At 68.1% G+C, this 57671-nt stretch carries 47 protein-coding genes and 1 pseudogene (2 of these 48 running past the window's edge); 25 read left to right on the plus strand and 23 right to left on the minus strand.

Going from position 1 to position 57671, the window contains the following annotated elements; all coding sequences use genetic code 11:
• Positions 1 to 389, plus strand: the end of a protein-coding gene (locus tag ACN6LD_RS02390; protein WP_445042376.1) for a hypothetical protein. It extends 415 nt beyond the left edge of the window; the window shows 389 of its 804 coding nt (coding positions 416-804); its start codon lies beyond the left edge, outside the window; it ends in the stop codon at positions 387 to 389.
• Between the two features lie 724 nt (positions 390 to 1113).
• Here ACN6LD_RS02390 and ACN6LD_RS02395 read toward each other — a convergent pair.
• The 9 genes from ACN6LD_RS02395 to ACN6LD_RS02435 all read right to left on the minus strand — a co-directional run bounded on the left by ACN6LD_RS02395 (position 1114) and on the right by ACN6LD_RS02435 (position 13682).
• Positions 1114 to 1539, minus strand: a complete 426-nt coding sequence (locus ACN6LD_RS02395) for a PIN domain-containing protein (RefSeq protein ID WP_319191307.1) — start codon at positions 1537 to 1539, stop codon at positions 1114 to 1116.
• Complete coding sequence (locus tag ACN6LD_RS02400) at positions 1536 to 1814, minus strand: CopG family transcriptional regulator (RefSeq protein ID WP_319191305.1); 279 nt, start codon at positions 1812 to 1814, stop codon at positions 1536 to 1538. The genes ACN6LD_RS02395 and ACN6LD_RS02400 overlap by 4 nt, the downstream gene beginning before the upstream one ends.
• Positions 1815 to 1877: 63 nt before the next feature.
• Positions 1878 to 2777 (minus strand): phosphorothioated DNA-binding restriction endonuclease, encoded by a 900-nt coding sequence (locus tag ACN6LD_RS02405; protein WP_319191303.1) that lies wholly within the window; start codon positions 2775 to 2777, stop codon positions 1878 to 1880.
• 402 nt (positions 2778 to 3179) lie between these two features.
• Entirely contained in the window at positions 3180 to 3998 is an 819-nt protein-coding gene (locus ACN6LD_RS02410) for a hypothetical protein (protein ID WP_319191302.1), read from the minus strand.
• A gap of 86 nt (positions 3999 to 4084) precedes the next feature.
• Complete coding sequence (locus tag ACN6LD_RS02415) at positions 4085 to 4774, minus strand: DUF488 family protein, N3 subclade (protein WP_319191300.1); 690 nt, start codon at positions 4772 to 4774, stop codon at positions 4085 to 4087.
• A 436-nt stretch (positions 4775 to 5210) separates the two neighbouring features.
• Positions 5211 to 6491 (minus strand): TIGR02679 family protein, encoded by a 1281-nt coding sequence (locus ACN6LD_RS02420; RefSeq protein ID WP_445042377.1) that lies wholly within the window; start codon positions 6489 to 6491, stop codon positions 5211 to 5213.
• Positions 6488 to 10726 carry a TIGR02680 family protein gene (locus tag ACN6LD_RS02425; protein ID WP_445042378.1) on the minus strand — a complete coding sequence of 1413 codons (4239 nt, stop codon included), beginning with the start codon at positions 10724 to 10726 and terminating at the stop codon, positions 6488 to 6490. The genes ACN6LD_RS02420 and ACN6LD_RS02425 overlap by 4 nt, the downstream gene beginning before the upstream one ends.
• The gene (locus tag ACN6LD_RS02430) at positions 10723 to 12048 is read right to left on the minus strand and encodes a TIGR02678 family protein (RefSeq protein ID WP_256904182.1); all 1326 of its coding nucleotides are present in this window, start codon (positions 12046 to 12048) and stop codon (positions 10723 to 10725) included. The genes ACN6LD_RS02425 and ACN6LD_RS02430 overlap by 4 nt, the downstream gene beginning before the upstream one ends.
• Positions 12045 to 13682, minus strand: a complete 1638-nt coding sequence (locus ACN6LD_RS02435; protein ID WP_445042379.1) for a TIGR02677 family protein — start codon at positions 13680 to 13682, stop codon at positions 12045 to 12047. Before ACN6LD_RS02435 ends, ACN6LD_RS02430 begins: the two co-directional genes overlap by 4 nt.
• Before the next feature lie 232 nt (positions 13683 to 13914).
• Between ACN6LD_RS02435 and ACN6LD_RS02440 the strand changes: the two genes are divergently transcribed.
• Complete coding sequence (locus ACN6LD_RS02440; RefSeq protein ID WP_128802521.1) at positions 13915 to 14559, plus strand: DUF433 domain-containing protein; 645 nt, start codon at positions 13915 to 13917, stop codon at positions 14557 to 14559.
• Complete coding sequence (locus ACN6LD_RS02445; RefSeq protein ID WP_256904180.1) at positions 14556 to 15026, plus strand: DUF5615 family PIN-like protein; 471 nt, start codon at positions 14556 to 14558, stop codon at positions 15024 to 15026. Before ACN6LD_RS02440 ends, ACN6LD_RS02445 begins: the two co-directional genes overlap by 4 nt.
• Before the next feature lie 89 nt (positions 15027 to 15115).
• On the opposite strand, the gene ACN6LD_RS02450 is transcribed toward ACN6LD_RS02445, so the two are convergent.
• Complete coding sequence (locus ACN6LD_RS02450; protein ID WP_256904179.1) at positions 15116 to 15868, minus strand: hypothetical protein; 753 nt, start codon at positions 15866 to 15868, stop codon at positions 15116 to 15118.
• 468 nt (positions 15869 to 16336) lie between these two features.
• On the opposite strand from ACN6LD_RS02450, the gene ACN6LD_RS02455 reads away from it, so the two are divergent.
• From ACN6LD_RS02455 to ACN6LD_RS02480, 6 genes and pseudogenes are all read left to right on the plus strand, one after another.
• Complete coding sequence (locus ACN6LD_RS02455; protein ID WP_256904178.1) at positions 16337 to 17125, plus strand: hypothetical protein; 789 nt, start codon at positions 16337 to 16339, stop codon at positions 17123 to 17125.
• On the plus strand, positions 17122 to 18444 hold the full coding sequence (locus tag ACN6LD_RS02460; RefSeq protein ID WP_256904177.1) for a 7-cyano-7-deazaguanine synthase: 1323 nt from the start codon (positions 17122 to 17124) through the stop codon (positions 18442 to 18444). Before ACN6LD_RS02455 ends, ACN6LD_RS02460 begins: the two co-directional genes overlap by 4 nt.
• A 362-nt stretch (positions 18445 to 18806) precedes the next feature.
• A complete protein-coding gene (locus tag ACN6LD_RS02465; RefSeq protein WP_256904176.1) occupies positions 18807 to 18998 on the plus strand; it encodes a hypothetical protein in 192 nt (63 codons plus the stop codon).
• Positions 18999 to 19003: 5 nt separating this feature from the next.
• Positions 19004 to 20506, plus strand: coding sequence for an N-6 DNA methylase (locus ACN6LD_RS02470; RefSeq protein WP_256904175.1), 1503 nt, complete (start codon positions 19004 to 19006; stop codon positions 20504 to 20506).
• The gene (locus ACN6LD_RS02475) at positions 20506 to 21786 is read left to right on the plus strand and encodes a restriction endonuclease subunit S (RefSeq protein WP_256904174.1); all 1281 of its coding nucleotides are present in this window, start codon (positions 20506 to 20508) and stop codon (positions 21784 to 21786) included. Before ACN6LD_RS02470 ends, ACN6LD_RS02475 begins: the two co-directional genes overlap by 1 nt.
• Before the next feature lie 115 nt (positions 21787 to 21901).
• Positions 21902 to 22204 (plus strand): annotated as a pseudogene (locus ACN6LD_RS02480) (aminotransferase class I/II-fold pyridoxal phosphate-dependent enzyme); the annotation flags it as partial.
• Positions 22205 to 22224: 20 nt separating this feature from the next.
• On the opposite strand, the gene ACN6LD_RS02485 reads toward ACN6LD_RS02480, so the two are convergent.
• The 5 genes from ACN6LD_RS02485 to ACN6LD_RS02505 form a co-directional block, all read right to left on the minus strand.
• Positions 22225 to 23481, minus strand: coding sequence for a hypothetical protein (locus tag ACN6LD_RS02485; protein ID WP_445042380.1), 1257 nt, complete (start codon positions 23479 to 23481; stop codon positions 22225 to 22227).
• 155 nt (positions 23482 to 23636) lie between these two features.
• Entirely contained in the window at positions 23637 to 26915 is a 3279-nt protein-coding gene (locus ACN6LD_RS02490) for a type I restriction endonuclease subunit R (RefSeq protein WP_445042381.1), read from the minus strand.
• Positions 26912 to 28033 (minus strand): restriction endonuclease subunit S, encoded by a 1122-nt coding sequence (locus ACN6LD_RS02495; protein ID WP_445042382.1) that lies wholly within the window; start codon positions 28031 to 28033, stop codon positions 26912 to 26914. Before ACN6LD_RS02495 ends, ACN6LD_RS02490 begins: the two co-directional genes overlap by 4 nt.
• The gene (locus ACN6LD_RS02500) at positions 28026 to 29648 is read right to left on the minus strand and encodes a class I SAM-dependent DNA methyltransferase (protein WP_445042383.1); all 1623 of its coding nucleotides are present in this window, start codon (positions 29646 to 29648) and stop codon (positions 28026 to 28028) included. Before ACN6LD_RS02500 ends, ACN6LD_RS02495 begins: the two co-directional genes overlap by 8 nt.
• Before the next feature lie 17 nt (positions 29649 to 29665).
• Positions 29666 to 31807: a hypothetical protein gene (locus ACN6LD_RS02505; protein ID WP_445042384.1), complete on the minus strand. Its 2142-nt coding sequence runs from the start codon at positions 31805 to 31807 to the stop codon at positions 29666 to 29668.
• 233 nt (positions 31808 to 32040) lie between these two features.
• Between ACN6LD_RS02505 and ACN6LD_RS02510 the strand changes: the two genes are divergently transcribed.
• The 6 genes from ACN6LD_RS02510 to ACN6LD_RS02535 all read left to right on the plus strand — a co-directional run bounded on the left by ACN6LD_RS02510 (position 32041) and on the right by ACN6LD_RS02535 (position 40961).
• On the plus strand, positions 32041 to 32673 hold the full coding sequence (locus ACN6LD_RS02510; RefSeq protein WP_445042385.1) for a hypothetical protein: 633 nt from the start codon (positions 32041 to 32043) through the stop codon (positions 32671 to 32673).
• 314 nt (positions 32674 to 32987) lie between these two features.
• Positions 32988 to 35447, plus strand: a complete 2460-nt coding sequence (locus ACN6LD_RS02515) for an AAA family ATPase (protein ID WP_445042386.1) — start codon at positions 32988 to 32990, stop codon at positions 35445 to 35447.
• Positions 35444 to 35818, plus strand: coding sequence for a hypothetical protein (locus ACN6LD_RS02520; RefSeq protein ID WP_445042387.1), 375 nt, complete (start codon positions 35444 to 35446; stop codon positions 35816 to 35818). Before ACN6LD_RS02515 ends, ACN6LD_RS02520 begins: the two co-directional genes overlap by 4 nt.
• Before the next feature lie 107 nt (positions 35819 to 35925).
• Complete coding sequence (locus ACN6LD_RS02525) at positions 35926 to 39297, plus strand: HelD family protein (protein WP_445042388.1); 3372 nt, start codon at positions 35926 to 35928, stop codon at positions 39295 to 39297.
• Positions 39298 to 39432: 135 nt separating this feature from the next.
• Complete coding sequence (locus tag ACN6LD_RS02530; RefSeq protein ID WP_445042389.1) at positions 39433 to 40107, plus strand: HAD family hydrolase; 675 nt, start codon at positions 39433 to 39435, stop codon at positions 40105 to 40107.
• Positions 40104 to 40961 carry a DUF1932 domain-containing protein gene (locus tag ACN6LD_RS02535; protein ID WP_445042390.1) on the plus strand — a complete coding sequence of 286 codons (858 nt, stop codon included), beginning with the start codon at positions 40104 to 40106 and terminating at the stop codon, positions 40959 to 40961. The genes ACN6LD_RS02530 and ACN6LD_RS02535 overlap by 4 nt, the downstream gene beginning before the upstream one ends.
• Before the next feature lie 37 nt (positions 40962 to 40998).
• On the opposite strand, the gene ACN6LD_RS02540 is transcribed toward ACN6LD_RS02535, so the two are convergent.
• The 5 genes from ACN6LD_RS02540 to ACN6LD_RS02560 form a co-directional block, all read right to left on the minus strand.
• Positions 40999 to 41559, minus strand: a complete 561-nt coding sequence (locus tag ACN6LD_RS02540; protein ID WP_445042391.1) for a phosphotransferase-like protein — start codon at positions 41557 to 41559, stop codon at positions 40999 to 41001.
• On the minus strand, positions 41556 to 42596 hold the full coding sequence (locus ACN6LD_RS02545) for an AAA family ATPase (protein WP_445042392.1): 1041 nt from the start codon (positions 42594 to 42596) through the stop codon (positions 41556 to 41558). Before ACN6LD_RS02545 ends, ACN6LD_RS02540 begins: the two co-directional genes overlap by 4 nt.
• 87 nt (positions 42597 to 42683) lie before the next feature.
• Positions 42684 to 42962: a hypothetical protein gene (locus ACN6LD_RS02550; protein ID WP_445042393.1), complete on the minus strand. Its 279-nt coding sequence runs from the start codon at positions 42960 to 42962 to the stop codon at positions 42684 to 42686.
• A gap of 151 nt (positions 42963 to 43113) precedes the next feature.
• Complete coding sequence (locus tag ACN6LD_RS02555) at positions 43114 to 43596, minus strand: NUDIX domain-containing protein (protein ID WP_256904159.1); 483 nt, start codon at positions 43594 to 43596, stop codon at positions 43114 to 43116.
• 10 nt (positions 43597 to 43606) lie between these two features.
• Positions 43607 to 44827, minus strand: a complete 1221-nt coding sequence (locus ACN6LD_RS02560) for a helix-turn-helix domain-containing protein (RefSeq protein WP_256904158.1) — start codon at positions 44825 to 44827, stop codon at positions 43607 to 43609.
• A gap of 215 nt (positions 44828 to 45042) precedes the next feature.
• Here ACN6LD_RS02560 and ACN6LD_RS02565 point away from each other — a divergent pair, with 215 nt between their 5' ends.
• The 10 genes from ACN6LD_RS02565 to ACN6LD_RS02610 all read left to right on the plus strand — a co-directional run bounded on the left by ACN6LD_RS02565 (position 45043) and on the right by ACN6LD_RS02610 (position 55079).
• Entirely contained in the window at positions 45043 to 45936 is an 894-nt protein-coding gene (locus ACN6LD_RS02565) for an aminoglycoside phosphotransferase family protein (RefSeq protein ID WP_256904157.1), read from the plus strand.
• An 80-nt stretch (positions 45937 to 46016) separates the two neighbouring features.
• Positions 46017 to 47267 carry a methionine adenosyltransferase gene (locus ACN6LD_RS02570; RefSeq protein ID WP_256904156.1) on the plus strand — a complete coding sequence of 417 codons (1251 nt, stop codon included), beginning with the start codon at positions 46017 to 46019 and terminating at the stop codon, positions 47265 to 47267.
• Positions 47267 to 48193: an aminoglycoside phosphotransferase family protein gene (locus tag ACN6LD_RS02575; RefSeq protein ID WP_256904155.1), complete on the plus strand. Its 927-nt coding sequence runs from the start codon at positions 47267 to 47269 to the stop codon at positions 48191 to 48193. The genes ACN6LD_RS02570 and ACN6LD_RS02575 overlap by 1 nt, the downstream gene beginning before the upstream one ends.
• Positions 48190 to 48900, plus strand: coding sequence for a histidine phosphatase family protein (locus ACN6LD_RS02580; RefSeq protein WP_445042394.1), 711 nt, complete (start codon positions 48190 to 48192; stop codon positions 48898 to 48900). The genes ACN6LD_RS02575 and ACN6LD_RS02580 overlap by 4 nt, the downstream gene beginning before the upstream one ends.
• On the plus strand, positions 48893 to 50185 hold the full coding sequence (serS, locus tag ACN6LD_RS02585) for a serine--tRNA ligase (protein ID WP_256904153.1): 1293 nt from the start codon (positions 48893 to 48895) through the stop codon (positions 50183 to 50185). Before ACN6LD_RS02580 ends, serS begins: the two co-directional genes overlap by 8 nt.
• 1 nt (position 50186) lies before the next feature.
• On the plus strand, positions 50187 to 51209 hold the full coding sequence (locus ACN6LD_RS02590; protein ID WP_256904152.1) for a glycosyltransferase family protein: 1023 nt from the start codon (positions 50187 to 50189) through the stop codon (positions 51207 to 51209).
• A 53-nt stretch (positions 51210 to 51262) separates the two neighbouring features.
• The gene (locus ACN6LD_RS02595; RefSeq protein WP_256904151.1) at positions 51263 to 52210 is read left to right on the plus strand and encodes a hypothetical protein; all 948 of its coding nucleotides are present in this window, start codon (positions 51263 to 51265) and stop codon (positions 52208 to 52210) included.
• 842 nt (positions 52211 to 53052) lie between these two features.
• A complete protein-coding gene (locus tag ACN6LD_RS02600) occupies positions 53053 to 53739 on the plus strand; it encodes an SPDY domain-containing protein (protein WP_256904190.1) in 687 nt (228 codons plus the stop codon).
• Positions 53740 to 53834: 95 nt separating this feature from the next.
• Positions 53835 to 54287 carry a hypothetical protein gene (locus ACN6LD_RS02605; protein ID WP_445042395.1) on the plus strand — a complete coding sequence of 151 codons (453 nt, stop codon included), beginning with the start codon at positions 53835 to 53837 and terminating at the stop codon, positions 54285 to 54287.
• 93 nt (positions 54288 to 54380) lie between these two features.
• The gene (locus tag ACN6LD_RS02610; protein ID WP_256904149.1) at positions 54381 to 55079 is read left to right on the plus strand and encodes a hypothetical protein; all 699 of its coding nucleotides are present in this window, start codon (positions 54381 to 54383) and stop codon (positions 55077 to 55079) included.
• Positions 55080 to 55172: 93 nt separating this feature from the next.
• Here ACN6LD_RS02610 and ACN6LD_RS02615 read toward each other — a convergent pair whose 3' ends face one another.
• The 3 genes from ACN6LD_RS02615 to ACN6LD_RS02625 form a co-directional block, all read right to left on the minus strand.
• On the minus strand, positions 55173 to 55391 hold the full coding sequence (locus ACN6LD_RS02615) for a hypothetical protein (RefSeq protein WP_256904148.1): 219 nt from the start codon (positions 55389 to 55391) through the stop codon (positions 55173 to 55175).
• A 325-nt stretch (positions 55392 to 55716) separates the two neighbouring features.
• Entirely contained in the window at positions 55717 to 57426 is a 1710-nt protein-coding gene (locus ACN6LD_RS02620; RefSeq protein WP_256904147.1) for a relaxase/mobilization nuclease domain-containing protein, read from the minus strand.
• A 1-nt stretch (position 57427) separates the two neighbouring features.
• Positions 57428 to 57671, minus strand: partial view of a plasmid mobilization protein gene (locus ACN6LD_RS02625; protein ID WP_256904146.1) — the final stretch only. The gene runs 395 nt beyond the window's last position; only the last 244 of its 639 coding nucleotides appear in the window; its start codon lies off the right edge, out of view — the gene reads right to left on this strand; its stop codon occupies positions 57428 to 57430.

Genomic DNA, 57671 nt, shown 5'->3' on the forward strand with positions numbered 1-57671 from the left:
CGGCCCCACCCGCCCGCCTCGCCGAGGACCTGGCCGTATCCGCCTACGACGAGCGTGGCGCGTACGAGTGGCTGCTCGCCGCCCGCTCCCGGCTGGGCCTGGACTCCCTCGCCGCAGACGCTGGCACCCCGGAGGTGCGGAGCCTGCTCTCCCAGCTCACCGACCTCTGCGTCCGCCTTGAGCAGGGCGAGTTCCTCACGCTCGCCGACCCGCACGCCCGGCCCGCGACCTTCTCGCCGCGCTCCTCGACGACACGGAGGACCGCGACCGTGTCACCGTCCTCGCCGCCGACCCCGACGACCGGCTCACCCGCATCATCTCGGGTCCCCGGTCACGGGAACGGCCGGCGCGCTCGGCTGCTGCGCGCTCGCGCCACGACGATGGCCTGATGGTCGGGAGTGTCGGCGTCGTTTGAACCCAAGTTGCGGCGCCCCGACAGGGAGACGGGATCCGGTTACCTCGAATGGAGCCCGTCTAGTGCTCTGACCGCATTGGTCCGCCGGGTTAGTCAGGCTGCGGTCTTGCGAGGATGTCCGCCCCAGCTGCGATCCGCCCTCGGTCGCAGCCTTCGCGTCAGGCGCCCCTTGGTGCCGGACGCCCCTTCGACACACCACCAGATCACCAGCGGTGGCCAGCCCCGCGAAACCCGTCCCTGGCGCCGCGTACCTGTGGTGCGCCAGCTTCAGCGCCAGCCCGCACCCCCACCCGAGCCGAGTACCGCCACGCTCAGGACCTGCGCCGGGCAGCTCGCGACCGCGGAACTCTGCCAGGCCAGCCGCCTCACGACCGGCCAAGCCATGGCACCGCCGAGGGCGCTGGCCCGGCCTCCAACGGCATCGGCACCGCATGCGCACTGGCGCGTAGCGCGATCCCTGGAAAACGGACCGGCCGGAATACGGGCCGCCCGAACTATCGACTGTGCGCAGGACGCACGGGAGCGCGCCGAGTCCGAGGTTACGAAGGCTGTGGCGGCCCTGCGTGATGAGAGCCCAGTCAGGTAGGGCTATTGGCGCGTCTGTCCTGGCCAGGGTCCGGGGCTTGCAGCCGTGCGGGATGTCCCCGCTCCCGGGTTGGTGCCATCCCAGCTGCGGGCCCTTGAAGGGCGCGGGTCGGTCACACCTTCTTGACGACGATCGTGTCCGGGACCAGTTTCTCCAGGTCGTCGACGTCCGAGGTGAAGACGGTGACCTGTCCCTTCTGCTGTCGCGCGATCACGGCGAGCACGGCGTCGATCGCGTACTTGTGGCCGTGCAACTTGGTGTCGGCCAGGAGCCGGCGTGCCTGGCGGGCCTCGTCCTTCCCGATGTCGGCGACCTGGAGCCGGGACAGCACCCAGTCCCAGCGCTGTTCGGTCGTTCTGCCGTCGTACGCCTCGACCAGGGTCATCGGCGACGTCACCACTTCGGCCTCCCCTCGCGCCGCGAGGTCGAGCCAGGCGATCATCCTCCGATCACCGCGCACGGCCAGGGAGAGAGCTTCACAGTCCAGTACGAAGACACGGAGCGGCCTCTGCCCGTGCTCACCGGCTCGCTTGTTCACGCAGCCTCTCCGGCGTTGCGCTGTCCCGAGGCGCGGCGCCGCTCGTGTTCGGCGTCGAGATCCTCCAGCTCGCCGAGGGCCGCCACACGCTCGTCCTCAGTCACGGGACCGTGCTCTTCCTGCAGCCAGTCGACCAGTTCCAGGAGCCGGTCCCGGTCGCGCTTGAAGCGCAGCGCCTCGGTGACGTACGCCGACAGGCCCCGCTCGGCCGCGTCCGCGCGGATCTCGTCCAGGAGATCCTCGGGGATCGTCACGGTTACCTTCTTCGTCGCCATATAAGAGACCATACTCTTGGTATCGCGATCCTTACCAGTGGGGCACGGTCGACCAGTCGACGGTCAGGCGGCCGTGGCAGGGCGTGGGCTGCCGTGGAAGACCTGACTGGTGTGCCAGGAACGGTGGATCGCGGCGACGGGGTGGGCGCCCGGTTGAGGTCCGATGAGTGGGCGGTCGGCGAGCGCGATGACGTGTTCGCGGGCGGCGGGGCTGTGGCCGACGAAGCGCTGGGAGACCAGGATGCGGTGGCCCTCGCCCACACCGAGGACGCCCTTGTCGAAGAGCTTGTGGTGCAGCGAGCACAGGCACAGCCCGTTGTCGACGTCGTCCGGACCGTCGAACGCCCACCAGCGCACATGCGCGGCCTCCAGCCCGACCGGCACCGCGCCGATCCTGCCGTCGTAGCCGCAGAATGCGCACCGGTATTCGTAGGCCGTCAGGACCCGCTCCCGCATCCGAGGGTCCCGCCGCCTCCGCACGGCGGCCGAGAATTGTCCGGTCTCCCCCGGCGGGTCCAGCTCCAGGCCGACGGATTCGCACAGGTCGCCGTGGAGCGAAGGCGGGAAGTGCAGGTCGAGCAGGACCCGTGCCATCCGGCCGAGCAGCTCCGGCTCACTCCGCAGCGCCGCCCGCAGTTCCGGCGCCAGCCGCCCCGCGGCCCCCGTGGCCCGCAACTCCCGCACCTCGCTGCCGGGGCTGCCCGGTCCGCGATCGGTGCGCACCTCCCACACGCCGTCGCTCACCAGGTGGTGGAACGGGTAGGCCGGAGTCGTCCTGTTCGGCGGACCGTACGCGGTCAGCAGCCGCTGCAGATCCTCCTCCACCGCGCTGTACCGCAGTTCGTCGGCGGCATCCTGCTGGAACCGGCCGAGCGCGTAGAGCAAGAGCAACGGCTTGTGCGGAGCGCGGGTCCCGCTTCTGGTCCACTGCCTCAGTTTCGCGGTGCGCTCCAGCCAGTCCATGACAGGCGATCGTAGTCGCGCCTCGTCGATCAGCGATCTGCGCAGGTGCGGAAAGCCTAACGAGCTGTGGCGAGTTGATCGCGACGTGTCGTCACCAGGTGGCGCCATCGTTCGCGAGTCTGTTGTTCGCCGTCGATCCACCGTGCTCGCGCGATGTGCTCGGGGAGCGGAAGGCCGGCCATGAAGTGGGCGATGTCGACGTGGTGGGCATAGTCGCCGTTCTGCTTGCTGAGCGCATCTGCTGGGGCAGGACGGCAGCGGCGCTGAAGCGGCTCAGCAGCCCGCCTTGGCGCAGGTGGTCCTCGATCGGTTCGCCCGGGTGGTACGTGCCGTATGTGCTCGGCGAGACCGGCCGTCACGGCCTGCCACTGTGCCTGCCGGTTCGTGAACGCCTACTCGCCCTCACAGGTCGAACAGGCTCTCCTGGAAGTTCTCGACGACATCCCGTCGCGGGTAGAACAGGCCCAGCAGCAGGAACGTCTTGGGGCGGGCCGCGACGTTCCCGACGAAGCAGTGCATGGCCTTCTCCGAAGTGACCATCCGGTCGAACCAGCGCTCACGAAGCTTCTCCTCCACGCCGTCCTTCCCGTACTGGCGAAAGAACTTGCGGTACGACTCGCCCGCCTCCCAGTCCCTCAGTCCCATGTCGTGACCACCGCACTCCTGGTCCGCGCATCGGAAGCTGTACCGGAACTCAAGTGGCACCCACTCCAGTTGGCGGAGGTCCTGCGCGAGCAGATCCAACTGATCTGCCAGGGCCGCCTTCGAAGCAGGCCAGGGCTCGGCAGGAGCGAAGCGGAAGCCGGTGAACTCCGCTGGGCGGAAGACACCGATCGACGTGCCTCGAAGTTCCTGGTCCCGCTTTATGGAGCACAGGGACGGCGCCACCAGGGGCTGAACATGCGAGAAGCGTTCGCGCCAGCCGTCCGCTGTCCCGAGGCGCTCGATGACCTTGAGGGTCTGCAGATTGGGGCGCAGACTTTCGGGACGGCGGTCCCCATGGTGTCGCCGCACGTCGACCTCGACGATCGTGTACTTGGCGAACTGGCTCTCCTCGTTCAGCAACCGGAACGGAACCGGGAAGAGCCGCACATGCTGGGGTGTTTCCTGGTCGAGCCGTATGCCGGCCACGCAGCTCGTCTCGTGGTACTTCGCGGACAGTTCCGGATAGGTCTTGACCGTGATCATGATCCGTGCGCGTTGCCAGATCCCCGATCCCATGGTTGCCCCCTCCACAGATCTCCCGATCCGATGGGAGGAGAGGTATGCGATACGGGCAAGAGCGCGTGCGGGAGCGAGGGGTGAAGTCAGGCCAGCGGATTTACCGGCACGGCGGCCCGCTTGCGAACCGTCTCCAGGACGACCTGCCGGTGGCAGCGGCTCTCGTCCTTCTCGAAGCACAACACCGCCACCCGCGACAGCCGGGCATGCTCCGCGAGGCGGTCAAGATCGGCCTGCGCCTCCTCGGACCGCAGCAGGCCACGGAAGCGCGCGCGTCCCACCTCGACCCGGCCGTCCCAGAAGGGCTCCCTGTTGTCCTTCGGGTTGCCCAGGCCACGCAGGTGCGTGTACTCGATACCGGCCTCCGCCAGAGCATCTCCGAGGCGCGTCTTGCTGAAGCCCTTTTTGCGGCTGATCGGCGTGAGCCGTACATCCGCTACGACACCGATGTGGCTGTCGACGAGCGCGGCGACGAACGAGTCGATGTCCCGCCCTTCGTATCCGGCGGACCAAAGACCGGGCGCGACGGGCGCGACCTGGGTCGCCCGGAACAGATCATCGAGAGAGACTGCAAGAGCCTCGGCCACTGCGCCAACGGTCAGGAAACCTGGCTGGATCGCTCCCTCGCTCTCCAGGCGGTTCAGCGTCCCGACGGCGACGCCTGCTTCCTTGGCCAGCCGTTCCCGCGTCCACCCACGGTCTTCCCTTAACGCACGTACCCGCTGGGCGAGCGCACGGGCCCGGTCGTGAGGAGGAGCTGAGCTATGACCTGCCATATGCGGTGTTCCTAACGCCCGTTGAGGCGGCCCGCCGCGGTGTTCCTGGTCAGCTACGAGCCCTGGATTCGCGAACGCGCAGGTCCGAGGGCGCACAAGCACCGCTCTTCCTGCGGCACTGGAGACTGCTCCTGGGAGAAGCCGACCAAGATCTTCTCCCAGATTTCTCCCAAACGATCTCCAGGAACCCGTCAGGGGCCTGATCCACTCGGTGGATCAGGCCCCTGACCTGGTACTTCACTGTCGGGGTGGCGGGATTTGAACCCACGACCTCTTCGTCCCGAATGAGGTTCGGGCGTGATCGACACCGGGTGGTTTGCTGTTTTCCCTGGTCAGGTCGTTGGGGTGGGGCGGTCCCGGTTGGTGTCGAAGGGACTCGGGGAGCGGGTCGGCTCCCAGATGGCTCCCAGAACCCGACACGGAGGCGTCGGCGTCCCTACGCCCGGCGTGACAGGTCGTCCACCAGGAGGTCGAGGGTCGCCTCCTCATGGAGCGCGACGCCGAGGGCGGTCATGGCGGGGGCGAGATCCGGGTCCCAGTCCGCGTCGACCGGCTGGCCGTCGAGGGCCAGTTGAGGGATGCCCTCGGCCTGACTGCGAGCGGCCAGGTGCTCGTAATCCGCGGTGCCCATGCGCCACGGCCGGGCTTCGTAGCGGCGGATGACCCGGTTGGCCAGAGCGATCCCCGGCCAGTCGAAGTCGCCGTGGTACGCGAAGCGGCAACCCGTGGCGGTGAGGGCGTCGAGAAGAGTGAAGACCACGGTGGCCGCGCTGCCGGAGGTGCACACCAGGGGCTGGACGCAGGCCGCGTCCGCCGCGGCTTCCACCACGCGCGGATTCTCACAGATGTGGATGAGCGTTCCGGTGGGGAGCCGCAGCCGGAGGCCATGCAGGTCGCGTGGTGTGACGTGCACTTCGGCGTGATGGTCGGCTCGCTCCCGCAGAGCACGCTCCCGCCAGCCCTCGCCGTCGGGGCGCAGTCCGTACGTCAGCACCGTGCTGGAGACCTCGTCCGGCGTGACGGACACCAGCCGCCACAGAGCGCGTCGACCGGCCGCGTCGTCGGGGAACTCGGTGCCGTGGGCGAGGGCGACCCCGCGTTGGACGAGGCGTGCGAGCCAGGTGCCGTCGTCCAGGCCGTGCGCGGAGCCGGTCGTCATGGCGGCGAGTTCTCCTCGACCGCGTGTGCCGTTGCGTTCGGGTCCGTCGGGTCCGAGGAGAGCGGTGAGGACTTGGACCGCCTGCTGGAGTGTCCATATCGCCGCTTCGGGCGTCACTCCTCTCGGAACACCGGAACGGCGCAGCAGGTCGTACCACTGCCGGGGCCATTCCTGGTCGGCGAGTGGGGAGGCGTCCAGTGACGAAGCAAGAGACGACCACACCTGTTCACGCCGTGCCGCCACGTCCGCGCGGGCGGCACGGCGGTCGGTGAGTGGCGGGCCGAGTTCCTCCAGGGTCTGTCTGAGGCCGAGTCCGGCGGCCGAGGCGCGTAGCCGTGCGTCGAGCACGTCGAGCCGTATGGTCACGGCGGCACCTGTGAGGGGTTTGCCCAGCAGGAGAGACAGGTCGTTGCGTTCCTGGGCGTTCATCGCGGTCAGTCGGAGCGAACCCGTGGCCTGTACGCCGTTGCTCTCCAGGCGTTTGCGTGCCCCCTGCCAGAGCCGGGTGAGTCCAGGTCCCGTCAGCCAGTCGCGCGTCGCGGCGGGCAGCCCGCTCATACGGACACCAGACGCCGGTGCCGGCCGTTCCAGGTGTAGTGAAGGGTGGCCACCCCGCGTACGTGGGGATCACGGAGGCACTCGTATATGTGCAGGGACGGAACCTCGGGCCAGTTGCCCATGAGCCGCTCGCTGGTGAGGACGAAGTCGAGATCGAGGTCGACGAGGATACGGCCCAGCCGGCCGTGGGTGGGTTCGTCGACCTTGGCGAAGGCGTCGTCCAGGAGGATCAGCCGTGGCGCGTGCGGTGCTGACTCGGCGAGGCTGGTGAAGTGGGCGGCTGCCGCGGCGAAGAGCACGAGGTAGGAGAGGACCCGTTGTTCGCCCTGGCTGAGACCGGTTCGGCCGGTCAGTTTCCTACGGCGGCCCGGAGCCGCGTCCTCGACGACGAAGGTGTGGAAGCGGAACCAGTCGCGGTAGTCCAGCGCGGTCCGCAGATGGGCGGCGTAACCGGCTGACGGGTCGGCACGGCGGGCGTCCTCGATTCGGCGTTGCAGCACCTCGCGCAGCTGCTCGGTCTGGTCGCGCGTCCTGAGGCTCGACGGACTGCGCAGCAGCTCGACGGCCGCGCGCACATCCGCGTCCACGTCCTCGTCCAGCTTCCACAACAGCTCGACACCGAGGCCGTGGGAGGTGCGCACGGTCCGCAGGGTGTCGTTGAGAGCCGTGACCAGGTTCGCTGCGGTGATGACCTGTGCCGAGAGGTGGTCGCCGAGCTCGCCGGTCAGGAACCGCTGGAACACTTCGCGTTCGCGTTCGGTGAGCCGTCCCCGGGCCTCCGCCGCCTGGACTGCGATCCGCTCGCCCACGGCCGCGACGTCATGGGACCCGTGGTCGTCGACCAGACGGCACACCTTGATCCCGTCTCGCTCCTCCAGCTGCGCGTCGAATCCGCCGGCCAGTTGGTCACGCAGATCGGTGTGGCGGTTGAGCAGGGTGCTGTCCGACACCTCGCCCTTCGGGCGGCCGAGGGCATGTTCCACGGCATCGGCGAGGGCCCGCAGTGCTCGTAGACGGCTGCGCACGTCCGCGCCGAGATCGTCCGACATGTACTCGGGGAGTGAAGCCCGGTCAAGCCCGGCGCCGCGCACCACCTCGGGTCGACTGAGAGCGCCGCGAAGAGCGCTGCCGACGTCGATGACCGCGGTCTCCTGATCCACCAGGCTCCCGCGCAGGCGCTTTTCGTCCTCTTCCGCGCGTACGCGCAGGTCGTGGAAATCGTCGCGAGCTCGTTGTGCCGTGGGGAGCGCTTGGACGGTGTTCGCGATGCGCTGCTTGGTCTCCTGCTCGCGGGAGAGGATCTCCTCCTCGGACGACCCGATGGCCTCCTCACGGGTGCGCAGGTCCTGCTCGGCGGTGCGCAGGCCGGTGAGGTGGACCCGGTAGCTCTCTTCCGCGGCCAGGCGATCCTCGCGGGCGCGTCCGTACCGGTCGGCATCGGCCTGGTTCGTACCGAGCCGCTCGCCCGTGCCGCTGACGGCCCTGCGTAGATGCCCGATACCGCTGAGCAGGCCGGCCAGTGCGGTGCGCACACGGTCCAGGGAGGCGGGGTCGCCGGGCAGGTCGTGGGCGGTCGCGGTGGCCTCCGCCTCGGTCCGCGCCGATACCGCAAGAGCGCGTGTCTCTTCCGCCAGCCGCGCCGCCCTGGTTGCCTTGGCGGTCAGGTCGCGCAGCGTCCGCTCGGCTGATTCGGTCCTGCTCCAGGCGTCCGCGAGATTCCGTGCCCTGGGGAAATCCCGTTCCGCGAGCGTGAGAGCCCGACGCATGGCATCGGCTACGACGAGCTCCTCGCGGACCTCGGCCAGCCGCTGCTGAGTCCGCGCGATCTGCTCCTCCAACTCGGAGAGGATGCGCCGCCGAGTCTCTGCGCGTACGGCGGCTCCCACGTACTCGGTGTCGGCCTTGTCGTGACGACCGCTGAGTACGCCCAGACGCCAACTGCCGTCGTAGAAAACCGCATTGTGCGCGGAGGTCTCCTGCGCCGATGCGAGTGCAATGGTGGCCAGCAGACCCTCCACCTGCTCGGAGGTGACGCCGCAATCCGGTTCAGGGGCTGGGCGCAGGGCCGAGGCGAGAGTTGGTCCTTCGGACAGCGCGGGACCCGGCTGGAGAAGGGTGTCCCGGGTGCGTGGATCGAGAAGGACGCCGTCCGCACTCACCCACGAGTCCAAGATCCCGCTTGCCTCCAGCGCCCCTTCCAGACCGGCTCGTTCGGCAGGAGCCAGGTCGTCCGCAAAGTCGACGAGACGGTAGAAGGGGGCTCCACTGCCCGGCGTCCTCGCGGCGGCTCGATGGTGCGGCGCCGGCGGCTCGGGGTCGGTACGTTGTTGCCAGTCCCGCTTCTGCTCCGCCAGGTGGTCGAGTTCCTCGCCAAGCCGGTTGACGCCGAGTGCCAGGGCATCCCGGCGTCCGGTGAGTTCCTCGCCGTACGGCTCCAACGCGGCCTGCGCGGTCCGCCACGCCTGGCTGTCGATGTCGGGCGGCAGCGTGCGGTCGACGAACGGCGCGTCGGTAGAGGTCTCGTGGCCGACGGTGGAGTGGACGGCGTCCAGTGACGGGCAGCCGGGACCCAGCGCATTCCGCGTGCGCGCCGCCCACTCGGCGACTTGACCGGAGTAGGCGCCGCTCTCCTCGGCGACCTTCTGGCGGCTGCCCTCGACATGGCCGGCGGCCTCTTCCGCCTCGCCCTCCAGCCGTTCCCGCTCGGCATCGGCCTGAGCTGCCCCGGCCCGGGCCTCGTCCGCCCGTGAGATGAGGCGGGTTACCTCCTGAACCATCCGGGCCCGGTTTCTCGCGACCGCCCCGGCGTCCTCCAACTGGGTCTGCCAGGACCGCAGCCCTTCCTGCGCCGTGACCGTGTCCACACGGGCCACCGACCGGTGCCGTACGGTACGCGTCTCCCCGTCCGGAGTCGTCAGTTCGGTCTCGGTGGCCTGGGCGAGAACCGTGCGCGGCAGAGCCACCGCCTCGCCGAGATGGCCGGTAGGAAGCCCGGCCTTTTCCGCCTGCGTCAGCAACTCCCGATGTTCGGTTCCCAGCTCGGCCAGTCGGCTTCCGAGGTGTTCGACACCTTCGGCCAGCCGCTCCGCCGAGCCCTCCTCCGCGTCATGGGCGTTGCGCAAGGTGGTGAACGCGGCCACGGCGGCGGTGTGCAGCGCCTCCACCGTGCCGCGGCGCTCCGACAGTTCGCGCAGGCTGCGGTAGGCGTGACTGGCGTGCAGGGCGGCCAGGTCGGTCCGGGCGTCCTGTTCCTCTTCGCGCAGGGTCTCCAGTCGGCCCTCCAACTCCTCCTCCTGCGTCCTCAGGTCGCTCGTCCGCTGTGCGGCGTCTCCGGCCGCCCGGCGCCGCTGAGCGAGGACGCCCAGCTCGTGGCTCACTCCCTTGGCGGAGGTGCGCAGGACCCCGGCCAGGTAGCCGCGGTAACTGGTGAGGAACGTACGCAAGGCCGCGTCGGTGCGTTCCAGGCGGCCGAGTTCGTCCCGTACGGCGTCGAGGTCGTGGAGGTTGCGCGCCACCTTCTCGACCACGTCCTCGTCGAGCCCCGGCAGGGTCTCGCTCAGCAGGGAGACCAGGCCCCCGTGTTCGATCCGGTCGCCGACCGTCGGGCGCCGCAGCCGGTGGAGGAGCTGGGTGAGATTGCGGTAGCGCGTCGCGTCGGTTATGCCGAACAGTTCCCGGGCCACACGTGAGCGGTGCTGGACCGCACGGTCGGTCGTGTTGTCGGAGCCGACGATCTCCTTGAGCCGTTCGACCGGCAGCGGCTTACCGGCCTCGACCAGGTGCAGGTCCTCACCGATCCGCAGCGGGGTGACGAAGAACGTCGGCAGCGCCTTCTGCGTCGACTTCGAGGCGCGGATGGCGGCACCGAGCGTCAGGTGGCGGTGACCGCCGTCGTCGGCCGTGCCACGGAACTCCACCCACAGATACCCGAGACGGTTGGTCTGCTCGAACCCGTCCAGCATCAGCCAGGCAAGTGTGGTGCGGCCGGTGCCTGTCGCGTCCAGTGCCCGGGAGTCGCCGTCCAGAAGATACGGAAGCAGCATCTCCAGGGCCTTGGACTTGCCCGCGCCGTTCTTGCCACGCAGCAGCAGCCGCCCGTCGCCGAAGGAGAACTCCTGCTCGTCGTACTGCCAGACGTTCTGGATGCCCGCCCGGTGCAGCCGGAAGCGCGCGCCGGTGGTCGTCGCGGGGCCGGAACGCGGCAGCGGAACGAGGCCACGCGCGTCGGTGGTCATAGCGGCAACTCCTCTTGAGCGTCAGTGCCTTTGCCGACTGCGGTGGCCGGGCGCACCGTGACTTGGGTGGCGTAGCGAGCCGCTGCGGCCAGCAGCACCCAGCCGTCGCCGCCGGGCCGTGCGCCATGGACATCGGTCACCGTGCGTCCTTCCGACGCCTCTTCGACGTACCCCTCCGGCAGTCCTTCGCCCTCGGCGCGCAGCCGGCCCGCGCGGTCCATCAGCCGCATGCGGACCAGCAGGTCCAGTACGGCCTCTCGCAGGGAGGGAAGGTCTTCCAGGTAGCCGCGTTGCCAGTTGCTGCGCTGCCCATACTCGGTGATGAGCTCGGCGAGCACCTCGTCCACCAGGCCGTCCGGGACGGCCACCCCGATGATGAGTGTCCCGCCGGTCGCCGGATGCCCCGGTTCCTGCGGCCGAAGGCGTTCCACGAGCCGTTCCGCCAGCAGCAGCGCGGCCTGTGCGACGGTCCCCGTGCCCGGCAGGTGCAGATCCGTGAGTTCTTCCTCGGGGTCCACCAGCGCCACGCCCTCGGCACGGATCTCCATCTCCAGACCAAGGAGTTCGGAGAAAGCCTGGGCCTCCCGGCGCTGCCGGGTGCGCAGCCAGTCACGCTCGGCGTCCGTCAGCTCGTCGAGGTGGACGACGGGTGTCTCGACGAGCATCCGGCGCACGTAGGTGCGTGGTCCGCCGAAGCCCGGGTCCGCTGCCCGCCGGACCAGGTCGGCGCCGTTCCGTGCCTGGGAGAGCGGGCCGGCGACGATCACGCGTGCCAGCTCCCGGTCTATCGTGATCAGGGCTTCTCCGCCCGCCTCCTGCGCAAGTGCGGCCACATGGCCCTCGGTCTCGATGAGCACGTCCCAGTCGACGAGCTGGCGCAGAGCCGCGACCAGTGTTCGCTTCCCGGCCGCTCGGCCCGTTTCCTCCAGCTCGATTCCGGCGTCGGCTGCGGCAGCCCTGATATCGGCGACCAGGTGTGACAGGAGCATCTGCTCGGGCGCGGTCACCAGCACGGACAGGGCGAGCGCGAGGCAGGCGTACGTGTGTGGGGTGAACGGGGTGCCGGTGGAGCGCTCCAGCCGATGACCCGAACCCGTCCCCAGCCCCGCCTTGAACAGGCGGGCGTAGGAGCTGTCGACCAGCAGGCGGTAGCCGAGCACCTGCTGGAACCGTTTGCCCAGCCAGTCGGCGTGCCTGCGGATCAGCGGGAAGAGGTCGGCGTGGGGGCCGTCCGATGCGATCAGCGGGTGGGCGAGCAGCAGCCGGGCGGCGGTGCGGCGCTCGGCTGCCAGGGCTACGTCGTGAGTCGAGGGGAGGGTCATGACACGCTCGCCTCCGCTTCGCCGCCGACCGCGGCGGAGGTGCGACCGATGTCCAGCTCCAGGTCGTCCAGCAGCAGGTCGCCGTCGGCCGAGTACAGCACCGTTCGCGTGCCCGCCGTCCGGCGCACTGTGAGGCGGATACGCAGTTCGGCGTCTTCACTACTGGCCGAGTCGAGGTCGAACACCGCCGTCCTCTCCCCTTCCGTGCTGACGGGCCTGCTGAGCTGTGCGTTTCCGAGCGCTGTGGCCAGTAGCTCCAAGAGCAGGCCGAGCGCCGCTGACGTGAGGCGTACCTCGGCGAACCGGCCGGACGCGCTGCGCAGTTCGTCCGCCGCCGCTGCCCTGGCCGCTGCCCGCTGCCGTGCGGCCTCCCGCAGCAGCTGCTTCTGCGCGGAGTGGTCCTCCACCGCGGAGGCCCGGCCCCGCTGGGCGCGGCTGCCTCTTTCACGCAGGGCCACCGGTACCTCGACCACCGGACCGGTCCACCAGCTTGTGTAGGCGGGCACCACCTCGTCGGTGGCCGGAGGTATGCCCAGATGGCGGGCGCCGTACAGCCCGAAGGCGGCGACAGCGATGTCGTGTGCGTCCTGCGGCGCCGCTTCGTCGAACCAGCGGGCCAGCCGCAGCAGATCCTTGCGCCGGGACATCTCCCCGGTAGCCGACCGCAGCATTCGCTTGGCGTTGGCGAGCAGCGACTGCAACGCGCGCAGAGTGGCATCGCGTAGCTGGTCGACCTGGCTGCCCTGGCCGTCAGTGTTGCTGAACCAGCCGCGCAGGCCCTCCCAGTCCGCGAATTCGCGGCCCCGGCTGCGCTGGATCCGGACGTCCGGGCGGCTTTCGCCCTGCGCCTGCGTCGAGAGCCCGGTGAGCCCCTGGGCGTGGGAGTCCAGCCGGTCCAGCAGAGCCGGGATGTGCGGCCACAGGGTGTCCAACGCCGCCGAAATCCGGGGCGCGCGGAACGCCACGTCCTCCGTGATCGCCTCAACGTAGTCCAGGAGCAGCTCCTTGAAGCCCTGGTACTCGGCGCTGTCCAGGTCGTAGCGGGACAGCACCTGGCCGAGGTAGGCGTAGAAGTCGCGTATGGAGTCCGCGAACTCGGTGAACTGCACGAACAGCGTGCTGATCCGCTCAAGTCCGTCCTGCGGCTCGACGCCGCCCGGCGCGGTCACGAGGTCGGCCAGCTCCCGTAGTCCGCGCTCGACCAGGGCCAGCAGTTCGTTGCTCACCTCGCGGGCGGCGTCGGCCTCGGTTAGGACCCCGTCGGCGTCCCGCTGGATACGTTCGCCCAGTTTCGACAGCTGGTAGCGCGAGCGGGAACGCTGGTACTCGCTGATGCTGGACGCGTTCACCGTGTGGCTGCTGCGGAGCAGGTTTCCCCACTGGACCAGCTGTTCCAGTCGGACTGTGAGGGTGTCGGCGTCGAGTCCTGCGGCGGAAGCACCGGTCTGGCGCAGTTTCGCCATGATGTCCGGGACGGCGAGATCCGCCAGCAGCGTTCCGCAGAAGACCCGCATGATCGCGACGTGCTCCAGCCGCTCGGGCGCGCTGAGGTACGTGTACGCGTTCAGCCGCCGCCGCCGCCGCCGCGCCTCCTCGTCGGCGTCCTGACCTGCACCGGATACTGATGCCCCCATGCCCGTGAGGTTACGCGGCGCATACGGGCGCCGCCGGTGGGTGGCCGAAAATGCCACGGACGTGTGCCGGCCTGTGGCGAATCCCGCGGGAGCGGCATGTGCGGCATGTAGGCGTCCGGCGTCCCGGCTCACCCTGAATGGGCCCTTCGGTTTCTGTGCTGAGTGGCCTCCAGGAGAATGGGGTACGTTCAGGCCGATATCGATGGGGGCGGAAGACGGAAGGAGGCACGCGGTGTCGTACGAACCCAAACTCGCCGCGGCTCTTTCCGGCGCGACGCTGCGCCAGCTGTCCCACTGGCGCCGAGCCTCCGGGCCCAAGGGCTCCGTGCTCGTGCCCGAGATCTCCAGTGAGAGGCCGATCCTCTACTCGTTCCGCGACGTTGTCGCACTCCGTATCTGTGTGCAACTGCGCGAAGAGGCTTCGTTGCAGAAGATCCGCCGTGCGCTGAACACGCTCCGGGAAGATCTCGGCGAGTCGAAGCACCTCTCCTCGTACAAACTTGTCGCGGGTCCGGACACGATCTATCTGGCTGAACCCGACCATGCCGTAGACCTGATCAAGGGGGGCAACGTGGTCATCCACCAGATGGTGGATGTTCTCGCGCCCTTCTATAAGGACGGCCGTAGCATTCCCGCTCTGCTCACTCCCCGTGAGCACGTCGCGGTCGACGCGTCGGTCCGCGGCGGAGAACCGGTCATCCAAGGCACCAGGATCCCGGCGTCAGATGTCGCTGCCCTCGTAAGAGACGGCATCCCGCCGGACCAGATCGGTGAGTTCTACCCAGGGGTGACGGCAGAGGCCGCCCGGGACGCCGCCGACTTCAGCGAGTACGTCGACAGCTATGGCAGCAGCGAGCCCCGGCAGGTCGTCGCTTGAAACTGCTGCTCGACGAGAACGTGCCGCGCCCCATGGCCGAGATCGTGCGCATCCTGCTGAAGGCCCATGAAGTCGTTCACGTCCACGACCTCAAGGGCTGGACGGGCACGAAGGACATCGAGCTGTACGCCAAGGCCAAGGCCGACGGCTTCGAGGTCGTCATCACCAACGACACCAAGCAGCTCAGCCGGCCACTCGAAGTGGCGGCCATCGCACAGTCGGGCCTGCATCGCATCGAGTACCGCCAGAACAACAAGCACGGTGGCCTGGTGGGCCTGGGCACGGCGATCGCCACTGTCTGCGCGGCCCTTCCTCACGCCCTGTCCGAACTCGAAGCAGCTGACGGCCAGCGTCTCGTCTCTCTGACGTCGATCGACCCGACCCGGCAGAAGCGCCTCCAGATCACGGACCCGGCCGTCGCCCCGCCGAAGCACTGGCCGGGGCGTGATTCGACTGCTGAGTCCTGACGCCTCGATACCCGAGGGCTCCCGGCGCCGGTAACCCATTGGAATCGATGCGGGGAATGACCTCGCATCGCTGCCTGCGCTTCGTCTCATCAAGGTTCACTGCCGAGCTCTTCCTGGAGTTCGGCGATGCGTTGTTGGGTTGCCGCCGCGTTCTTCTGCTGACGGGTCAGCTTCGCCTCGGCGGCTGCCAGTTCCCGGGCGAGCCGCTCTCGATCAGCTGCCGCCCGCTCACGGATGGTCCCGTCATCGCGGTACGCGGGCCCTACTCGCTCACTGCTCACTACGCCGCGACGCTCTCCGCACTCTGGGCAGTCGACGACGCGGGCGGAGACGCGGGTGTTCTCGCGATGCTGAATGTAAGGCACCACGTGGTCGCAACGGAGAGTGAGATCCCAACTATCGAGGTCCTTCGTGCGTTCCTCCCGTGAGGGCCAGGAAGCGAACAGCCTGGCGAGCTTCTCCATCTGCTTCGGCCCCATCGGCGGTGGTGGGCAGCAGAAACAGCAGTGCGTTACCCGAGAACCGCTGACGGTCCACCGGGCGTCCCGGCAGTCGACGTGCCGCTCCCGGAACTTCTGGTTGGCTTCCTCGTATTCGAGCTTCTCCGCCTCGGACAACTTCAGGAGGGGTGGCCAGCTCCCCAGCCCATCCGTCATGGGCAGTCCGCAACCGCGGCAGGGCTCACCAGCCACGTACTCCGCCCAGCTGAGGCGTGTACCTTCTCGCTCCCACTGCTCATCCCGCTCACGGCGCCGCCGGTCATCCGCTTCGGCTTCGAGGGCCGAGCGCAGAGCACGCTTGGCGGCTCGTTGCCGCTTCTGCTCCTCAGTGAGCTTGGCCATGGGCTTCATCCTCCGCTGCGCCGGGTTCCTGTGCACGACCTCGGAATCCATGCTGGCGTGGCCGCCCCGTTTGCCGGCTGCCCGTGTGCCGGATGACAACTTGCGACCGGGCTCGGATCGCAAGCGGCTTCAGGCGACTGATGGCGTCCGGTGCGGGCAGCCGGAGGTGGATGATTTGATACGCCGTCAGCGAGCCCTCTACAGAGGGCATGAACAACAGGGCATATGACGCAAGGGGCAATCTTGCCAGCCCGGCACCTGCCCTGAACGGGGATCTGCGTGATGTCTGTGACTCAGCGCTACGGCTGGTCACGCTTCTAGGTGTAGGTGTCACGGGAAGTGATGCCCCCGGCTGTTTCAGCACCTGGCTGGTCCCTGAGGGCCTGGCCGAGTCCCGCCCTACCTGGGGATCGTCCGGTCTGATGCCATGGACGAAGTGCAGGTTGGAGCACCATCGTTGGGGGCGATGTGGGGACATCCACGCGATGGAAGGGGCCGAACGGCGATCCGTGGAGCGCCGCCGGGAGGCGGCTGGCGCGCTGGCGGGATGACTCGCGCAACGCGGATCAGCGGCTGGAGGAGATCGCGGCGGACCACCTGAGCGCCCTGCACGAGACACTCCGTGCCGATCGATCGGCCTTCGGGTTGTACGACACGGCCTGTGCGGCCGGCGAACGGCTGGCCGGGGCTCTCGGATCGCTAGCCACGGAGGGCGCTGAGTCGGAGGACGTGCTCGTCGCGCGTCTCGTGTCGGAGGTCGGAGGGGACGGCGGCACACTCGCCGACGCCGCGGTGCGCAGGGGGATGGCCGCGGCGGTCCGCGATGTCCGGAGCAGACATCCCGAGCTGGACGACGCCATGAGCGGAGGCGCAGCCGGCGGTGGCTTCACTTGGGACATCCTGTGCGACCTCTACCAGGTGTTCTTCGCAGACATGCTGGGGGAGTTCCTCAGGTCCGTTGTCGCCGAGCACGTCAAGTTGGCGGTCCCTGTGCTCATCGCGACCGATCCGGAAAGCAGGATCGCTGACTGGGTCGCGGAGAAAGTGGTGGACCTGGTGCCGAATCCCTGTGAGGAGTCCGCCGAAGCGACGGACCTTGCGCAGGCTGTGGACACCGCGCAGTCGGTGGTGGGCGCTGTACAGGATCCGGCGGCTGCACTGCCCAAGATCGCCGAGTTATTGGTACCGCGGGCGGTCGGAAAGGTGCTGGGCCTGATCACTGAGGAGACCACCGGAGCGGAGGGAGCTGCGGCGTGACCGATTCCGACGACTTCCTGTGGTGGCGTGGCCCGCAGGGCGACCGACCTCGTGGCGACCGCTGGACGGAGATCGGCGAAGAAGCCTTCCAGGAAAAGGAGCGCCGCATCACTGGTCGGCACCATCTGCCCGGTCCCGTCCCCGACTGGGCCGAGGATCTGTTCCGCGTCGCCAGGGCTGCGTTCATCGCCGACAAATACGTACGCCGGACCGGAGTACGGGATCGGTGGACCCGTCGTATCAGCCTCGCCGTACCCGTAACAGAACACGAGCGATGGGGAAGCGCAGCAGTCCGTACCCACCTCACTGCGCTCCTCCAAGTCCTCACCGGGGACCTATGGAATGTGGACTTCCGGCCTCTCACCGGTCACTACGTCGAAGAGGCACTGGTCTCTCCGGACGACCCGCGCGCCTCGGAAGTCGCCTTGTTCTCCGGTGGACTGGATTCGCTCAGCTGGGCCGCCACCCGTTCGCGCGCTGACGACTCCCGACCGCTGCTGCTCGTGATGTTCCGCGAGATCGGCCTGCTGCGGCTCCAGCAGCGGGTGTACAAGGCCGTCGAACGACTGGGCGGAACACGACCGGTGCTGCTGTTGCCGATGAGCCAGACCCCGGCGGGCGACGGCTCGGGGTCGCGGCTGGAGACCTCCTCCCGTACACGTGGTCTGCTGTACGCGGCGGGCGCGATCCGCGCGGCCACCGCGCACGGGGTGGGTACCGTCCACATCCCCGAGAACGGCCAACTCGCCCTCAATCCGCCGCTGACACCAGCACGTTCGGCCGCTTGCTCCACGCGCTCCGTACACCCGCGGACGCTGGCCAGTCTCAACGCCTTGGTGACTGCCGTGAGTGACACGGAGAGTGCGGTGCAGGTGATCAACCCCTTGGCGCAGCTTACGAAAGGCGAGGTGTGCAAGGCCGGACGTGATGCGGGGCTCAGGCCGTCCGACCTGGAGTCCACCCTGAGCTGCGGCAAGCCGCCAACCCGCCGAAGCGGCGGCCCTCCCATCGCCAACTGCGGCGTCTGCTTCCCGTGCCTCGTGCGCCGCTCCGGGCTACTCCACGCCAACGGCATCGACGGTACCCAGTACGAGGCATTGCCGTGGGCGGACGGCCTACCGCTTGACCGGGGTGCCGACTGGCGGGCGCTGCAGCGGTGGCTGCTCGGCAGGTACACCTTTACGGATCTCCTCACCGATACTCCGCTGCCGTCGGACATGGATCCGGTGGTGGCCTTCGAATTGATCAGGCGCGGGCGGGAAGAGTTGGCCCGGCTGCTTCAGATTGCGGATGCGACGGAGGCAGCTGACGCGGCGTAGGCGGCGCAGGCGAGATCCGGCTCGCACCAGGCCGCTTTGGTGGTCATGGGACGGCATCGTCGAGGCGTCCTGGACGCAGTACCTGCGCAGAGCGTCCACTGATCTGGGTCAAGGCTTTTTCGCCTACCCATTCGGATCGTGAGTCGAAGGCCCGGATACGCCTTCTCGCCGACTCGTTGTCTTGACTCCCAAACGACGTGCACTTGCCTGAAGTGCTTGTATCTTGGGCACGCGCTTAGAGAAATCCCAAATGGCGTGCACCCAGCAGCGCGCGGCCTACGTCTTCTACTGTCCTTCCTGAAGCCAGGGATCACCGGCTCACTCGTCCACTGGGAGATCCCCCGACCTCAGGAAGGAACCACGTGCAACTGAAACTGATGTACGTGATCATCGCGGTCCTCACGGCGCTTGTCGCCGCTCTGGCCGGCAGTGTCATGACCATCTTCGAGGGAGGGCGTCCGGCGGCGGCCTTCAAGACCGGAGCATTGACCTTCGCCGGCTCCCTGACGCTCCTCATCGTGGTCATGGGCGCCCTGGGTGTGGTGGGCTCGTGAGTGACATGAGTGCCCTTGGAGGGCACGTGCAGGCCGAGGGGGCCTCCTCGCTCGACGAGGTGCTCGCGAAGGTGCGCCGACACCGCACGCACCTCTCGCGGCTGATGAACGCCCACGACGCGACTCGCCTCGTCCTCGGGCTCCTGTACCTGAGCCGGACCGCGCACGCCGCTCCCGGCGCCGGCGTACCGACATGGTCGTGGTTGCTGGGTCAGCCGGCAGGGCGCGATTCGGGAATCCGCGCTGCGGTGAGCAAGTGTCTGAGCCACTGGCTTCCCGCAGCCGATGAACAGGGCGCCGACGCGGGCACGGGGAGCCTGATGCCCGTTCCGCCCTCTGGTTCCGAAGGATCACTGCACGCTCTCGTCCAGGCCATCGGCTCCACCCAGCGGGTCGGGTCCCTGCTTGAACAGTGCCTCAGTGACCTCTCGGCGAACCAGACCCAGGCTGACGGCAGTCACTACTTCACGCCGGGTGACATGGCGCGTCTCATGGTCGGTGCGGCTGTCCCCCGCGACGGGCACAGAGTGCTGGACCCGGTCTGCGGTTCAGGGGGACTGCTCGTCGAGAGTTACTGCTATGTCCGCGAACGCGTCGAGCTGCACCCGACTATGTCCCTGCAGGGGAGGGAACAGCACGCCCACACCTCACAGGTGGCCCGCATGAACTTCGCGGTGCGGGGGATCACGGCTCACATCTTCCCGCCCGGGGACAGCCTCGCGGAGCCCGAACCCGAGCCCCACGACATCGTCCTGGCCAACCTTCCCTTCAACCAGCGCGACTGGGCACCGGAGGACAAGACGGAGCAGAGTACCCGCCGGTCGGCTCCCACGCTGCCGGTCGATCCCCGGTGGACGGAGGAACCGCCGTCCCGAGGGTCCGCCAACTCCGCCTGGATCCAGCACATCGCGCACGCGCTGGCTCCGACCGGACGTGCCGTCTTCCTGATGGCCGACAGCGTGGCCAACAGCAGGCAACCCGTCACCCGAAGGCTCCGCGAACGCCTCCTGCGTGACGATCTAGTCGAGTGCGTGATCGCTCTGCCGCCTCGCGTGTTTGGTCACACCAAGGCCCCCGCCTGTCTGTGGGTGCTCAACAAGGACAAGAGCGCGCGCCCCGGCTGGGGTGTCCGGGACCGTCGCGAGCAGGTGCTGTTCGTCAACGCGCGGCGAGCCTTCGAACCGGTCCCGGATTCGAGAGCACGGAGGCTGGGCGACAAGAACACGGCATTGATCCTGGCCACCCTGGCGGCCTGGCGTGGCCTCTTCGATAACGGTGCCACGGCCGCGCCGTACAACGACGCAGCTGGCTGGTCCCGAAGCTGCTCCACCAAGGAGATCGCCAACCGCGAGTCCAGCCTCATGCCGACTTCGTACGCCGTGGAGCCTCCCAGCCCCGAGCGGGACACACGGAGCCGGGTCGAGCAGCTCAAGCTCGAACTGGCCGACCAGTTCGACCAGATGCGCGACCTGGAACTCCGACTGCTGGACATCTTGGAGGAGATCTGATGGAAGCCAATGCCGACCAGGTCGCCTCGGGTAGAGCGGCTTGGCAGACGACCTCCATCAAAGTCGAGCGGATCCGCAGGCGCATCTACACCACTTCCGGTTTCCTCGACGACGCGGCTGCTGATCAGGCTGCGGGAGTCGTCAGCTCGACGTTCGTCCAGGACGGCAGGATCCTCTCGCCCAGGGCCAACGAGTGTCGGCCGGGCGCGTCCCCGCCCAACCGGGCAACCCTCAGGGAGGGCGACCTGGCTGTCGTACTCGTCCGACGGGTGGGCGATTCCGCACTTGTCACCGCCGAGCACGCGGGAAGTACAGCGACCAGGTCGATCGGCATCATTCGCGCTGAGCCGCACATAGTGCGGTGGCTGCGTATCTGGCTACAGACACCCACGGCAAAGGCCCACATCGACGAGGACGTGACGGCACATGTCGAGCCCACCATCAGTCTCGACACCCTCCACCGCATGCCGTTTCCGCTACCCCCGCCAGACATCATCACTGCATACCACCGAGCCTTCGGCCTCATCGAGGAGATGACCGCCCTCTACCAAGAGACCGCGCGCAAGGCGGTGGAACTGGCCGACGCACTCCATGACGACTGGGCGTCGACGATTCCACAGTGGGAGACACGACCGCTCGCGAAGGTCGCCAAACCGAAGACGGGCAAAGGTTCCGAACGCTCGCTTCCCCCGTTGCCCACAGAACCCAGCCCCGATGTGACCGATGTAATCGCCCCTAAAGATCTCTACGACCTTCCTGTGCCCCATGTCCAGAGGTTCCGTCTGAGCAGTCCAGTGAACGACGGCGAGGTACATCCTCCCGGCACCTTGATGCTGAGCACCCGTTCTGACGGCGCACACATTGCTGTTCCGCGCCGACCAGCAACACCTCTCAGAGGCGTCGTGGCCGTACAACCTATTGAGGACGAGGACAGTTGGTGGCTGCTCCACGAACTCAGGAGTAGGAGCAGCGACATCGCACGGCTGGCGCAGGGCCAGAACGGCCGGGAAATCTCCGCCGGTGCCCTCAAGCGCCTGGAGGTCACCTGGCCGGATCGGTTCACGCGCACCGACTTCCACTCGATGGCCGACCCCCTGCACGCCGTTGCGCGGCTCCTGGTCGCCAAGATCGCGACGCTGCACACCATGCGGGACGCGCTCCTGCGCGACATCTCAGCGAAGGCCGGCATCCTCCGGGAACCGACAGCCGAGCCGGAAGAGCAGGGCATTCCTGCTCCCGCCCACCGCGGGCCGGCACCACGGGGGCATGACCGGCAATGAGTCAGGATGGTCCCCGGAGAGCCGACAGGCACCCGCGTGAGAACGGTGGAGACATGACGCCAGGCCGCTGCTGAACCGAAGGCTGGACGGACTCGGGACGACGATCTTCGCGGAGATGTCGGCGCTGGCGACCGCGACGGGGGCGATCAACCTTGGCCACGGCTTCCCCGACACCGACGGACCCGAGGAGACCCGCGAGGCCGCCGTCCGCGCCCTGCGGGAGGGGAAGGGCAACCAGTACCCGCCCGGCCCGGGCGTCCCGGAACTGCGCGCCGCGATCTCCGACCACCAACGGTGCTTCTACGACCTCTCCATCGACCCCGGCACCGAGGTCCTGGTCGCCGCCGGCGCTACCGAGGCCATCGCCGCCACCTGGCCAGCGCTGCTGGAGCCGGACGAGGAGGTCATCGCCTTTGAGCATACCGGGATGGTCGGCGCTCACTCAGTCTTCTTCTCGCCTTGCTCGTCGTTCCCGCGCAGACGACGCGCTCGCCCGGCGATACCGCTGGAGAGCTTGTTTTTCACCGAGTTGGCCCGGTCGAGAGTCTCGTTGCCAAGGCTTCGGGCAGCACCAACACCATTTACTCCTTTTTCCAACGCTCTGTCCCTCACCTCCAGGGCGGCTTCCGTCCATCGCCTCGCCTCAGATGAGTCGCCACCGGACTCGATTCCGAGCCGCACGTGAAAGTCATGGACGCCGGTCGCGACCTGGTTGCTCGACTGGACCACAGCCGGGGATGTGGTCGGGTGCAGCAACACCTTCGCGTTGGCCACGCCAGCAGCGGCGTCCATCCTGGCCAGCAGAGTTTCGGTGCTCCGCGAGATGTGCTCCAGCCGGCCCTGCCGGGCGGCTTTCAGGCCGAGGCGATGCCCGTTGAGCTCATCGGGGGACGCGTCCAGCACCCTGTCGAGTTCGAGTACAGCGATCGCGTCCTGCAACTGGAAACAGCGAGCCAGAACGGCGAGCCATTCTCGAACGATGCCCTCAGCCTCCTTGACCATCGTGGCGAGATCGCCGATCTTGGTCTGACGCTCCATGTTCTCCGCGAGCGCGTCGAGTTGACGCAGCGCGTACGCCTGCGTCTCCGCGATCGTCGCCGGCGCGGCGTGCACCTTCGACCAAGTGACCTCGTCGACCCTGCCCCGCTTCTCTCGGATGGTCATGGCCTCCTCGATCACGAAGCCCACTCCGATCATGCGGGCCAACACAGCGTCCTTCTGGGCACGCAGTACGTCGTCGACCTTCTTGTCGATCGCGGCGAGATAGTCAGTGATCTCGTCCATGGTCTGTTGCATCGCAACCTGCGCCATGAACTTCCCGGCGTTGGCAAGAGTCGCCGGGTTGGACAGGAGCGATCGGGGCGCGTGCGCGAACTCGAGGAATCCCTTGATCTGACCCTTCTGCCCCTTCAGCACACCCGTGCTGAGCCCCGTCTTCGCGCTCTCCCTCAGGCCATACTTCTTGAGGAGCAGCGCCGATTTCGGGGTCAGCTTCACCCAGTGAGCGGAGTTGGCGGCGATCTCCGATCCTGCCTCTGCGACTGCAGCACCCGTGGCGAAGACGGACTTGTACCATCGCGGTCCGAGGCTCTTGGACGGCAGTCCCTCTGAAGCGAGGAAGTTTTCGACATCCTTCGCGCTCCCCGTGACTGTCAGCCCATCCCCGTCGCTGATCAGCTGAATCTCGTTGTCCATGGTCCGCTCCTGAAGTGGCTTCTCGCCGTCAAAGGTGGTCGGAGTTCGCGAGTGATCGCCGGGCCGCGGCCGAGGTCTTCCAAAGGCGGGAGACCTCGGCCCCGACCCGGTCAGGATGTGGGTGCACTGCTCTTGCACCAACGCGGCCGCGCAGCTCAGCTGTCCGGCATACCGGTGGTGGCCCACTCGTCGGCGAAGTGCTCCATCTGCTTCAGGACCAGGTTCACCGCCTCCGCGCGACGGTCCGGCGGGTAGCCGTGGCGAGCCAGCAGGCGCTTGATGGCGCTACGGAGACCTGCGCGGACCGGCTCGCGGGCGATCCAGTCGGGCTTGAGTTTCTTCTGGACCTCCGCGACGAGGTCGCGGGCGATGCTCGCCAGGATCTCATCGCCCATGAGTTCCTGCGCCGAGTGGTGCTCGGCCACGGCGTCGTAGAAGGCGAGCTCGCGCCAGTTCAGCGGCGGATCGAACTTCTCGCCGCGCCGGGCGTCTTCGACAACCTCCTTGGCCATCTCGACCAGCTTGGCGATGAGTTCAGCGCTCGTGTACTGCTGCCGCGTGTACCGGATCATGAGGTCCTGCAGGCGGTCAGAGAAGGCCGTGCGGCGGACGATGTTGTGACGCGTGACCTCGCGCATCTTCTGCTCGATGAGCCGCCGCAGTGCCTCCGCCGCGAGGTGGGGAGTGTCGCTGCCCTGGAGCTTGGCGACTAGCGCGTCGTTGAGGTGCGTCAGGTCGGCCATCTCCAGGCCGGCCTCGGCGAACAGGTCTGATATCCCGCCGGTCTCGACCACGGACGAGGTCAGCTGGGCGAGGTACAGCTCGACGTCGCGGGCGACGGGCAGGCCACGCGCCTCGCGCTCCGCCGCGTCGAGCTTGGCCATGTAGGCGCGGACCTCGACGAAGAACTGGATGTCCCGGCGCCAGGTCGGGTGGTCCGGGAAACGCTCGCCGATGTTCGTGGCGCTGGCGGTCAGCGCGTAGAAGCGCTCCAGGCGGTGGGAGTGCTCGCGAAAGCGCCGGCCTACGGTCTGGCGGGGGTCGTCGAGCTTCTCCGGGTCGTTGCCAGGGGTGCGCGGGTTCCGGAGGTACTCGGCGGCCCCGCCCGCGGCGTTGACGAACGCCTTGGCGGTCGGCTGTTCCAGGCGCGCACGCCAGTTGAAGCCGCGCAGGATGTCGCTGAGGATGTCGTACTCGTTGCGCAGCTCGTCCAGTGCGCGGTCGAGGTCCTGGCCGAGGGTGCGGTCCTCCTGATCGGCGTCCGTGTACTCGGCGATCGCCTTCTGTAGGTTCTCCGTCAGCGGCGCGTAGCCGACGAGCAGACCGTCCTCCTTGCCGCGGAAGCGGCGGTTGACCCGGGCGAGGGCCTGCATCAGGTTGGCGCCCTTGAGCGGACGGTCGAGGTACATGGTGTGAACCGGCGGGGCGTCGAAGCCCGTCAGCAGCATGTTGTTGACGATGAGCAGCTCCAGCTCGTCGTCGGGGTCCTTGGCGCGGTTGATGACCGCCTTGCGCTGGCCGTCGGGCAGCGCGTGGTCGAGCAGGTGGTCCTCGTCCTTGCGAGAGTTCGAGGAGAAGACGATCTTCATCGCGCCCTTAGACGGCTCGTCGCTGTGCCACTCCGGCCGCAGCTCGCGCAGGGCGTCGTAGACGCGGACACAGATTTCGCGGGTCGCGCAGACGACCATCGCCTTGCCGGCCGCCCCGCCCTTCTCGGAGACGCCGATGAACGGCCGCATCCGCTCGCGCCGCTCCTCCCAGTGCGCCACCAGGTCCTCGGCGAGGTCCCTGACACGGGCCGGCAAGCCGTACATGGCATTCATCGTGGCTACGGCCGTCTCGACCCGGCGGCGCTCGGTGTCGTCGAGACCGTCGGTGATGCGGTCGGCCTCCTCGTCGATCTTCGTCGGGTCGACGTCTTTACCGAGGACGAGCTTGATGACACGGCCCTCGTGGAAGACCTTGACCGTCGCGCCGTCGTCGGCGGCCCTCTTGAGGTCGTAGATGTCGATGTAACCGCCGAAGACCTGCCGGGTGTTGCGGTCGGCCTCGGAGATCGGCGTTCCGGTGAAGGCGAGGAGCGTGGCGTGCGGGAGGGCGTCGCGGAGGTGACGGGCGTAGCCGTCGAGGTTGTCGTAGTGGCTGCGGTGGGCTTCGTCGACGACGACCACGATGTTGCGCCGGTCGGAGAGCAGCGGGTGGTCGGCCCCCGACTCCTTCTCTTCCTTGGTCTTACCGAACTTCTGCAGGGTGGTGAAGAGGATGCCGCCGGTCCGCTTGGCCGCGAGCTCCTCCCGCAGTTTGGCCCGGGTCGCGACCTGGAGAGGCGTCCCCGGGAGGATCTCGCTCTCCAGGAAGGTGGAGTACAGCTGGTCGTCGAGGTCGTTGCGGTCGGTGATGACGACGACGGTCGGGTTCAGCAGGGCCGGGTCGCCCATCACCAACGCCGTGGTGAGCACCATCTCCTCGGACTTGCCCGAGCCCTGCGTGTGCCAGACGACACCGGCCTTCCCGTTCCCGGCTGCCGCTTCGCGTACCTTCTCCGCGGCCCGGGTCACCGCGAAGTACTGGTGCGGCTTCGCGATGCGCTTCATCTGCTTGGACGGCACAAAGTTGATGAAGGACCGGCACAGGGAGAGAAATCGGGGCTGGGTGAACAGCCCGTGCAACGCCAGATTCTGGCCCGAATCGGCCGCCCCCTCGCCGTCCGCAGTGAACGGGTCGACGCGGGCCCCGGTCTCGTCCGTGTTCCACGGCGCGAAGTGCTCGTACGGGGTGAAGGGCGTGCCGTACTTCGCCGTGATGCCGTCGGAGAGCAGCACCACCGCGTTGTAGCGGAAAGCGGTCGGGAACTCCTTGACGTACCGGGAGACCTGGGAGTGCGCGTCCTGGAGCGTGGCGCTCTCGTCGCCGGCGCGCTTCAACTCCAGAACGGCGAGCGGGAGTCCGTTGACGTACAGGACGATGTCGAAGCGGCGCCGTTTCTCGCCGTCGACGACGGTGACCTGGTTCAGCGCGCGGTACGTGTTCCCGTCCGGGTCCGCCAGGTCCACGAGGCGGACGGTCGGGTTGTGCTCGGCGCCGAAGGCGTCGGTGTAGACGACGGAGCGGATGCCGGTGGTCAGGTATCCGTGGGCGGTGCGGTTCTCCTCGTACGTGTCCTGCGACTCCGGGGTCGCCGCGGCGGCGATGGCGTCGCGTACGGCGTCCGGGGGCAGCTCGGGGTTGAGCCGCTCGATCGCCTCGCGGAGATCGGGGTAGAGGATCAGGTCGTCCCAGGACTTACGGTGCCCGGAGCCGGGCGCGAACTCGTTGCCGGAGGCGGGTAGCCAGGCCAGCTCGGCGAGCTCGTCGAGGGCGAGCAGCTCCCAGTCGGCTTCTAGGGGGCGGTGGTTGTGGCTTCTTCTACTTCCACTCTCGTCGTCGTGCGTCATGCGTGGTCCTCGACAATCTTCTCGGCGTCTTTGACGCGAAGGCGGCCGGACATGAGCTGAGGGAGGAGGGTGTCGCGGAGGGCGGCGAGTGCGCGGTTCTCCTGGGTCGCCTGAGCGGCAGCCGCGTGCAAGGGCGCAACCGTCCGAGCAAATTCTTCAACTTGCACCGTGTCAGGCAGCCGGATCTGCATGGCTTTGAAGTTTTTGCGACTCAGCTCCAGGAAGGTGGAGCCATTTGCAAGACTGATCATTTCGTCCACTCGGGAGCGCATCTCATGCAGGAGCCACCACCGCATGCCCTCGTTCGGCGGAAGCACCACGATGAACCCCTGATTCACAGCCGCAGGTACTTGAGGCAGAGCAAAGGCGCCAATCGTCGCACGCGAGGTCATGAAGATCGATTGCGGGGGGTAGAGCTGAGAGGCACAGTTTTCGAGACCGAGCTCCGTAATTCTTCGGTTGGTCTCAAATAGATACGGGGACGGGAGAGCTGTCACGTCGGACGGCGTTGTCCAATACACTTCGCCGCCCCAGTATTCGTCTACCGTGGTGCTCGGGGTGCCGCCGCCGGAGACGGAGGCAACGGATCCGAAGGTCTCCTGGCCGACCTCCAATCCGCTGACCGCTCGGATGAACTGTGCGTCGGCCAACTCGACGGTCGTGGCCGCGATGCGGTCGTTGACGGCGATCTTGTCGTCCAGCGCCCCGAGCACAGCTGCGATCCCCTGCTGCTCCCGCAAAGACGGCCAATTGACGGGAACTGGGTGGACGTGATTGCGATTCAGTGTCGGGTTGGAGGATCCGACATCCATAGAAAGGAAATTCAACGTTCCCAGGAAGAAGTATACGAAGCGGGGATCATTACCTTTGAAATCCTTGACCCACAGCGTGGTGTCGTGCGGCCAGTAATCATGGTCCAGGTAGAAAACCTTTCCCAAAGTTCCCTTACGGCCCATGACCACACCAGGGCCTTTAACCATGGCCACGTCGTGATAGCTGCTAATTCCCCCAGAGGAAACCACGGGAACCTCGCCAGGATTCTGCTGCGCCTTGGTGATGTCGAAGCCGCGCTGCAGTGTGACGACATCTCCCACCGTTGTACGCGTCCAGTCAGACATCGACCCTCCCCAACTGCTCCCGAACCACCGTCTCCAGCTCCGCCGACCTGTCAAACAGCCCGTACAACTCCTCCGTCAGCGAGGCGATCCGCTCCGCCACCGCCTCAGCCCCCTCTTCCTCCGCCTCAGCGGCCCCCACATACCGCCCCGGCGTCAGCACGTACCCGTGCTCCCGGACCGTCGCAAGGTCGGCCGAAAAGCAGAACCCGGGTTCGTCCTCGTACGTCAGCCCCGCTTCACGGGCCGACGCCGTTCCCCGCCACGCGTGATAGACGCCGGCAATCTTTCCGAGGTCGGCCTCCGTCAGCACCCGCTCCGTACGGTCGACCATCTCGCCCATGTTCCGGGCGTCGATGAACAGGATCTCGCCGCGCCGGTCGTCCAGGCGCTTCGCGCCCTGCGGGGTCTTGTCCTTGGCCAGGAACCACAGGCAGGCCGGGATCTGCGTCGTGCGGAACAGCTGGGAGGGCATCGCAACCATGCAGGCGACCAGGTCAGCCTCGACCAGCGCCTGACGGATCTCGCCCTCTCCGCTCTGCTGGGAGCTCATGGAGCCATTGGCCAGGACGATGCCGGCCGTGCCCCGCTCGCCCAGTTTGGCGATCATGTGCTGGAGCCAGGCGTAGTTGGCGTTGCCCTTGGGCGGTACCCCGTACTTCCACCTCGGGTCGCCCTCGTCCCTCGCCCAGTCCTTGATGTTGAACGGGGGGTTAGCCATGACGAAGTCGGCCTTGAGGTCGGGGTGCTTGTCGTCGGCGAAGGTGTCGCCCCAGCGGGGGGCGAGGTTGCCGTCGATGCCGTGGATGGCGAGGTTCATCTTGCCCAGGCGCCAGGTGCGTTCGTTGAGCTCCTGGCCGTAGACGGCGATGTCCGCCTTGTGGCCGCGCCCTTGGTGCGCCTCGATGAACTTGGCTGCCTGGACGAACATGCCGCCCGAGCCACAGGCAGGGTCGTACACCCGGCCCTCGTACGGCTCCAGGATCTCCACGATCAGCCGGACGACGGACTGCGGGGTGTAGAACTCGCCGCCCCGCTTGCCCTCGGCCCGCGCGAAGTTGCCGAGGAAGTACTCGTACACCTCGCCCAGCACGTCCTGCGCGGGCTTGTCCCCACTGCCGCCGAAGCGGGCGTCGCTGATGAGGTCGACGAGTTCGCCGAGACGCTTCTGGTCGACGTTGTCGCGGTTGAAGATCTTCGGCAGGACGCCTGTGAGCGAGGCGTTCTCGCGCATGACGGCGTCCATCGCGTCGTCGAGGAGCTTGCCGACGCCCTGGCTCTTGGCGTGGGTGGCGATCCACGTCCAACGGGCGGTCTCCGGCACCCAGAAGACGTGGGCGCCGGTGTACTCGTCCCGGTCCTCCAGGAAGTCGTCCATCCGGTCCTCGGTGATGCCGTCATCGGCGAGTTCCGCGGCGAGCTCGGAACGGCGCTCGTCGAAGGCGTCGGAGACGTACTTCAGGAAGATCAAACCAAGGACGAACTCCTTGTACTGCGCGGCGTCGATGGAGCCGCGCAGCTTGTCGGCGGCCTTCCACAGGATCGCCTGGATCTCCTTGGCGGTGGAGGCGCTGAACAACTCCGCCTGTTCGGTGGGCTTCTTCGCAGCGGTAGCCATGGGGCAGACCGTCTCCTTCAGTCGTCGGTTCCGGGGAGGTTCTGGAGGGTGAGCGTGCCGTCGGCGATGCCGGCGGCGGTGAGGCGGACCAGGTTGTCGAGAGCGGCGGACTGCTCCCGCAGGAGGTGCGCGCGGGTCTCGATCTCCGCGAGCACAGAGTCGAAGCGCTCAGCCTCGCGCCTGCTCAGGTCAGGGATGAGGAGGTCCTCGATACCTCGCGAGGCCCTCACCGCGCTACTAGTACGCGCGTACTCGGCGGCGGCCGCCCGCAGCAGTGCTGCGAGTACCCGTGGCAGCACCGGCGGGTCGGCGTCGGGGTGGACGCGGAGGATGCGGGCCGGGGCTGCCACCAGGGACAGGCCCGCTTCGTCGACGTAGGCACCGAAGCGGGGGCTCGTGGTGACGACGATGTCGCCCGGCTCGGTGAACAGGGCGTGCTCGTAGCCAGTGAGGAGGACTCCGCGGTCGATGCGGCGTCCACCCGGGCGTGCGATGCCGAGGACCTCGTCGGGGGTGAGCACGGTGTAGTGGCCGTCTGCCGTGAGGTGTTCGTCGGCGAAACGGTGCCCGGGGCGTCGGCGCAGGCGCCGGTCGTCGAGGAGCCGGCGGACGGTGGTGCGCCGCACGGGCTGGTCGTCGGGGCGCAGCACGACCTGGGCGCTCAGTGCCGTGCGCAGGTCGGCGCGCTGCCGGGCTTGCTCGTGCAGCTCCGTCAGGCGCTGCTCCAGGGCGCTGATGCGGACCGGACGCTCGATGACGCCTCGGGTGTAGCGGGCCATGGGCGGGCGGTGCTGGGTGGTGAAGGCGGCGCCCGGCCGGTCGTCGAGGTCCTTCGCGGGGACGATCACCGCGTGGCGAGGTTCGTGGCGGCGGTCGCCGCGCCAGGGGGCGGCGCGCCAGATGGCGATGTCCTCGCCGAGCACGTCAAGGACCGTGTCGGTGAGCGGCTGCGCGGAGTAATCGGCGAGGAGGACCAGGCCCGTGCGGTGTTCCGCCGAGGTGCGGGCCAGCACCCAGAGGGCGGTGCGGTAGCCGGGACGGTAGGGGAACGCGCCGTCGGGCAGGCTCACCGCGGCCTTGAGTAAACCGTCCCGGAGGAAGGACCGGCGCAGACGGTCGGCCTCGCTGTGCCGGGGGAACGGGCGTACGAGCACGTCGGCGGGGCCGAGAACGACGGCTGTCGAGCCTTCGTCGAGGTAGTCGGTGAGTGCCTGTACCTGTTCCAGGACGACCTGTGGGCTGCGGTTCTCCCCCGACTCGTAGGGGAGGACGGAGACCAGCAGATGGGGATATCCCCAGTCGTCGACGGGCAGGTCCTCCCCTTCGGTGACGCCGAGGTCGAACTCGTTCACGCCTCGGACGAGCATCCGGCGGCGGACCAGGCGGGCCCGCACCGGGTCAGGGTCGGCGGCGAGGTAGGTGTGGCCAGAGTCCTCGGCGGCCCGGGCGTGCAGGGCGGCGAGCAGGTCGCCGGAGCGCGCGTGCAGGGTGGCGACGACGGAGCCTTCGTCGAGGGTGTCGACGCCGGACAGGGCAGCGAGGGCGCGTACCACAGCCGGGGTGGGCTCGTCGGCGGCCAGGTCGTGGGAGCCGAGGCGGCGGCGGGCCTCCAGGACCCAGTCGAAAGCCTCGGCGGGGGTGTAGGCGGCCTCGGTCAGCTCGTCGGCCAACGCGGCCAGCTCGGGACCGAGGCGGTCCGACTCCGGGACGGCCTTCAACTCGGCCGACATGTACGTGTCCTCGGGATCGAGCTCGTCGGCCTGGGTGAGGACCGCGTCCCAGCTCTGGCCCGAGAGAGGAACGTCAAGTTGTTGGCGCAGGCAGATCAGCGCGGTCAGCGCCCCCACCAGAACGGAGGCGGAAAGGGCAGGCGTCCGCCAGGCGGCGAGGGTGTACAGGGCCAGTTCGGCCCGCAGGTGGCGGGGATCGGCGTTGCCGCGGCCCGTCGTCGTCAGCCAGTCGACGACCTCGCGGGCGTCGAACAGGGGCCGCCCTTCCTCGTGGGCGACGGGAGCGGGAAAGTCGGGGTGCCTACGGCTCCAGGTGGTGGGGACGGGCCGACGCACCTGGGCAAGGGTAGCGATTTCCGCATACGTGATCCGCCAGGCCGACGGCTCGGGCACGATGGGCGACACGGCCCCTTCGCGTGTGCTGGTCACTCGCTCCACTCCCCCTTCCGTACCGGTCCTGTTCGGGCATCCTCGTCGGCCGATCAGCGGACCCCGAGGCAGGCAGAACCCTACAGCGAAGGGGAAAAGGGAAGGAGAGAAAAGCTGATAACCCCGGTTATCAGCATCTCCAACGAATTTCCGAGCCTTCCGGTCTCACTCTGGTGCTCGTTCGGCGCACCGACACCCGGTGCTCGCCGCAGTCGCGATCCGGAGGTCTCCCCATGACTGACATGTCTTCGATGCCGCCCGCCCACCAGCCGTCGGAAGGCATGGGCGCCAGCCCCGGCTGGGCGACGGTGCCTCCGCAGCCGACGCCGCACACGTTCACCCAGCCGCCCGTGCCGGGCCTGCCGCCCGCCGGACGCACGCCTTCGCGGCGCAAGGTCTGGCTCACCCACGGCGCGACGGCGCTCGTCGCGCTGATCTTCGGTGCCGCGATCGGTGGCGGCGGAGAGTCCGGCGCTACGGCGGGCTCTTCGGGTCCCGCCCCGGCCGTCACGGTCACCAAGGCCGCCGCGGGCGAACCGAAGCCGGCCGTGACTGTCACCGAGACGGTCCAGGCGACGGTCACCGCCAAGCCGAAGCCGGTGAAGAAGTCCGGCCCCCCGAGCAGCTTCTCGGGCGAAGGCCAGTACCTCGTGGGCGAGGACATCCAGGCCGGCACCTACCGGACCTCTGGCCCGGAGAAGGACAGCATCATCCCCAACTGCTACTGGGCGCGCCTGAAGAACGCCTCCGGCGAGCTCGACGCGATCATCGCCAACGACAACATCCAGGGGCAGGGCCGCGTCACCGTCAACAAGGGCGAGTACTTCAAGACCAGCGGCTGCCAGGACTGGCAGAAGGTCGGCTGACGTCGAGGAGTCTCCCTCTCCGGCCGCCTGAGAGGTGTCCCGTCACGGCGCTCCCACTCGGACGGAGGCCGCCCTTCGAGCAGACGGCCTCGAATACACCCGCGGCGGCTGACCGCTGACGGGGAACCGCCCACCGGCGTACGTGCGACGCACACACGTCATCGGCGACCGACCGCCGCCCCTGTCGACTTCGTCATCTCCGACATCTCTGGGTGTCGAGTTCATCGGAACCGACGCAAGCGGATAACCCGGCGCCCCCGCAGCACAGCTGTTGCGCCACTTCCCAGTCAAGTACCGGATCAAGGAGCATTCCCATGACCAGTTCGGAACAGAACGAGCCTGCCGAGTCACCTTCCGCGTCCCTCGCTCCACAGGCCCCTGCCGCCGAGTCCGTGCCGCTCGCAGACCTGGTGGAGACACGTCTGGCTGCCGCGCCCCTCGGCGAACCCGTGAAGGCACTCCTGACCGAGGCACTCGGCAGCGCGCAGACCCCGGGACACTCGCCCATGGGCCGGATCTTCCTCGACTCCGTCTCTGTGGAAGGTTTCCGCGGCATCGGCCCCCGGGCCTGGCTGAACCTCAGCCCCCGCCCGGGTGTAACGCTCGTCGTGGGCCGCAACGGCTCGGGGAAGTCCAGCATCGCCGAAGCCATCGAGACGGCGTTCACCGGCACGAACATGCGTTGGCTCGGGCAGGATGCGACGCGCACCAGCAATTGGCGCAACCTGCACGATGGCGCCAAGACGGAGATCGAGGTCAAGCTGACGGTCGAGGGCGACTCCGGCCGGAGCACGCTCACTCGCGCCTGGACCGGCCACGACATCACCGACTGCGTGGGCACGTTCCGGCGTCCGGGACACGGCGCAGTCTCCCTCGACCAGGCGGCGTGGAAGCAGGCCCTGACGGACTACCGTCCCTTTCTGTCGTACGTCGACCTCGGCCGCATGATCAGCGGCAAGCCCTCCCAGATGTATGACTCCATCGCCACGATCCTCGGACTCGGGCACCTGAGCGCCGCGTATAACCACCTCGGGCAGCAGGAGAAGGCGCTGGGCGACGCGGTCAAGGCGGCGAAGAACGAGCTGCCGGAGATCAAGGCATCGCTGTACGCACTTGAGGACGACGAGCGTGCGGTCCAGGCGCTCGTTGCCATTGAGACGAAGGGCCGGCCCGACTTCGAGGCGCTGGCCGGACTCGTGGCGGGCCTGCCCTCCGACGATGACGGTCTCCTCGCCGAACTGCGTGCCGCGGTCGACATGCGGGGACCTGACCTGGAGCAGGTCGGAGCAGCGGTGGACCGGCTGCGCGAGGCACTCGCCGGAGTCGAGGACGTGCGTCTGAGCGGGGCCGAGGACGCGTTGCAGCGCGCCGGCCTGCTGGAGAAGGCCCTGGCCCACAGCAACCGTCATCCCGACGAAGGGTCCTGCCCGGTCTGCGGCACGGAACGGGTCCTCGACGCCGCGTGGGCCGCCGACGCCGGTGCCCAGATCGCCCTGCTCCGGCAGGAGGCGAAGACCGCCGAGGACGCGCGCGGCGAACTTCGGTCGGCGGCACGAGCGGCTCAGAACCTCATCGAGACGCCTCAGCGGATCCCGGTCGCCCTGACCGATCCCTGGAACGAATGGCTCGCCTGCCGTGCGATCAGCGATCCGGCTCAGCTCGTGCAGCGCTTCCACGACACCGCCTTGACCCTGGCCGACGCCTGCACCGCCGTGAAGGACAACGCCGTCCGGGAGCTGGAGAAGCGGGACGAACGGTGGCGTCAGCTCGTCACGCGTCTGGCGAACTGGACGGAGAAGGCCCGCACCGCGGCGGACGCCGAGCCCCGACTCGGCCATGTCAGGAAGGCCCGCACCTGGGTCAAGACGCTCACCGCGGAGCTGCGGGAAAGGCGTATGGAGGGCTTCACCGGCCACTCCCAGCGCATCTGGGAGAAGCTTCGCCAGGAGAGCGACATCGACCTCCAGTCGGTGAGCCTCCAGGGCAGCGAAAGGGCCAACGTCCGCAAGCTTGTCATGGACGTCACCGTCGACGGGGAGGAGGCTTCGGCGCTGAGCGTCATGAGCCAGGGAGAGCAGCACTCCCTCGCGCTGTCCTTGTTCCTGCCCCGTGCGGCCACCGCCGACAGCCCGTTCGGCTTCATCGTCATCGATGACCCAGTGCAGTCCATGGACCCGGCCAAGGTCAACGGGCTCGCCCAGGTCCTGCACGAGCTCGGCGAGCACCGGCAGGTGGTCGTGTTCACCCACGACACCCGGCTTCAGCGCGCTTTCACGACCCAGGAGCTGCCGGTCACGGTGTTCGAGGTCGAGCGGGGCAAGGCGTCCAAGGTGAACGTCAAGGCGGTGACCGATCCGGTCCGCCAGGCGATCGCGGATGCCAGGGCTCTCGCCAGTACCGAGAGTCTTCCGGAGGCGGCCCGCACCCACGTGCTCCCCGCACTGTGCCGGATCGCGCTGGAGAACGCCTTCGTCGAGGCGGCCTGGGTCCAGCACCTCCGCTCCGGGGGCTCCGAGCACGATCTGCAGTCCGCCGTGGCCGACGCGGACAAGCTCATGAAGATGGCTGCGCTGGCCTTCTTCGGCGACATCGGCCGCACTGGCGATGTCTACCGGGAGCTCCGCACCCGCTGCGGCCCGCGTGCGGTGGACCTCCTCAAGCAGTGTCAGAGCGGTGCCCACGCCGCGGGAACCCGCATCGCCGACGCGCACCGCTTCGTGACCGAGATCAGCGAGCTCGCGCAGAAGGTGCGCAAGACGGAGGTAGCAAAGTGACCGGCGCCGCAGGTACTTCGATCGATGAGCTGCTGCTGACAGCCGACCAGTTGCTCTCCGACCCCAGCGTCGAAGCCTCGGCGGCCGGTCGGCACCGTGGAGCCTCTCTCGCGCTGCGGACCGCCCTGGAGATCGCGGTCGACCGCACGCTCGACGCCGCGATGCCGGGGCTGGCCGACCTCACCACGCGGGCGAAGATGCTCTGCCTGCGCTGCTACACCGCCGCGACCACCGCCCGCAGGGCCAACGCCGTCTGGTCGCACCTCTGCCTCGGGTGCCACTACCACCAGTACGAGATCGGCCCTACCCGAGACCAGGTCCACTCATGGCGTGCGGAAGTCAGCGAACTGGTACGGGAATTGCCTCGTTGACCGAATATTCACAGCTGCCCCATGCGTCTGATAAGTCTTTTGCCGGGGGCCGGGCATATTCCCGGCGCGCGGCGTCTCTTGGGGCGCCGCAGGGGGAGGGGACGTACATGAGCACCACCATGCGCGACGAGATCATCGCCGAAGAGCAGAAGGCGGTGGACCGCGCCTACGACTGCTATGAGAAGCGACTGGCCGAACTGAGCGGCGGCTCGATCGCCGCGGCCTCCGCCAGCGGCAAGGACAGCGTCGCCAACCGGAAGGACGCCGAGGAGAAGGCCGCAGAATACGCCGGCCTCGGGGACGCGTCGCTGGTCGTCAGCCGCGTCAATGTCCAGCCGGGCGAAGAGTCGGACACCTTCTACATCGGCCGCCGTGCCGTTTCCGACGTCGAGACCCGCGAGACTGTCGTAGTGCTGTGGACCGCCCCGGTGGCGGAGAAGTGGGCGAAGGCTCTGCCCGAGGCACCAGGTGAAGTGCTCCTGCGGAGACAGTTGCGCTGCGCGAAGAACGTCGTCGAAGCGTACGTCGATGAAATCTCCGTCGTTTCTCCCACCGCGCCGTCTGTCATCGATGGCATGGAGCCCGTAGCGGCGGTCCAGGACGGTTCCAAGGTCGCGGCGTCCGAGACGCCGGCGGTCCCGCCGGCTACTACCCCGTCCGAGGTCGCCCAGCTCCATCGGCAGAGACAACAGCCGCTCGATGACTTCCTCCTACGAGAGCTCCAGCGCTCCCGCAGTGGCAGCATGCGGGACATCGTCGAGACCATCCGGCGCGATCAGATGGATCTCGTCACCGGTTCTCCCGCCGACATCCTCGTCGTGCAGGGCGGCCCGGGCACCGGAAAGTCCGCGGTCGGCCTGCACCGCGTGACGTGGCTCGTCAACAACGATCACTTCAAGGCGCAGGACATCCTGGTCATCGGCCCGCACGAGCGCTTCCTCGACTACGTCGGCCAGGTCCTCCCGACCCTCGGCACCCGGAACATCAACGCGGTTCAGATGAACCGTCTCTGGGACGGCGATGTCCTCGGCACCGACACCCCACGCGCGCGGCTGGTCAAGTCCGACGACCGCATGGCCGCCGTCCTGCGCCGACGCGTGGAACACGAGTGTCGCCCCGACGCAATCGACGAATTCACCACTACGCCCACGTACAAGGACGCCAAGCCCGAACTCGCGGTCACGGCTGGCAGCACGACTCTGCGTATCCCACGTTCCGAGGTTCTCGTCCTTCTCCAGGAGGCACGCGAAGGCGACGGCTCCTACCGGGAGCGCCGCAACCGCTTCCGCAGTCTGCTCGTGGACCGCCTGCTGCAGGAACTCGTTGCTCTGGCCCCACGCCGCAGCCAAGGAGACACGATCCGCCGGGACCTGGAACGCAACCGCCAGGTCGAGCGGCTGATCGAACGCGTCTGGCAGTCGCCCGGTGACAGGGAAGCCCTCCGAAGCCTCTACGACTCCCCCGAACTCCTGCGCACCTGTGCCGACGGCGCCCTCGACCCGGAGGAGCAGGCAGCCCTTCACCGTCCGAGGGCAGCCACGGCGGACGCCGACCTCTGGACCCTCGACGACCGCGTCTGCCTGGAAGAGCTGCGCTACCTCATCACCGGAGAGACTCCACAACGCTACGGGCACATCGTCATCGACGAGGCCCAGGACCTGACCCCCATGCAGGCACGCTCACTGCGCCGACGCATCGCGGTCAACGGCTCCATGACGGTACTCGGCGATCTCGCCCAGGCCACGGGTCCGTATGCCTACGCCGACTGGGACCGCCTCGGCACTCTGCTGTCCGACCACGGCGACTGGCACGTCGCCGAACTGAACACCAGTTACCGCGTACCGGCGGAAATCATGGAGTTCGTCGCACCTCTGGCTCGCACGATCTCCCCCTCGCTCCCCTACCCACGGGCGGTGCGCCAAGCGGGCGCCGACAGCGTCCGGACCCTGGCAGCCGAACCGTGGACGCTGCTCGACGAGACCGTCACTCAGACGATCCGGCTCGTCGGCACCAGCGACGGACACACCCTGCGCCGCGTGGCCGTCATCGTCCCCGACGACTCCGGCTGGCTCGACGAGATCAATCGTCATCTCGACCAGACCGTCGGCCTCACAGAAGAGCACCGTGCCACCGTGTCCGTTCTCGCCGCCGCACACGCGAAGGGCATGGAGTACGACCACGTCCTCGTCGTCGAACCCGCGACCATCGCCGACCGTGGACCGGCCGGGCTGCGCCAGCTCTACGTCGCCCTCACCCGAAGCACCCAGAGCCTAACCGTCCTGCACACCTCCCCGCTCCCGGATGCCCTCATGGACACCACCGATACTCCCGGGCCTGGAACCACCCCCACCGAGCCGTCGATGGCGGCCGCTGACGTCCCCGAGATCGGCACCGACATTCGTGTCCGCGTCCTCGATCGGGGTACAGGCGGCCGCTACAAGGTCAGAGCGCTCTCCCCGCCGGTGAAGGTCCCGCTAATCCTGACCGTCCGCCACGGATCGACTCCGCCCCGCCCCGGCGAGAAGCTGGACTGCTGGGTCTTCGCGCAGGAGAGGAACCACTGCCTGCTCACGACGGACCAGCGTGGACGCCAGCCCATCTCGGCGAAGATGGCCGAGCGCTACCTGGCGGCGCTCGGTGTGTTCGACGAACTGACCGCCGACGGCGTCGGCCTACCGGAGAACGCCCGTGAACGGCTCTCCGAGCTCAAGGGCATGGCCAACCGCGTACTCCGCCGCGACCAGGCGGACTGGGTGGACGTAGGACGAGTGCTCGGCTCACCCAACAGACAGCGTCTGAACCTCTTGCGCGACCTCGCCGCCGAAACCAATCGCGCCCTCAAGGACAACAGCCTGGACGTGAGTCGTCTCCGCGAGAACCTGGCGCGAACGGACTGGTCCCCCTCTCTGGCCCAGGCCCGGGAGACGCTTCAGCACCGCATGACCACGTTGACCGAGCCGACAGCCGAGACCACACCCACACCCTCCGCACCGCAGCCCGAGCAGGAAGCAACCGAGCCCATGGCATCCGCCGAGGACACCGCCGTAACGACACCGTCCGCGACGAATCTTCTGCACACGCTGGAGACCACCGCGGCCGCCGACCGCACGTGCAAGAAGCACGAAGCGGTGCGCCACGCCCTGATGTCGGCCTTGTTCGAGGCCGACGAACAGGCGACGTCATCCCAAGTCGTAGATGTCAGCCGCACGGCCGAAGATGGCGACTTCCTATACGAGATCCTCGGCGCCGGTCACTCCGCCTACACCGACCTCCGCTCGGGTGCCGCCCGCCTCCTGGAGATCAACCACACCCTGGCCGCCCCCGCGGACCGTCTCTACCTGGTCCTCACCGAGCCGCCGGCCGAGGACTGGTCCGCCGAAACTCTGCTCGCCGTCTACGGTGTCCACCTCCTCTGGCGCACCCACCTCGGCTGGGCCGGCCGGGACAAGGATGCCGCCCTGGGCTCGGCGCAGTCGTAGGCGCCATCGGCCTAGATTGATCACTTTGGCAGCGTGAAGGAACGATGCCCGGCGCAGAGTGCAGCGGGAAGGGTCACTCGACCCGCCCCGCAGCCCCGAGCACACAGCTGACCGCCGCGCATTAGGGTGCGGGATGTGCAGCCGCCTCTGGTTCTCTTCGACCTCGACAACGCCCTCGTGGACCGGCGGGGAACGCTCGCCGGCTGGGCCGCAGAGTTCACCGCCCAGCACGGCCTAGAGGACGAAGATCAGGCGAACGTCCTAGACATGGTGGCCGCGCGGGCCTATCCATCCACTTTTGAGACGATCCGCACCCGGTACCGACTGCCCATGTCGACTGCGGAGTTGTGGCACATGTACTGCACCGACATCGCGGCCTTGGTGTCGTGTCAGGCCGGGGTCCTCGACGGCTTGGAGGAGTTGCGTGCGGCCGGCTGGCGGGTGGGGGTGGCGACCAATGGTGCGGCGGATATCCAGCGCGCCAAGCTGCGGGCCACCGGTATCTCCCAGCGCGTGGACGGCGTCTTCGTCTCCGAGGAGGCTGACGCGCGCAAGCCGCAGACCCGGCACTTCGCCTTGGCGGCGGCCCGCTGCGGCACCGTGCTGGGCGACGGTGGCTGGATGGTCGGGGACAACCCCGTCAACGACATCGGCGGCGGACGCTCCGCAGGGCTGCGCACCATCTGGATCAGCAACGGCCGTTCCTGGCCGCCGGACGATCCCGGGCCGGACCACATGGTGCCGGATGCACGCGTCGCCATCGACCTGCTGCTTTTGCACTCCGTCGACCACACAAGGACCGCGGCATGACGAGCACCATTGGGCTGTTGCACCCCGGCAGTATGGGATCCGCCTTCGGCGCCCAGCTGCGCGCGAGAGGCCACATCGTGCTGTGGTGCCCCGACGGACGCAGCGACACAACCCGCCGCCGGGCCGAGCGTGCGGGCCTCGAAGCCGCGGCGCTGCCCGAGCTTGTCTCCCGCTCCGATGTGCTGCTTTCCCTGTGCCCTCCCGCCGCAGCGGAGGAGACCGCCGGCCAGGTAGCCGAGCTCGGCATGTCCGAAGCGGGCACGATCTATGTCGACGCGAACGCCGTCTCGCCGTCGCGCGTGGGGAATATCGCCGACCGCCTGGCCCCGATGCCGGTCATCGATGCCTCGGTGGTCGGATCGCCTCCGGTGGGTGGCAAGTCCCCGACACTCTACCTTTCCGGCGCCGTCGAGCAGGCCGACCGGATCGCCGAACTTTTCGCCGGCACCGATGTGCGGACCCACGTCCTGGGCGACAGCATCGGCAAAGCCTCCGCACTCAAGCTCGCGTACTCCAGCTACCAGAAGGTCTCCCGAGTGCTGGCTGCCGTGGCCTACGGGGCGGCGGACACGTACGGGGTCGCGGACGAACTGCTGGTGATCGCGGCCAAGCGCACCCGCAGCTACCTCGTGGAGACCGACTACATCCCCAAGACCGCTGCCCGCGCCTGGCGTTGGGGCCCAGAGCTTGAGGACGCGGCAGCCCTTCTCGCCGACGCCGGGCTGTCGGACTCCCTTATGCACGCGGCAGCCGCGACGCTTGCCCGGTGGGACGGGAACAGAGACGAGCGGCTGGATATCGCTGAGGCCCTGGAAGCACTGCGTCTTGAGCGGGACCCGGACAACCCGAGTTGAACAGGTCGCATCCGCTGGAGCGCTGACGTCCTGGCCGTCAGGAACGACGTGGCGTGGTGCGGACGATGTCGTCGATCCTCTGTGCGGTTTCATGGGGTGCGGTCGCGTCCGTCTCCACGCGCAGTTCCCACTGAGCCCGCGGATGAGCCGCAAGATCGGCCTGAGTGGCGTCCCACGCGGCCAGCCGGGCCGCCGTGTCGGTGTCACCCCGCTGTGGTGAGCGTCGAGCGGTGGTCTCCTTGGAGCACCACAGCAGAACGCGCACCCAGCGCGCCGGGTAGAGGGCGGTCACCTGCTCCATCCCCGCCATCTGACCGAGGTGGACGACTGGGGTCCTGCCGCCCTCCATGGCCTGGTCGAGGCCGGGGCGGTCGACGACGTAGATGTTGCCGTACCGGTCGTTGCGGTAGATGACATCACCGCGTGCCTCCAAGGCGGTCAGCTGCTCCGGTGTACCCATCCGGTAGCCCTTGGTCTTCCCGGTCCCGATCTTCAGCCGGGTGAACAGCACGTACCGCGCGTCGAGTTCGGTGAGCGCCGCCGTGATCGTGTCCTTGCCCGCCGCCGGCGGCCCGTACAGCAAAATGCCCTGCCTCACTGGAACACCGTCCCGAAGACCTGGCGCACCTGGTCCGTGAGCGATATCGCGGAGCCGAGCCGGTTGTCGACAACCAAGTGCGGCACGACGGGCCGCAGCTCAAGATCGATCCCGGCAGCGTACGTGTCCCAGTTCTGGAGTTTCCAGCTGTCCCGGGCGGCGGACCGGAAGCTGATGTACTCGTGCATCGTGTCGAGGTCGCACTGAATCCAGACGACGGCGACGGTGACGCCACGGGCTTCGCAGCGGTTGATCAGGCGTCGCATCCACCGAGGGTCTGTGGTCTCGGAGATGAAGGGCGCGGAGAGGACGGTGCTGATCGCGCAGTCGACGTTCGCGTACGCGGTCTCCAGCAGGCACTGGTACTCCAGCGGGCGGACCTTCTCCCGGTAGAGGTCGGTGTGCCGGTCGTTGGGCTCGCTGCCCATTTCAACAAGGAGGCGCTCGACGAGCGGGCGCGTGATCGGGTCCTTGTCGAGGACGGGCCATCCGGTGAGCTGCGACAGGAAGCGGGCGAACTCCGACTTCCCGCTGCCCGCGTAGCCGCCGACCATCATCAGCGTCGGCCGGTTCGGATCACCGCCGGTGTGACGCCGCTTCCAGGCATCGAGGATTCGCTGCTGGACGCCCAGACCGTCGGCGTCCTCCGCGCTCGGCGCCAGCTGGTGCAACGCCCGTTCCACGGCCAGGACGTGGGCGCCGTTCTGCGGTTCGCTCGACGCGGTGAACTTGAGCTTCGTGGCCTCGTCGGGCAGAGCGTTACGGAAGCCGAGCTCGGGCTCGGTCGCGCGGTACAGAAGGCAATACGCACGACGGTAGTGCGGCCCGGGATAGACCTCACCCTGCTCGTGCTGCCACAGAGTCTGGAAGTTGGCGGCCGGCACTGTGAGCCCGGCGGCCCGGGCCACCTCGTTTAGCTGCTCGCACGCGCCTTCGAGCGTCAGGCTGTGGGCTTCGCGTTGCTGTCTCAGCTTGTCCGGGCGCCACCCCGGGCGACTTCTACTCACCGCGCCTACCGCCTGCCCATCTCTGGTCATGATCCGGAGCCTATGAGGGCACCGTGGACGGACGTGTGTGGAGGCGCAGGGGGCTCCGTTGTCCGCGTCGCTCCACCCCGCCTCGCCTTACCCCTGGAAAAGATCAGGCCGCCATTCCTGCAGGTCGCCGTCGAAATTCCCTTCTCGTACATCACGCAGGGCAGTCGCGTACCCGATCTCGATTGCCTCGGCGATCAGCTTCTGCAGCTGTGTCGGCGCCACCAAGAACCCTGAGCCAGTGCCGGAGCAGAGGTTGGCCGCAGCGTGGCTGGCTGCCTGCGCGTGGTCACCAGGAACCGTCGCGATGTGTAGGTCCGTGATGACCTGAGCAGCGCACTCGATCTCGTTCAGCGGATGCGAAGTCATGGCGGTCAGTATCCGCACGTCGGTGGCGGGAGGGAATGCCGCCTCTGGTGCACTGCCCCGCCCATAGCTGGAAGTCGATCGATGCCGACCGGGCGCCGGTGAACATTCGTGCCAGGATCGTCACGCGGGGCTGAGACCAAGCGGCCCCTGGTCAAGCCCCTATTTCTGGCGACACCCCTTGTTCCAGGTAGGCGGTCAGGCCGGCTGCGCGGGCCTGGATCCCGGCGGTGATCCGGCGTGCGAGGCGTGGAATGGTGAGTTCTGGCAGTTGCTGGGCGTCGTGGAAGTCGTAGCTGCGGAGCTCGTCGGCCTGCAAGGCGATCTGCTGGCGCTGTTCCGCACTGAGACGGCCGCCGTCGAAGAGGTAGAGGACCTTGTCTCCCTCCCCCGGATTCGGCGCCCAGTCCACGACGAGCAGGCGGCCGATGTGGGGCTTGATGCCCAGCTCCTCGTGGACTTCGCGGACGCAGGCTTGCCGGGGAGACTCCCCTTGCTCGACGTATCCGCCGGGGATATCGCGGTAGTCCTTGTACGAGGGTTCGACGAGCAGGACCCGGTCGGCGTCGTCGAAGAAGAGTGCGCCGGCTGCCATGCGCGGGTGGGCCATCTTCGCTTCGTGCTCGTTCTCGCTCACGGGACGGACTCTAACCGCCGACGACGCCGAGCCTGCGTGCCAGGTCTGCCAGTGGCTGGGACGGCCGGCCGCGAGTACCGCGGATCCAGCCGATGACCAGTTCCCGGCTCAGGTAGTGGTGGCGCACCTGCTCGGGGGCAGCCTGCTCGGCGTCCAGCAGGGTGGCCAGGGCTTCGTCGGTCCGGTTCCAGGCGCTGAGCGCTCGGGCGACTTCCAGGCTGTGCCTCACACGTCGCTCCACAGGCAGGTCGCTGGTGTCGATGCGTTGCCCGAGGTCGGCGGCTATCTGGATGTCTCCGAGCTCTCCGGCGGTGGCGACGCAGTGGATGGCCACGTTGGTCGGGCCGAAGGCCGTCCATAGATGGTTGGCGTCGGCGCCCAACCGCTGCGCGGCTTCGTCGGCTTCTCGAAGGAAGGTCTGCGTCGTCGCCCGGTCCTCCGCTCGTGCGGCCGCCATGGCACCAGCGAGGAAGAGGGTGCCGTAGACCGATAGGTATTCGTCGTTCGCGGTGCCCAAGCCGGGCTGCATCACGGCCGCCGCATCGTTCACCAGCTGGACCGCCGGGGTGAAGCGCCCGGTGGCCAGCAGACAGTGTGTGACCGCCCGGAAGAGCGAGCCCGTCACCGCACTCTGGCCGCTGAGTTGCGCAGCCGCCAGGCCGCGGTCGGCGGCGATCCATGCCAGCTCCGACTCCCCAACCTTGCCCAGGACCATGGCCGCTCCTTGGTAGGTCAGAGCGAGCAGGGCATGAGCCTCTTCCCTCTTGCGCCCCGAGTACCCGCGGGATGCGGCGAGGGCATCGGCCAGTACGAGGGGAAGGCGTCGCGTGGCGAAGCCGTAGCGGGACGCCTGATAGGCGTCGAGGATCTCCTTCACGCTGGCCCGAAGGTCCTTCAGGGCGGGCGGTTCGTCATCGGGCGGAGGCCCCAGCAGAGGCGTGAGCTGCTTGTAGTCCATGAGGGCTTCGCGCAGGGCGGGGACCGTGCGGCGGCCGCTGTCGTTGGACCACTCCATGAGGGTCGGTTCGGCGAGCAGGTCTCCGAGGGAGACGTCGAGGGCCTCGGCGAGTGAGGTGATCACCGAGAGCCGGTCGAGCTCGATCCGATTGTTCTCCGCTTTGCTCAGCCAATCCGTGGTCCGCCCGACAAGGCCGGCCAGGACTTCTTGGGAAAGACCGCGTCGGCGCCGGTACCAGGCGACGCGCTCGCCGATGGTCAGGTTCTCTGTCATCCCTCGCATGTCCTGAGCATCACCTCGTGGCCGGAATCGACCCCGGAAGGATTTTCCGGGGTGCTGCGGGGTGCCGTACCTACTGTCGCAGTAGATCGAAAAAGCCGCCGGGCAATGTGGTCAACTCCTTCCGCTTCGGCTGACTTTGGTGATCGGTCCTGCTTCTCAAATGGGAGCAGGGCACGGCTCGCTGATACGGACTGGAGGTGTGGAGGGTGCGCAGCACGAAGACGGCGGAGCCGTGGACCGAGCAGGGTCTCGGCCCGTTCGGCCCGGCAGCTCTCAAGCCGTACTCCAGAACGCGGTTCGCCACGGACGGCAGCGCCTTGCTGAAGATCTACGTGGGCATCGACCCCGAGGGTCGGCGCCAGCGTGAGGTCGCGACGATCGAGCGCGCTGCCCTGTGGGGTATCTCGGTCCCGGCCGTCCTGGCCACGGGAAACGATGAGGCAGGGTCTTGGACGGCATTCCGGGTGGTGGATGGCACGCCGTGCTCGGTAAGCACGCACTCAGCGATTGAGGAGTACATCGGTCACGTCGTGGCTGTGAGTCGCAGGCTGCACCGGCCTGTTGGCGACGCCACTCCCGGATCTGGCTGGGAAGCTCGGCGAGCCGGTGTCGTTTCCCCGCACCAGTTCCTGCTCGATCAGTTCTCTCCTCGCTGCCGGTCACTGCCCTGGTGGGCGGTGCTGAGAGAGGCCCTCCAACCGACCGATTCCCATCCGGTCGTTCGCCTGCACGGTGACCTCAAGCCCGAGCACCTCCTCGTCGACGGCGAGTGCCTGCACGTCGTCGACTGGGAGGCGAGCGCCTGCGGACCGGCCGTCCTCGACTACACCGATGTGGTCTTCCACCTCGTACGCGACCTGCTGTACGGGGGCGTGCCGCCCGGACGCATCCCGGTCGATCTCCTGACCCGGTTGCCGTTCAGCGGGCCGGTCCTTGCCTGGCGCCTGCTCCTTTGGCTCGATCGCCGTCGGATGCAGGACATCGACCTCATCACCGTCCACGACATCTATCGACTCGCGGCGGAGGAACAGGCTGCCTCCGTGTACCGGTCGCTCGCTCAGACGGTCGCGCTCCTCCGCGCTGCCGGCGTCCCTCGCTGAATCCTCCGCTCCACCGCTCGTCCAGGCGTGCTGACGCCTGCGCTCATCCCCTTCTACCCACCCCCGAACGGGAGTTCGTGATGCCTCGTACGAGCACGACCATCGACAACAGCCACATCGTCATCGACACCGGCATGGCCCAGCCGGACGCGACGACCATCGTGGAACGCAAGGGCCTCGGCCATCCGGACACCCTGGCCGACCATCTCGCCGAGCGGTTGTCCCGCGCCTACAGCCGCTACACCGTTCAGCACTTCGGCGCCGTACTGCACCACAACTTCGACAAGCTCGCCCTCCTCGGTGGAGCCAGCGAGGTGCGGTACGGCGCCGGTCGGATGACGTCGCCGGTGCGGGTCCTGGTCAATGGGAGGGCCGCGCCGTTGTGCGGCGGCGAGCGGATACCGGTCGAGGACATAGTGGAGGCCGAGGTTCGGGCGTTCTTCGCCGAGCGACTGCCCGAGGTCTCGGCCCACCTCGACATCGTCTTCAACATCACCAGCAATTCGAGCCCGGGTGCTGTACTCACCGGCGACGGGGTGCCCGACCGCACCCGCTGGTTCAACCCGCGCTCCGTCGAAGATCTCCGCGAGCGGCGGGTACGGCTCTCCAACGACACGTCCCTCGGCACTGGCTGGGCGCCGGAGAACCCCTTCGAGTCGTTCGTACGGGAACTGGTGGACTACTTCTCCGGGAAGAGCGAGTTCACGCTCGCCCACGCTTGGTGCGGCTCGGACGTCAAACTCATGGGCTACTGGGACGGAGCCCAGGCCGACATCGTGTTGTGCGTCCCCCAGAAGTCGCGTCACGTCGCCAGCCGGGCGGAGTACGTCCGCAACGCGGAGACCGTCCTCGCCGAGTGCCACCGCCTCGCTGGCCTCCGGCTGCCTGGAGCGGAGGCGCGCTTCCGGCTGAATGCTCGTGACGTTCCGGAGAAGGACGAGCTGTACCTCACCTACAGCGGCAGTTCGATCGAGTCCGGTGACGAAGGCGTTGTGGGGCGAGGAAACCGGGTCAACGGGCTGATCACACCGTTGCGGCCGATGAACCTTGAGGGCGCCAACGGCAAGAACCCCGTCTACCACGTCGGCAAGCTGTACAACGTCGCCGCGCAGCGACTCGCCACCCGGCTCCACGAGGCGACCGAGGGGCACGCCGAGGTTCACCTGGTGAGCACGACCGGGCAGCGACTCGATCAGCCCTGGCGTGTCCTCGTCCGCCTGTCCTCTCCCGACGTCGAGGTGGACAAGGTACAGGCTCTGGTCACCGAGGCGCTCGGCGAGTTCCCGGCCCTGACGGACGAGCTGGTTTCCGACGGGATCGTGCTGAGCTGATGGTGATGCGGACGCTCGGAGAGGTTCCCGCTGGGTGCCGACAGCGGCTACTCGCGCACTACGGGCCGGAAGCCCAGGCGTGGCTGGACGCAGCACCGGCCCTGCTGGAACAGGCCGCCGAATGCTGGCAGTTGTCCCTCGGCGACTACCACGACGCCGGACACGCCTCGGTGATCGCGACAGCGACCGCCCTCGACGGGCGTCCGCTACTCCTCAAGGCATGGATCGACCCCACCCGGTATCGCCACGAAGTGAGTGCACTGCGGCTGTGGGCCGGCGGACCGACGGCGGACGTCATCGAGGCCGCTGACGACTTGGCGGTGGCCGCCCTGGAGCTGGTGGGAGGGCGCCCTGGTGGCGCCGAGCGGCCAGAGCGCGAGGTTCAGCTGGTGGCGGCTGCCCTTCAGGGGCTGCACACTCTCGGCCAGCGCCGAAGGCGACCGAACAGCTTCCCGCTGCTCACCGACCACCTCGGCACGGAGATGCTGCCGCGGATCCGGCGACGGATGGAGACGCTCGACCTCGACACATGGCGTCTGCTCGTCGACGCCGCGCTCCCGGCGCTCTCCGGACTGCAGCAAGACGCAGGCAGGACAACTGTCTTGCACGCGGACCTGTATCGGGAGAACGTGCCATTCGACTGGCTGGGCCACCCGCGTCTGCTCGATCCGCTGCCCATGCTGGGCGACGCGGCATTCGACTGGGCCTTCTGGACCGTCTACTACGACCTTGGACACGGGACCGACGGGCGGCTGGCCGCTGCCGCCCGGATCTCGCGGATCCCCATTCCCGTACTCGCGCCGTGGTGCAGAGCGCTGGCCCTCGACGGATTCCTCTACTACCTGGAGGCCGGGGACCCGAGAGCACCGCAGATGGCGGGAGTGCTCGCCGGCCTTTCCGCGTCGACCCCGAGGAGGGGCTCGTGACCACCTACGTCCTCCGCCACGGTCAGACGAACTACAGCAAGCGGTACCTCGTCAACGGCGACCCGTCCCAACCCATCCACCTGACCGAGGAGGGTCGGCAATCACTGGGCCTGGGCTGGTCCACCCTCCCCCTCCACACCGTGCGGACGTGGCTGACCAGCGAATTCCCGCGTGCCCAGCAGACAGCTTCTCTGCTGATGGGCGTGCCGGCGGCGGAACTGGTCATCGACCCTCGCCTGAATGAACTCGACTACGGAGAGTTCGAGGGCCGCCCGTTCCTGGAGTACGCGGTCTGGCTTGACGGCCAGGGTCCGAACGAGCGGCCTGCGGGTGGCACCGAGTCCCAGCGCGCCGGCATCCGGAGGATGCTCACCGGATTGCTCGCCACCCTGGAGCGACCCGGACCCCGCGTTCTCGTAGGCCACGGCCTTTTGGCCTCCGTGCTCCTCTGGCATCAGAACCGATCTCCGAAGGAGGGCATGCCGCTCTTCTTCCCGGAGGCGCCGTACGTCGAGCCGATCGCCATACCTGACGACGAGCTGCCGGACTGGATCACGGCGCTGATGAGTGATCTCGACAGGGACGTTCCCGGAGGTCGTGCTGACCGCGGTGGCGCGGACATATTCCGGATCGGTGAGGGCTCGGCGGTTGCTACGGTCGATTCCGTATCCCACCAGCCGGATCAAAAGGATCTTCCTCATGCATGATGCCCGCGCCCTAATCGAAATGGGTGCCGAAGCGGTTCGTCGGCTCGCTCGTCGCGGTTACTCTCTGGACCTGTCCGAGCTGGAGTCCCTCCAGTCTCGGCGCAACCAGAACATCCGCTCGGCCGACGAGCTGCGGGCTGAGTCCAAGCGGGTGGCGAGTGAGGTCCAGCAGACGGCCAAGCAGGGCGGCGACATCTCCAAGCTGAAGGAGCGCGCCCGCGAGCTGAAGGACCAGATCCGGGACATCGAGGCCGGGCAGGTGCAGGTCGAGGAGCAGCTCCGCGACCTCCTCCTCAGCATCCCGAACCTGCCGGACGACGCGGCCCCCGACGGCGACTCCGAGGATTTCGCGGAAGAGGTCCGACGGGTCGGCACTCCGCCGGCCTTCCCGTTCGAGCCGAAGGACCACGTCGACCTCGGCGAGGCCGCCGGCATCCTCGACTTCGCTCGGGCGACGAAGCTGTCCGGCCCGCGCTTCGCGGTCTCGCGCGGCGCCGGAGCAGCGCTGGAGCGTGCCCTGGCCACACTCTTCCTCGACCTGCACACCCGTCGTCACGGATACGTCGAGCACGCGGTCCCGTACCTGGTCACCCGCAAGACGATGACCGGCACGGGGCAGCTGCCGAAGTTCGAGGAGGACCTGTTCAAGACCGGCGTCGCCGACCGCGAGCTGTTCCTGATCCCGACGGCCGAGGTGCCGCTGACCAACCTCTACGCCGACGAGATCATCCCGCCGGCTGAGCTGCCGCTGGCGCTCACCGCCCACACGCCGTGCTTCCGGTCCGAAGCCGGGTCGTACGGCCGCGACACCAGGGGCCTGATTCGTCAGCACCAGTTCGCCAAGGTGGAGATCGTCCAGATGGTCGACCCCGCGGACGCGGACACCACGCTGGAGACGATGGTCGGCCACGCCGAGGCATGCCTGAAGGAACTCGGCCTCGCCTACCGCGTCGTCAAGCTGGCCGCCGGTGACACGGGCTTCTCCGCCCAGCTCACCTACGACATCGAGGTCTGGATCCCGAGCCAGAACACGTACCGCGAGATCTCCTCGGTCTCCAACTTCGGCACCTTCCAGGCCCGCCGGGCCAACATCCGGACCCGCGGCGAGGGCGGCAAGCCCAAGCTCGTCGCCACGCTCAACGGCTCTGGCCTTCCCGTCGGCCGCACCCTGGCCGCTCTTCTTGAGCAGTGCCAGCAGCAGGACGGTTCCATCCTCCTGCCCGAATCGCTCGTCCCGTACCTCGGCTTCCGCCGGATCTCGGCGGACGGAACACCGGAGGCATAACGTGCTCGTCGGCGTCTGCGACTTCCCTGGTAGCTACGCCTTCCCACCCGCCGGCTACGGCGGGATCGAACGATGGCTGTGGGCGGTCGCCGTAGGCGCCCGAGCCGCAGGCGCCGACGTACACCTTCTTGGGCCGGGCTGGCTCACGGACCTGGAGAACGACTGGGTTCGTCAGCCGGTCCGCCTGGAGGACCTCACCACGGGATCCCTCGCCGAGCGCGATCTCCGCAGCACCGGATACGACCTCCTGGTCGTCGGGCACGAGTACCCGTCGCTGCCAGCCTGGACGCGTACCTGGAACGAGCTGGACTGCGACGTCGCCACGTTCCAGCACTCGCCCGTCTTCCAGCACGCCGACACAGCCTTCGACGGCAAACAGTCACGGCTCTACTGCTATTCGCCCGAGATGATCGAGCGGTACGCAGACCATCAGCCGATTCCTGAACTCGCTGTACACCTTGGCCTGGACGAGGAGGAGCCGCCTGCCACCGCGGGGCACGACCTCGTGTGGCTCGGCCGCATAGACGAGGAAAAGGCGCCCCACATCGCCGTCCGAGCCGCCCAGATCCTCGGCCGCCGGATACAGATCGTCGGCCCCGTCTTCGACGGGGCATACGTGCGAAGCCACGAACGCCTCTTCAGCGCAGGTCACGTGAAGTGGGTCGGTGAACTCGGCGGCCCCGCCAAGACCGCCGCTATCCGCGACGCCTCCGTCTTCGTCTACACCTACGCCCGTACGTACGTGGAGGCCGGCGCCGCCGTCTTCGGTGAGTCCCTCCGCGCCGGCACCCCCATGGCCGCGCTCACCTGGCGTGGGGGAACCTGCGCCGAGGCGGCCCTGTGCGATCAGACGGGCGTGATCACGGTGGCCGACCCCGACGAGGACGACGAGACAGCAGCGGAGCTTCTCGCCCTTGCGATCGAGCAGGCCGAGGGCCTCAAGCACACGGAGGTCCAAGAGGTCGGGATGCATCGCTTCGATCCGGCCCGCCACTTCACCGCGATGTCGACTCGGTCATGCTGACGAGCGGTACCAGAGAGCTCGTACTCGGGCCGTCGGCCCGTTCGGAGGTCCGCTTGCCTGCGGTCCTCCGTCAAGTCCTCGGAGCGCAATGGGAGTTCACCGTCTCCGACGGACGGATCGCGATTGAGCATGCGCACAGAGGATCGCCGTACTGTCCCCCTCGTCAGGCCCCGTCGTGGGAAGAGCTACTGGCAGGGCTCAAGGCGGGCTTCGCGGCCGAGGGCGTCTCGCAGGACGCCTGCCTGCCAATTCGGTGGGGCCGCGAGACCGAGCTGACGATCTCGGCCGTCCAAGCCCTTGACCCCTTCCTCAAGGACGGGCGTCCGGTGACCTACCGCAGTGGCTTCCTGCCCCAGCCTGTTGTCCGTTTCACCGGGCAACGTGACGCAACGGGCGATCTCCGGGAAGGGTTTCTGACCTCGTTCGTCAACGTCTCCCGCGTCCAGCCGATTCAGTGCATCGACGAGTACGGGGGGATCCTGGACGGCTGGCTCAGCGTGCTGTCGCGACTGGGTTTCCACGCGCGCCACATCAGCATCAACGGCAAGCTGGCAGCATGGCGGCGCCGCCAAGTCGAAGGCATCACTCTTCGCTTCAACCACCTCGATCTGCCTCTCGGCGACATCGTCCTTCTTTGGAATGCCGACAACCCCGCACGCATGGCCGTAGACCTCGGCACCGGGCTGGAACGGCTGGCCTGGGCGAGGACGAGGCTGAGGTGGAGGGAGCTCGTCTTCGGCCAGTTCGCGTCCCTGGCGCCCCCGCCGACCCTGGACGCCGTCCGCACGGCCACTCTCCTCCTTGCACACGGTGTCCGTCCCGCAGCGCGCGGAGCCGGCGGGATCACCCGCCGGGTGATCGGAACGATCGACCCGGGTGCGGCGAGGCTGGGCGTCAGCTCCCTGGTTCGCGCGTCGTACCGCTATTGGCGACTGTTCGGTGAACCGAAGGTCCCATGGCCAGCCGTGACCATGGCGATCGAGGAAGAGCTGGGCATCTGAAGGAAGACCTCCAGTGAGTCGAGTCCGCTTACCGGGGCAAATCTGTCCTTCGCCAGTTGTTCCAATCGAACCGAGTCGTGCCGCATCCGGCGTGCCCAGAACCACGAAATGAACGAGGGCCGACGGCAAGCCGTCGGTCCTCTGGTCAGCTATCCCACAGCACAGCACGCCTTGCAGCTCATCAGCCGCCGAGAGTCCCCATGCACGTCATGCACCGGCTCGTCGCCCGCAGCTGCGCGTTCCCCTCAGTGGCGACGGCTGGGCTGCTCTCGCTGATACGGCCCCAATCTCCGGGGGACGGATCGAGAATCCAACCCCACTTCGGAGGCCGCACCTCGTCTTCTGTCATGTGATCGCAGGCGCCTGGAACGTGCGCCTTACCATTCTGTTTGATCAAGATGGCGTTGCCGGGGAACCGCCGCCACTCCTGTCGAACACACCTTTCCTCCGGGTGCGCCTTGGGCACGCTGCCATCAGGAGGGCAGGCGCACCCCATGCCGATGATGTTGTCGCATCGCTCGCAGCGCACCTCTTTCATGTGACCAAGTGTCCCATCCGAGAGCGTGCAGCTCACGCGTAACGCCATGGCGGCGGTGTCCCTTGCGGCGACACTGAGAGATCACCGCGATTCGACTGGGTTGGATGGCAAAGCGGCTGGCTTCGTTGACAACAGACACCAGTTCGCCGGGGGCAGACAGGAAAGATCCTGAAAGGACTGGTGCGCTGCGGCACGGCATGTCAACGTACAACGCCTGCCAGAAGAAATGACGTCCGAGCCCACGGAGGCGCCCCTGCACCCGCACCACCCCAGTGACCCCTCTCGTTCCGACATGCCAGACCCGATGTACTGGGTCACTCCGCGCCACCTTGCCGGTGACGACGGCGCGCTCGCCGAGCGGATCGGCGACACCCTGACCGGCCTCGGCTGGCGCATGTGGCCCACCTCCCGCCACACCCTGCTGTATGTGAGCCCGGACGGGCTGCGCGGCGCCGAGTGGATCCTCGCGGCCTACCCGTTCGAGCTGGGCGGACTGCCCGTTGCTTGGCAACTGATTGCCCGCCCGCATGCTGCCTCCGCGATGACGGAGTGGAACGCGTACTTCACTGCCGGCGTCCCGTACGAGGCGCTCGCTGATCTCATTGTCGCGCTCGACGCCCGTGAGGTGCCGGACGCTGGCTTCGAAGGGCCCGAGACGGTCCTCAACGCAGTCGGTGCCCAAGGCTGGATCCGTGACGTGGACTGCCCCCACACCACCGCCATGGACCCCGGGTTCTCCGCCACCGTCTCCCTGGGACTGCAGCCGCCGCTTGTCCAGGACGCGGATCCGCACCCTGACTTGATGGGGTGGCAGGCGTGGGCGGAACCCGTTCTCGGCGCCCCATATCTGCGGTGCGCCAGCTTCAGTGCCAGCGTCCCCCATGACCTGGTCGCGGCATTCGCGTCCTCGCTCGCCTCACCGGTCCCGGTGCCCCGCCGCACCGTGCCCAAGAGCGCGGAGGGTCGGCTCAACTTCGTCCGCCGCAGCTGACGATCCGCGCCCTGCAGTGCTTGTTGTGCTGTTCGTCGCCAATTCCCCTGAGTACACGTTCCCCTGTGTCCGTCAGATGACGAGATGGAGACCGCATGTTCCGACGACGTGCTCGCGCAGACCGCGAGTTCCGTGAGGCCCAACGTGAGGCGTTCGCGCTGCTGCAGATGCATGCACACGAGCTTCTGCCATTCGACATCGTCCGTGCCGAGGCGCCGATGTCGACCGGATCGGCCTCGGTGACCATGATGCCGGATTTCCCACCAGCCGACCTGCGGGCGCCGTCCCGACAGGACGTCGAGGGAGCGATGATGCGGTGGATGCAGCCGCTCGTCATCGACGGTGAGATCCGCACGTGCCCGACGTGCGGCGCGTACCGGGACTGGATCGTCTTCTGCCTTCGCGACGACTCGGTGTGGCTGCGCTGCCGGGCCGGCCACCAAGTGCTGGAGCCCCGTCTGGACGCGGCCTGGTACAACCGCAACTCCGGTCCGGTCGACCACTGGCACCCCACCCTTGAGGACGGGTTGCGCCACCTCGGCCACTGACCCCCGAAACCTGACTCCCTACCCCTGCATTTCGCCGGCGCCGGAGGCCCGGTTGGTCAGACCGTTCGTTCCGTAGCGATTTTGGGGTTCCGCATGCGCCTTCACACCACGACCGTTCGCAGCCTGAGCGCCCTCGCCGTCCTGGCCCTGGCGGGCTGCACCACAGGCAGCATGCCCGCCCACGATCCGGCCTCCTCCGCCTCCGCGCCCACACAGCAGGAGGGCAAGCACTCCCCGGTGCCCGAGCTGTTGTCCTCGGCGGCGCTGAGCAAGCGCCTCTTGGATGAGAGCGATCTTGGCGAGGGTTACACCCGCAAGCCGCAGCAGCCCAGGCCGCAGGACGATGTCGTCGTTTCCGGTTGCCCGGTGCTGGAGAAGCTCGGCGGTGACGCGGCTGTCGGCGACAGCCTCGCCTTCCCCCGCAGGGCGAAGGCGTCCTTCACCTATACGGGCGGCAGTGACTCGGAGGTGGCTGAGGAGCTGTACAGCGATTCCGCCGCGAAGCTGTCCAGGGGCGTGAGCCGGATCTTCGACGCGATGATCTCCTGCCCCACGTACCAGGTCTTCGTGGGCAGCACCTCCGTCGACATGGGCACCGAGGAGGTAGCCGCGCCGCCTCTCGGCGACGAGCAGTGGAGCCAGCTGCTCACCTATTCCGTCGGCCGGCAGCGCAGCGTTGTCCAGCAGACGGCGATCCGCATCGCCAACGTGCTGGTGGTCGTTTCCGGCTCGCCGGGTGTTGTCGACGCGCACTTGGCGAAGGCCGTTGACAAAGTACAGCGCACACGGTGACTGCAGGGGACGCGAAGGGGGCCGGTGACCGGGATGGTTTCCCGGTCACCGGCCCCCTTCCTCATCTGGGGGTGCGGTCGGTGCCGTCGTCTGTCAGAAGGTGTACGGGGTGAACGGACGGACAGGTTCAGTCGCCGCGTTGACCAGCTGTTGGAGCTTCAGCCGCTCGTTCTCGTTCATGATGCCGATGGCGTTGCCGAAGGACTTCTCGTCGAGCTGGTCCAGGAAGGGGGCGAGGAAGCGGTCCAGTTCCTCGGGGGCTTCGAGCCAGGTCTGCAGGTACTGGTGGTACCGATCTACCTGCTTCTTCACCTCTTTGACCTCGTTGATGGTGGGTGCGAGAGCGGCGGCCTGTTCCGCCTTGGCGAAGGGGCCTTCATCGTGGTGGAACCACGTCTTGGTGCCGAAGTGGTGCTTGAAGTACGCGCCGGACAGCTGGGCGACGACGTGTCGGCGGGGTTCGATGAGGGGAATGCGGGTGCTCCTTGTTGAGGGGTGGGGCGGTCGGGCAAGACATAGGGTCCGGAGAATCCCCGGTTTCGATAACCGGGGATGTACAGCTACGACCCGTCGGCTTCGTACCGGTCCGTGGCTGCGCGTGGTGTCGTTCCTCGTGGCCCGCGCCAGGGGCTCCGGCTCAGCGGGACCGTCCGGCGCGGGATGTAGGCGGCGTGTACGCGCCCGGGAGCCCGGGATCGGTCTGCGGGGCGGTCTGAGCGGGAAGGCGGCGGGCCTGCGCGGTTCGTGCGCCGGGGCCGGGTGCATGCCGGTCGCCGAGGCGCTGGATGCGCCAGACGAGGACCTCGGATGCTGACTTCGCGTCGTCCAAGGGGCGGTGCTGGGCTGCCTGCTGGAGGACGGTGGCCGGGTTGTGGCCGACGGCTTCGGCGGCGGCGAGGGTGGCGGTGAGAGCGGGCCAGGCGTTTTCGGTGAGGATCTGTTCGGCCTGGCGGGGGAGGACCTCGTGCAGGGCGCGGACGTACCGGTTCACCGTGTTGTCGGAGGGATGGTGCCTGGCGAGTGCGGTGAGGCTTGCGGGGGCTATCTGGGCGTAGGCGGCTTGCAGGTGGTTGAGCGTCTGGCGGGCGGCGGCCACCTGGCGGTCGTGGTGGTGCAGTGCGCTGTGGCGCTGGACGGCGAGGACGACGAGGATGGCGGCGTCCAAGAGCATGGCCAGCCCGGTGTGGTCCGCGGGCTGGTAGCGCATGGCCTTGAGCGCGCCCCGTAGTGCGCGGGCGTGCTGGTGGTCGGCGCGGGCGCGGGTGTGGGCGGCGTGTTCGAAGGCGGCAGCCGCACGGTGGAGTTCGGCCTGGAGTCGGGCAGGGGCGTGGGCGGGTAGCGCGTACAGGACTTCACCGAAGACGGTGAGGTGGGCCTGGACGGCTCCGTCGTCGGCGTGGGCGAAGTGGTGGGGGATGCGTTCGGCGGCAGCGGTGGCCACGTGCCATGGGTTGGGGCGGTGCCGACGAGCTGATGAGGCTGCGGTGGGCTGTGTCTCGGTGGCGGCCAGGCGCTGTCGGATCTGGGGGAGGGACAGGTCGGTGGCGAGGCTGGAGCCGGAGTACCAGATGGGTGTGCTGTCGTCGGACAGGGCGACCTTGTAGCCGCCGAGGTCGCCGGAGGGCAGTGTGCGGGTCTCGACCTGAAGGTCGGCATCGGCGAGCAGGTTGAAGAACTCCTCCAGATCCTTCGCGTGGGACAGCGCGGTACGCACGATGTGCCGCAGCCGCTCACGCGCGGTCTTGTCGTGGCCCCGTCGCTTGGCCTTCTCCTCCTCGGCCCGGGTGGAGCGCTTCACCGCCGAGGTGCCGGCAGCAGCTTCGGGGCCACGTGCAACCCGGGTGAGACCGAAGTCTTCCTCGACGGCTGTGAGTTCGTTCATGGCGCGGCGGTAGTCGTTCCAGTTCCGCGGCGGGCGCAGATCACCGCGCACCTTGGTGGCGACGATGTGAATATGGTCCTCCGCGTGACGCACAGCAACCCAGCGGCAGCCGTCCGGATCGCCGTCGGGTGCGATGCCGGTCGCGTGCACCATGCGCCGGGCGATGGTGGCCCACTCGGCGTCGGTGAGGAAGCGGTCCTCGGCCGCGGCGCGGATCGAGCAGTGCCACACGTGCCCCTCCGGTGCCTTGTCGCCAGCTTGCTTGACCCGCAGGTCCAGGGCCTGAGTGAGCTGGCCGAGCCGTTGCTTGTGGCCAGGGCTGTCCCAGGGGCCGGGCTCGGGGATGAAGTCGTCCCAGGAGGCGACGATGTGCTGGTCGGTGTGTTCGTTGGCGCGGCCTTTGCCGAAGAGGTAGGCCAGCACGCCGTAGGTCTTGTTGCCCGGCTTGACGATGTTCGCGATCACCTCAGACCGCCCACTTCTGCTCGGCTGCCCGGAAGGCGGCGTCGTCGATCGCCCGGACTGCGTCGTGGGCTGTGGCGAGCAGGCGGTCCGCCCGGTGAAGGATCGCGGCGTCCACAGGGTGTGGATCGCCGTCCGCATTGAGACGGCGGGCGATCTGGTTGACGTTGTTACCGATGCGGGCGATGTGCGCCCTCATCGCAGCGAGCTCGTCGACCGCATCGTCGCAGACCGTGCGCTCGGCGGCG

It is taken from the genome of Streptomyces sp. SAS_272 (genome assembly GCF_052543235.1).

Excerpts from the sequence above, each read along its gene's own strand:
- ACN6LD_RS02400 (WP_319191305.1), bottom strand. The coding sequence starts at position 1,814 with ATGGCGACGAAGAAGGTAACCGTGACGATCCCCGAGGATCTCCTGGAC.
- ACN6LD_RS02405 (WP_319191303.1), bottom strand. The coding sequence starts at position 2,777 with ATGGACTGGCTGGAGCGCACCGCGAAACTGAGGCAGTGGACCAGAAGC.
- ACN6LD_RS02410 (WP_319191302.1), bottom strand. The coding sequence starts at position 3,998 with ATGGGATCGGGGATCTGGCAACGCGCACGGATCATGATCACGGTCAAG.
- ACN6LD_RS02415 (WP_319191300.1), bottom strand. The coding sequence starts at position 4,774 with ATGGCAGGTCATAGCTCAGCTCCTCCTCACGACCGGGCCCGTGCGCTC.
- ACN6LD_RS02420 (WP_445042377.1), bottom strand. The coding sequence starts at position 6,491 with ATGAGCGGGCTGCCCGCCGCGACGCGCGACTGGCTGACGGGACCTGGA.
- ACN6LD_RS02425 (WP_445042378.1), bottom strand. The coding sequence starts at position 10,726 with ATGACCACCGACGCGCGTGGCCTCGTTCCGCTGCCGCGTTCCGGCCCC.
- ACN6LD_RS02430 (WP_256904182.1), bottom strand. The coding sequence starts at position 12,048 with ATGACCCTCCCCTCGACTCACGACGTAGCCCTGGCAGCCGAGCGCCGC.
- ACN6LD_RS02435 (WP_445042379.1), bottom strand. The coding sequence starts at position 13,682 with ATGGGGGCATCAGTATCCGGTGCAGGTCAGGACGCCGACGAGGAGGCG.
- ACN6LD_RS02450 (WP_256904179.1), bottom strand. The coding sequence starts at position 15,868 with ATGGCCAAGCTCACTGAGGAGCAGAAGCGGCAACGAGCCGCCAAGCGT.
- ACN6LD_RS02470 (WP_256904175.1), top strand. The coding sequence starts at position 19,004 with ATGAGTGCCCTTGGAGGGCACGTGCAGGCCGAGGGGGCCTCCTCGCTC.
- ACN6LD_RS02475 (WP_256904174.1), top strand. The coding sequence starts at position 20,506 with ATGGAAGCCAATGCCGACCAGGTCGCCTCGGGTAGAGCGGCTTGGCAG.
- ACN6LD_RS02485 (WP_445042380.1), bottom strand. The coding sequence starts at position 23,481 with ATGGACAACGAGATTCAGCTGATCAGCGACGGGGATGGGCTGACAGTC.
- ACN6LD_RS02490 (WP_445042381.1), bottom strand. The coding sequence starts at position 26,915 with ATGACGCACGACGACGAGAGTGGAAGTAGAAGAAGCCACAACCACCGC.
- ACN6LD_RS02495 (WP_445042382.1), bottom strand. The coding sequence starts at position 28,033 with ATGTCTGACTGGACGCGTACAACGGTGGGAGATGTCGTCACACTGCAG.
- ACN6LD_RS02500 (WP_445042383.1), bottom strand. The coding sequence starts at position 29,648 with ATGGCTACCGCTGCGAAGAAGCCCACCGAACAGGCGGAGTTGTTCAGC.
- ACN6LD_RS02510 (WP_445042385.1), top strand. The coding sequence starts at position 32,041 with ATGACTGACATGTCTTCGATGCCGCCCGCCCACCAGCCGTCGGAAGGC.
- ACN6LD_RS02515 (WP_445042386.1), top strand. The coding sequence starts at position 32,988 with ATGACCAGTTCGGAACAGAACGAGCCTGCCGAGTCACCTTCCGCGTCC.
- ACN6LD_RS02525 (WP_445042388.1), top strand. The coding sequence starts at position 35,926 with ATGAGCACCACCATGCGCGACGAGATCATCGCCGAAGAGCAGAAGGCG.
- ACN6LD_RS02535 (WP_445042390.1), top strand. The coding sequence starts at position 40,104 with ATGACGAGCACCATTGGGCTGTTGCACCCCGGCAGTATGGGATCCGCC.
- ACN6LD_RS02545 (WP_445042392.1), bottom strand. The coding sequence starts at position 42,596 with ATGACCAGAGATGGGCAGGCGGTAGGCGCGGTGAGTAGAAGTCGCCCG.
- ACN6LD_RS02550 (WP_445042393.1), bottom strand. The coding sequence starts at position 42,962 with ATGACTTCGCATCCGCTGAACGAGATCGAGTGCGCTGCTCAGGTCATC.
- ACN6LD_RS02560 (WP_256904158.1), bottom strand. The coding sequence starts at position 44,827 with ATGACAGAGAACCTGACCATCGGCGAGCGCGTCGCCTGGTACCGGCGC.
- ACN6LD_RS02570 (WP_256904156.1), top strand. The coding sequence starts at position 46,017 with ATGCCTCGTACGAGCACGACCATCGACAACAGCCACATCGTCATCGAC.
- ACN6LD_RS02575 (WP_256904155.1), top strand. The coding sequence starts at position 47,267 with ATGGTGATGCGGACGCTCGGAGAGGTTCCCGCTGGGTGCCGACAGCGG.
- serS (WP_256904153.1), top strand. The coding sequence starts at position 48,893 with ATGCATGATGCCCGCGCCCTAATCGAAATGGGTGCCGAAGCGGTTCGT.
- ACN6LD_RS02600 (WP_256904190.1), top strand. The coding sequence starts at position 53,053 with ATGTACTGGGTCACTCCGCGCCACCTTGCCGGTGACGACGGCGCGCTC.
- ACN6LD_RS02605 (WP_445042395.1), top strand. The coding sequence starts at position 53,835 with ATGTTCCGACGACGTGCTCGCGCAGACCGCGAGTTCCGTGAGGCCCAA.
- ACN6LD_RS02610 (WP_256904149.1), top strand. The coding sequence starts at position 54,381 with ATGCGCCTTCACACCACGACCGTTCGCAGCCTGAGCGCCCTCGCCGTC.